Raw genomic sequence first — 55,455 nt, forward strand, 5'->3', positions numbered from 1 at the left:
TGCGACATCGTTGGCGCGAGCCACCACGAAAGCGCAAGTTTCAAGCCATGCCAAACCTATCTTAGCGCATATGCCCTTGAGGGGGAGATGGCCGCGAAGCGGCCAGAAGGGGGTCCTCGCGCATAAAGCGCCGACGTCCTCTTCCGCCGACAGGAGACGTCGGCGACCTATGTGTGGCGACCCCTTCTGTCGCCTTCGGCGACATCTCCCCCTCAAGAGGGGAGATTACCCGCGCTCTACCCATCCGCCTAGCTTGCCCTCCCATCCTTCATCGTCTATCGCCGATGGACGATGGCCGAATCCCCCGAAATCCGCTGCAGCGACAGTCACGTCATGGCGCTCCGCCTGGCGGCGCTGTCGCACCCGGCACGCATCGAGATCCTGAAACGCCTTTCGGCCAGCCGCTGCTGCTCGTGCCGTGAGGTGGTCGACCATCTCGACCTCGCCCAGTCGACCGTCTCGCAACATCTGAAGGTGCTGGTCGAGGCGGGGCTCGTCCGCTTCGAGGCCGATCGCCAGCGCTCGCGCTATGCCGTCGACCATGTCGCGCTGGCCGGCGTCTCCGCCTCGCTCAGTGAACTCGTCAACTCCTGCTGCCCCAGCCTCTCACCCAAAAGGCAAGACTAGTGGCCGAAAAGACCGTATCCGCCGAAGCCGGCACCCTCACCACCCTGCGCAACCTCTGGCCCTATATGTGGCCGGCCGAGCGCGCCGATCTCAGAGCCCGCGTCACCTGGGCGACGCTGCTGCTGGTCGTCGCCAAGGTCACCTTGGTCGCCGGCCCGTATTTCTTCAAATGGGCGACCGATGCACTGGCCCACGCCGCGAAGACGCCGCCGCCGCTGCCGGCCTTCCTGCTGGCGCCGGTTATGTTGGTCATCGCTTATAACGTTCTGCGCCTGGTCCAGCTCGGTTTCAACCAGCTGCGCGATGCCCTGTTTGCCCGAGTCGGCCAGTATGCCGTGCGCCAGCTCGCCTTCCGCACCTTCGTCCACATGCATCAGCTGTCGCTGCGCTTCCACCTCGAGCGGCGCACCGGCGGCCTGTCGCGCATCATCGAGCGCGGCACCAAGGGCATCGAGACGATCGTGCGCTTCATCATGCTGAACACGGCGCCGACCATTCTGGAATTCGCCCTGACCGCCGGCATATTTGCTTTCACCTATGGCTGGAAATATGTCGCCGTGGTCGCCATCACCGTCTGGCTCTATGTCTGGTTCACGGTCAGAGCCAGCGACTGGCGCATCTCGATCCGGCGTGACATGAACGACAGCGACACCGACGCCAACACCAAGGCGATCGACTCGCTCTTGAATTTCGAGACGGTCAAATATTTCACCAACGAGCGCATGGAGGCCGAGCGCTTCGACCGCTCGATGGCGCGCTATGAGATCGCCGCGACCAAGACCTGGACCTCGCTCGGCTGGCTGAATTTCGGCCAGGGCCTGATCTTCGGCCTGGGAACGGTCATCGTCATGTGCATGTCGGCGCTGGAAGTGCAGGCCGGCACGCAGAGCGTCGGCGACTTCGTCTTCATCAACGCCATGCTGATCCAGCTTTCGGTGCCGCTCAATTTCATCGGCTTCATCTACCGCGAAATCCGGCAAGGGCTGACCGATATCGAGCACATGTTCGACCTGCTCGACGTGCCCCAGGAGATCGTCGACAAGCCGGATGCGAGGCCCTTGAAGGTCGGCCCCGGCAAGGTCGAGTTCCGCGATGTGCACTTCTCCTACGACCCGAACCGCAAGATCCTGAAAGGCGTCTCCTTCGAGGTGCCGGCCGGCAAGACGGTGGCGATCGTCGGTCCGTCCGGCGCAGGCAAATCGACCATTTCCAGGCTTCTGTTCCGCTTCTACGATGTGCAGGGCGGCCAGGTGCTGATCGACGGCCAGGACATCCGCGACGTCACGCAGGGGAGCCTGCGCGCGGTGCTCGGCATGGTGCCGCAGGACACGGTGCTCTTCAACGACACCATCGCCTACAATATCCGCTACGGCCGCGTCGGCGCCAGCGAGGAGGAGGTGCGCAAGGCGGCCGAGCTCGCCCAGATCGGCCCGTTCATCCAGAAGCTGCCCGAGGGCTACAAGTCGATGGTCGGCGAGCGCGGGCTGAAATTGTCGGGCGGCGAGAAGCAGCGCGTGGCGATCGCCCGCACCATACTCAAGGCGCCGCCGATCCTGATGCTGGACGAGGCGACCTCGGCGCTGGACACCCAGACCGAGCAGGAGATTCAGGCAGCGCTCGACCTCGTCAGCAAGGGCCGCACCACCATCGTCATTGCCCACCGGCTGTCCACGGTGATCTCGGCCGACGAGATCATCGTGCTGAAAGACGGCCAGATCGCCGAGCGCGGCACCCATGCGGCGCTGCTTGCCAAGCACGGCCTCTACGCCTCGATGTGGGACCGCCAGCGCGAAGCGACCGAAGCCGAAGAGCGCCTGCGCATCGCCCGCGAGAGCGACGAGCTTGGGGTGGTCGTGCGCAGGAGGACGGCGGAGGTGAGCTGAGGCTTCTCCTTCTCCCCCTGTGGGAGAAGGTGGCCGCGAAGCGGCGGATGAGGGGTGTTCCAGCGGAGTGAGACGCTGGCGTTCCCTGGAACACCCCTCATCCGTCTCGGCGCTTCGCGCCGATCCACCTTCTCCCACAAGGGGAGAAGGGAAGGACAAAATCCCTCTTGACCTCAACCTATCTTGAGCTTGCAAACCCATCTCCGAGCCACCGGCCAGGCACCCTACCAACGGAGATGGATCAAAAATGACGACCAATAATCATCGCACCGGCAGCGTGTTCCGCGTCGACAAGTTCGTCGTGCCGGCGCACGCGCGCGACGAAATTCTCAGCAAGGCCAGGATGACGCATGAACTGCTGCGCCGGCAGGAGGGATTCGTGCAGGATTTCCTGCTTGAGCAGTTCTCAGGCCCCGGCGAGTTCAACTTCGTCACCGTGGTCGAGTGGGAAAGTCAGGCCGCCGTCGACAAGGTGGTGCCGATCGTCAAGGCCGCGCATGAGCGCATCGCCTTCAGCGCGCGGGAAACCATCGCGCGCCTCGGCGTCAAGGCCGACATCGCCAACTATCAGCGCGTGCCGGAGGCGTAAGGGTCATCCTAACGCAGCGGCGCCCAGCCGATGGGCGTCGCTCATCCCTATTCAATGGATCGCCACGGGCTTTTATCTCCAACGGCTACTGATATTGTCTCGACAGACATAGTCATCCATTTATTTGGACTACGGAAAATTTTCGATGTTCGGATTCTTCTCGCGCAGATCCAAGGAAGCCTCCGAGAAGAGGTCGCAAGCCGCCGAGGATAAGCGAGGCAGCCTCCTCATACCTCTCGTCGTCGTGCCTCGTTCAAAGACCGAACAGGCCGATGAAAAGTCATTTCATCTTGTCTTCGCAGTCATGCAATTCGTAGTGACGATGGTTTCCAAAGGGCTCTATCGCTATCCGGAGATCAACCCTAAGGCGTTGCAGGTCTTTCATGCGGACCAATATTCCTTGGAGGTGAAGAACGGCGGCCATAGTCAATTCATCCACAATGCAGGCAGCGAAATCGACACTGTGATTGCCAACGCTAGAGCCGGGCTCGGCGCGTGTGGGGCAAAAGGGCAGCTGGCAACTTTGGAAAAGATGTCGGCCTGGATTGCCAAGCATCCTGACGAAGCAGCGAAACAGACGGGCTTTGAGGGTGGTCGCGACGATTTTCTGGATACACTTGATGATGCATTCTACGAAGCCGATGACGCCGCGCCGATGGAGGATTTGCTCGCGCGTTGGATCGCTTCTTGGCCCGATCTGCAAATCGTCGACGATGAAAAGTATGGTGATGCGATCGATCGACTGGTGCTGTCCAATCCCCAGCGCGAGGGCAGGCTTCTTCACAAGTCGGTTAGCAAACTGGTGCGTCAGATGTTGAGCCAGCGCGAAGTTGGCGCCGGCCTCGCCTGCGCAATGATATCGCCATCGGAGATCAAACTGAGGTTCGGCATGGCGAGGATGCTGGACGTAGAAGGCGAAAAGCAGATGGTCTTCCAACTGCGCACCAGCGCGAACGAGCTTCGGCTATGCGCCGCGACAAAGACACGCGTCGCGGTTTACGAGTATGTCGCCCCTGAAGACCCTCCTATCATCCGCCCAGGTGAGAACCCGTTGGGAGCTAACGCATCGAGTGTCGGGGGACTGCTTGGACGCGCGGAACAGTCGGAGATTGAGACAATGATCCAACTGTCTGAGCAAAATCATGCTCCCGTCGCTGTCGACCTTCTGCTACGCAAGGCCGGCTTTGATCCGCTAGGTGCCATCGTTTCAGCTAACTCGGTGGCGCAAACCGCGGAGGGGCTAGTTGTGAATTGGGTGGTGCTGGCGTCTGACCGGACCTTCCTCTCCCTGTCCTCGCCGAATGGCAGTGTGCTCTTAGATGGCGAGGATTACGAAAAGCTCGCCGAGGTTACGATGCCTGAACTCGACGCGCACTTCGATCGCTCCGCTGCCGCCGGCTAGTCATCCGCTCGGGTTCGGGAGATGTGCCTCCTCCTCCCCCCATTGTTGCGTTGCGGGGAGGGGGGCTTTCCGCTATTGAGGCGCAACCTGAAACAGGGACCGCCCCCAAGCCCTATGACGCTTCTCGACACCGTCAAGAATACGTTCGTTCCGATCCATCGCGAAGGCTACCCCTTCATCGCCGCCTTCGCCGCGGCAACGCTGTTTCTCGGCTATTTCTCCTCGATCCTGTTCTGGATCGGGCTGATCCTCACCGCATGGTGCGTCTATTTCTACCGCGATCCCGAGCGGGTCACGCCGGTCGACGACCGTCTGGTGGTGAGCCCGGCCGATGGCGTGATCTCGGCGGTCGGCCCCGCCGTGCCGCCGAGCGAGCTTGGCCTGGGCTCGGGCGAGATGACCCGGATTTCGGTGTTCATGAACGTGTTTTCCTGCCACATCAACCGCGCGCCGGTGCGCGGCCGGATCACGCGCATCGAGCACAAGCCCGGCAAATTCCTCAATGCCGAGCTCGACAAGGCAAGCGCCGAGAACGAGCGCAACGGCCTGGTCATCGACAGCCCGAACGGCACGATCGCCGCCGTGCAGATCGCCGGCCTTGTGGCGCGCCGCATCGTCTGCTGGGCCGAAGCCGGCGGCTCGATCGCGATCGGCGAGCGTTTCGGCCTGATCCGCTTCGGCTCGCGCGTCGATGTCTTCCTCCCGTCGGGCGCCGTGCCGCGCGTCGCGGTCGGCCAGACGGCGGTCGGCGGCGAGACCGTGCTTGCCGAATTCGGCGGCGCCGCGGTCACGCCCCTGGTCAGGATTTCCTGAGCGTTGGGCGCGCCGTTCAAAAAATTCGAGGCCCATGCCAGCGGCGGTCCGCGCATCCGCGAGATCCCGATGCGCATGGTGCTGCCCAACCTGGTCACCGTGCTTGCTATCTGCGCCGGCCTTTCGGGCATCCGCTTCGCCTTCGAGAACCGCTTCGAGATCGCGGTGGTCATGGTGCTGCTCGCTGCCTTCCTCGACGGCATAGACGGGCGGCTGGCGCGCATGCTGAAGGCGACTTCGAAATTCGGCGCGCAGATGGATTCGCTGGCCGACATCGTCAATTTCGGCGTGGCGCCGGCCCTGGTGCTCTATGCCTTCCTGCTCGATCGCGCCGGCTCGCCGGGCTGGATCGCGGCACTTCTCTTCACCATCGCCTGCGGCATGCGGCTTGCCCGTTTCAACGTGCTGGCCGACGATACCGATCAGCCGGCCTGGCAGACGGAATATTTCGTCGGCGTGCCGGCCCCGGCGGGTGCTGTGCTGGTCATGCTGCCGCTCTATCTCTATTTCCTGCGGCTCGGGCTGGAGCCCACCCGGCCGGCGGCCTTCGTCGGCTCGGGCTTCACCGTATTGGTCGCGTTCCTGCTGGTCAGCCGCCTGCCGGTCTATTCGGGCAAAAGCGTCAAGATACCAGGCGACCGGGTGCTGCCGGTCATCCTCGGCGTCGTGCTCTACATCCTCTTGCTGATGGCCTATCCCTGGTACACGCTGACGGCTTCCGTCGCCGGCTATTTGCTTTTCCTGCCGTTGTCGGTGCGCGCCTATTCGAAGCGGGCGATGCGCGAAGGCGAGAAGGTGCCGCCGTCCGATATCGGGTAGCGCTGCGCCCTATCTAGGCGGCTGCGCTCAGCCCCAGCCGGTCGATCGCCAGCTTGCGCGCCGAGATGTAATCCGTCTTGCCCGAGCCCAGCACCGGGATTTCTTCCACCTTGATGATGTCGTTGGGCACCATCAACTCGGCCGCGCCGGCCTTCTTGCCGAACTGGCGCAGCTCCTCGGCATTGGCGTCATCCGCGGTGGTGACCAGCACGATGCGCTCGCCGCGCCTCTTGTCGGGCACCGCCACCGCCGCGTGGCGCTCTTCCGGCCACAGCGACTGCACCAGCATCTCGACGGCGCCCAGCGACACCATCTCGCCGGCGACCTTGGCGAAGCGTTTTGCCCGCCCGCGTATGGTGATGAAGCCCTCGCGGTCGACCGAGACGATGTCGCCTGTGTCGTGCCAGCCTTCCAGCCGCTGCAATTCGCCAGGGCGGTCGGCGGTCATGTAGCCCATCATCATGTTCGGTCCGTCGAGCCACAGCCGGCCGCCCTCGGCGATGCCCTCGACCGGCTCCAGCTTCATGCGGATCGCCGGCAGCGGCCGCCCGACCGTGCCGTCGCGGCCATGAATGGCGGTGTTCACCGCCACCACCGGCGCGGCCTCGGTCAGCCCGAAACCTTCGACGATCGAGGCCTGGAAACGGTCGCGGTAGGTGCGCCGCGTTTCCGGCTTCACCGCTTCCGCGCCGGCCACGACAAAGCGCAGGCTGGAGAAATCGCCGTCCTTGGCGGTGCGCGCATAGTTGGCGAGGAAAGTGTCGGTGCCGAACATCACGGTCGGCTTCACCTTGCGGGCGATCTCGGGGATGATCTTGTAGTGCAGCGGCGAGGGGTAGAGAAACAGCTTTATCCCCAGCACCAGCGGCAGGATGGTGCCGCCGGTCAATCCGAAGGAATGGAATACCGGCAGCACGTTGAGCAGGATGTCGGCCGAAGAGACGGAGACGCGCGCCTCGGCCTGCATGACATTGGCAAGCAGGTTGCGGTTCGACAGCACCACCGCCTTTGGCGTGCCTTCCGAGCCGGAGGTGAACAGGATGACAGCGGGCTTCGACGCCTCCTGCCGCTGCAGCGGGAAACGCCACAGAAGCGCGGCGGCGACTTTGTCCAGGATCGTCACATCGGCGCGCACATCCTCCAGCCACAGCATCTTGGCGCCACCCGCCTCGACCGCGGCGACGATGTCATCGATGGCCGCCTTTTCGATGAAGGCGCGGGACGAGATCACGGTGCGGATCACGGCGGTGCGGACCGCCGCGGTCACGCTGGCCGGGCCGGCGGTGTAGTTGATCATCGCCGCCACGCGGCCCGCGGAGATCAAGCCGACGAAGGTAAGCACCACGCCATTGGCGTTGGGCAACAGCACGCCGACCGCTTCGCCCGGCGCCGTCACCGCCTCGAAATGGCGGCCGAGCACGCGCGCGCCGATGAACAGCTTGCGGTAGCTGAGCGAACCAGAAATCACGTCCTCGATGATCGGGCGCGAGGGGCCGATGCGGTCGGCGGCGTCGCGCATGGCGAGGAAGAGCCCGCGGTCGAGATTGGTGCCGTAGAGCCGCGCCTCGGCGAACCGGTCGAACAGCGCGTTGGTGTTGGAGGCCATGTCGGGGTTGCGCGCCACCAGCTCGGCAATGGTCATCGGCTCCAGCACGCTCACCGAAAGCCGCGGGAACCAGTGGCGCGGCGCTTTCTCCTTCGGCGTCAGCGAGACCGGCAGGTCGCGCGTGCCGGCAACGAAGATCGGCACGATGGTGGCATCGGCTTGCATGGCGATGCGGGTGATGGCGCGAAACAGCCGGAACGATTTGACGTCCGGCTCGACATTGTCCGGCAGGTAGACGGCGAGCCGTCCCTTGCCCTTGAGCACGCGCACCAGCCGCCGGCTGACGAAGATATGTTCGGCGTTGAAGGCGATGGTGCGGGCAAGCTCGCGCCACGGCTCCAGCCATGGCGAGCGTGCGGAAGCTTCGTCCAGGATGTGCAGCGTGTCGTCGGGAAGCAGGGACAGCATCAGCGCCGGCTCGATGCGCGACTGGTGCGAGACGACATAGATGACCGGCGTCTTGGCGCTGCGGGCGATGCGCATGCGATTGTCGGCGATGCGGTAGCCGAGCTTGAACGGCACATAGAGCAGCGCCTGGGTGAAGCGCAGGTCGAGCCGGACCCGCTCGATCACGCCGATCAGCAGCCAGGCAAAGACAAGACCCGCCAGCAGCGCCAGCGTCAGGATCATGCCGCTCTCTCCCAGTCTCCTCCAGCGCGGCTTCTTGAGCGGCCGCTTCGCAGAGGGTAGCGGAAGTGGGGGCAAGGTCAATGCGGGGAAGGCTGCGCTCCCCCTTCTGCCCTTGTGGGAGAAGGTGGATCGGCGCGATAGCGCCGAGACGGATGAGGGGGCTGGACGAAATGAGTCGCCGGAAAATCGAGCTATTTGAGCGCTTAACTTGCGATGCCGCGCTCCGTCCATCACCCCTCATCCGACCGAGCTTCGCTCGGCCACCTTCTCCCACAAGTGGAGAAGGGGAAGAGGGCGCTATGCTGCCTTCAGCCTCCCGGTGATGAAGCGGAATTCCTGGCTCTTGCCGCCAAAGCCATAGGCCGCCGCCGGCACCTCATGCACCAAGGCGTAGCTTTCCTCATGCACGCCGCCCAGCAGCCGTCCGAAAGCCTCGAAGATCGCCTTGAGATAGGCTTCGAGCTCCAGCTTGGTGTTGGTGCCGTCGACGACCTTAATGTCCAGCCAGAACGTGTTGGTGCCATGCTCGGCCAGCGACTTGCCGCCGGCGAACCAGTGCTGCGGATCGATGTAGTTGACGGCGACCGCGGTGATCGTCGGATCCTTGTGCAACAGCTTCGCGGTAGTGTCGGTGGCCTCCTTGGCAAGGGTGGCCGACAGCTTGGCGTCGGGCTTGCCGGTGACGCTGATGTTGATGATCGGCATTTTTCTCTCCTTTGGCTTCGCGCGTCGCGCTTTCGATGGGAGAGATATGGGCTCATCTACACGTCAAAAAAATCGAATTGTTTTTGACAATTGCTTCGATATTATCGAAGTATGGAAACGCTCGATCCCGATCTTCTGAAAACCTTTCTTGCCTTTGTCGATAGCGGCTCGCTCGCCCGGGCCGCATCCACCGTCGGCCGCACGCCGTCGGCGGTGACTGCGCAGATGCAGCGGCTGGAAGAGATTGTCGGCGAGCCGTTGCTCACCCCGCAGGGCAGGGGACGCGGGCTGACGCCGGCCGGCGAGGACCTTGTCGGCCACGCGCGGCGCATCCTTGCCGTTCACACCGAGGCGTGGCTGGCGCTGAAGGGCGCACGCGCCGGCGGCCGCATCGCCATAGGCACGACGCAGGATTTCGCCGATCAGGGCCTGCCGGACCTGCTCCGGGCCTTCGCCGCCAGCCATCCGCGCGTCAGGATCGAGCTGCGCGTCGGCCGCTCTCTGGAGCTCGGGTCGGCGCTGCAGGCAAGCCAGCTCGACCTCGCGATCACCATGCGCCACGCCCCGTCGCCGGATGAAGCGGCTGTGATAAGCGAGCCGATGCTGTGGCTCTGCTCGGAAAAAGGCCTGGCGGCGCGACAGGAGGTGGTACCGCTGGCGCTGCTCGATCCCTATTGCGGCTTCAGGGAGGCGGCGCTCAATGCGCTTGACGCCGCGGGCCGCCGCTATCGCATCGCCGCCGGCAGCGCCAGCCTTGCCGGCCTGCGCAGCGCGGTCAATGCCGGCATCGCGTTGACGCCGCGCACCCGACGTTTCGCCCATTCCGGCATCGTCGAGGCATCTGCCGATTTCGACCTCCCGCCGCTGCCGATGGCCGACTTCGCCATTCGGCTCAGCCGCGAAGCCGCCCGCTCGGCGCGGGATCTGGCGGAGCTTCTCGGCAGCGGGCTGGCCTTGCCGTCCTGAACAGCGAGGAGGCCTCAAAGAAAAAGCCGACCTTTTTGCGGGTCGGCTTCTAGTCGGACGGGTCGAGGGGTTTGGGGGGACTTGGGGGGTGACCCGTCGATCCAATAATGCTCCATGCGAATGATGGTTCCATGACTGGCGAAATATTTTTACGAATCCCCCGATTTCGCCTTCAGCCAGTCGCGGCCGGCATGGGCAAAGACCGCGCAAAGCACGATGGCGCCGCCGATGATGCTGGCCGTCGGCGGGACTTCGCCGAGGAACAGCAGGGCAAACAGGATGGCGAACGGCACCTCGGCCGAGCCCAGCAGCCCGGCTTCCGCCGACGGGATCAGCCGCGAGCCTTCCGTCCACAGGATCGAGGCCAGCGCGAAGGAGCAGCCGAAGGTGGCAAGCAGCGCCACGTCGCGGGTGGACACGGCCAGCGGATCGGTGACGAACCAGCCGAGCACGAAAAGCAGGAAAGCCGAGACCGCGCCTGCCCACACGACCGGCGAGTCGCGAAAAGCGCGCACCATGATCATGTAGAGCGCGCTGCCGGCGGTCATCAAAAGGGCCAGCCCGTCGCCGAACAGGTGCCCGCTGCCGAGGCCGGCGCCTACCATGATGGCGACGCCGCACAGGGATAAGGCGGCCGCAACCATCGTCTGCAGCCGGAATTTTTCCCGCACCAGAAGGAAGGCAAGAAGTGCGGCGATGAAGGGAGAGGTCGCGTAGATCACCGCGACATTGGCCACATAGGTGAATTTGAAGGCCGAGATGAAGGCGATGCTGGCGGCCGCGCCCTCGACAGCCAGCAGCCAGCCGCGCCAGCCGAGTTTCAGGCTCTCGCGCCCGCCCGAGCGGCGCTTGCGCCACAGCACGTAGAAGCTGATCAGGATCGAGCCGAAAAAACCGCGCCAGCAGGTGATCGTCAGCGGGTCGGCATGGATCGACTTGGTCAGCACGCCGGTGAGCGCGAAGGCGATCGCCGATGCCGACACCAGGATGATGCCGAGCGTGCGCTCGGCCGCTACGTCGGCGGCGGCAGGCGCAAGCTTTTCCGGCATGTCGAGCGTGTCCGTCATGGCGCCAGCCTACCCAGTTGCTCCTGACAGCCTTCCGTCATGAGGCCTGCTCCCGTCTGCGGAAATGCTCGTTGCCGACGATGAGCAGGCCGGCGCCGATGATCAGTGCCGCGCCCATGAACACTTCCGTGCGGGGCACGTCGCCCCAGATGGCGTAGCCCAGCGCGAAGGCCCAGACCAGCGAGGTATATTCGAACGGCGCAATAATCGACACCGGCGCGCGCTTCATGCCTTCGAACAGTGCATATTGCGCCACCCCGCCGAGTGCCCCGACGCTGACAAGCAAAAGAAGCTGCCGCCAATCGGGCATGCGCCACCAGAGCAGCGCCGGCACGGCCGAGAAGAGCAGGAAATAGAAATTGTTGAGCACGAGCTGGATCGTCGTACGCTCCTGCAGCGCCGTCTTGCGCAGCAGCACCACGGCGATGCCCCACAAAACCGCAGCTGCCAGCACCAGCAGCACCGGCACGGAGAGGCCGAGTCGCGTCGGATCGCAGGCGATGAAGACGCCGACGAAGCCGATGAACACCGCGATCCAGCGCAGCAGCGGCACCGTCTCGCCCAGGATCAGCACGGACAGCACGGTGACAATGATCGGCGCGGCGTAATAGATGGTGGTAAGCTCGGCAAGCTGCAGCGAGCGCGCGGCGTTGTAATAGCAAAGCCAGGCGGCGAGCGTGAAGGCGCTGCGCACCAGCATCGGCTTGACGATCGGCGAATCGATCGTGTCGGCGAACAGCCGCTTGCCGCCGATCGCGCCGCAGGCGACGAGCACGGTGATCGAGCGGACGAACATGATCTGCCAGACCGTCATGCCGACGACCAGAAGCTTGATCGAGGCATCCTGCGCCGAAAACAGGAAATAGGCGGCGGCCGTGAACAGAATGCCGGCCAACACCCTTTCGCGGCTTTCCAGGATGACGACATCGGCCATAAGGGTTCAGCGTGTTCGCGTGAGGCGGTTCCGCCCCGGTCGGGACCGCTGCTCCAGCTATACGGGCGAAAGCTTGCACAGCGCTGCTCCAGCGCGGCGCTTGCGTTGGCGCAGGTCGTTTGCCGGAGGCCGGTCGGGGACTACTGCGTCGCCTGGTAGAGCTCCGATGCCGCATCCTTCAGTGCGCGCCGCCCGTCCGGCCGCAGATACATCATATGGCCGCCGTCGACGACGTCGAGGCGGATCGGCTTGGCGTCTGACAGCGAAGGAAGCTGGTTCACCAGATAGCGCGAGGCGAGATAGGGCGTGACGAGGTCGGTATAGCCGTTGACGATGACGACGCCGAGGGCGGGGTTGAGCGAGCGCGCCCGCTGCAGGTCGTTCATCACGCCGGCATAGCCCTGGCCTGATGTGCCGTAATCCCAGCTGCGGCTGACCTCGCCGTTGAGCAGCCGGTAGCTGACATCGGTGTGGTAGTTGAGCTCGTCACGGGCGTAATCGACGAAGGCGGAGGTCAGCACCGGAACGCTGCGGTCGAGCACCGGATCGGGGCCTGCCTCATGCGCGCTTTGCGGCGCGATGTCGGCGGTGCCGATGGTGGCGTCATAGGGGCTGAGCACCTTGCGGGTGGCGCGCTGGAATTCCTTGGCGAAAAGCCCGATGGGAATGCGGGCGAAATTGCGCTGGACGAGGTCGAGTGGCAGGCCGGTGATCTCCGATACGCGCCCGCTGGCGAGCTTGCCGCCTTGCTCCAGCCCGCTGTTCAGCGCAGTCAGGTAATCGCCGAGCGCGTAACGCTCGACCTCGGCCAGCCTGTCGCGCAACGCGTCGCCGCTCACGCCGTCGCCCTTGAGCCGCGTCGCCGCCAGCGAAGGCAGCTCCAGCGCCCAGTGCAACTGGTCGAACTGGTCGGGCCGCACCAGCATGAACTCCAGCGCCGGCGAGATCAGCACGATGCCGCTGGGGCTGAGGCCCACATCCTCCTGCAGCGTGCGGGCAAGCAGCGCGGCGCGAAAGCCGCCATAGCTTTCGCCGGCGAGGAACAGCGGCGATCCCGTGCGGCCGTTCTGCGCCAGATAGAGGCGGATGAAGGCGCCGACCGAGCTGGCGTCGGCATCGACGCTCCAGAATTCCTTCGGCTCGTGCCCAGGCGCCTCGCGGCTGTAGCCGGTGCCGACGGGATCGACGAAGACGAGATCGCTCATGTCGAGCCAGCTGTCGGGATTGTCGATGAGCTTTTGCGGCGGCCGCAGGAACTCCCCGTCGGCGGCGGTCTCGACGATGCGCGGCCCGATCGCGCCGAGATGCAGGTAGGCCGAAGCGGCACCGGGTCCGCCGTTGAAGACGAAGGTGATCGGCCGCTCCTTCGCCGGGGTCGGCGACTGCTGCGTGTAGGCGACATAGAAGATCTCGGCCGTCACCTCGCCCTTGCCGGACAAGAGCGACAGCGTGCCGGCCTCGGCCTGGTAATCCAGCCTGCGCCCGCCAAGCGTGATCGAATGCTCGGTCACCTGCGGCGACGGCAGCAGCGACAGTACGCCGCCGGTCGGGGCCGGCCGTTCCGGTGTTTCGGCGAAGGTGGGCTGAGCGAAGGCGGCGAGCGCCAGGAGGACTAGGGGGACGAGCTTCAACTTGGACGGCATGGAGGCTCCGCTGGAATGACCTCCGCAAAGGTATGGCCGGAGCGGGCGAAGTCAAAGGGGGCGTTTGAGTACCTGGGTTCCTCGCCTCCACCAAAGGTGGGGGAGAGGTGGCCGCGAAGCGGACGGAGAGGGGCCTTCGTAGGGCGCTCCCCCTCTCCGTCTCGGCTTCGCCGAGCCACCTCTCCCCCATTTCATGGGGGCGAGGAATCCAGGCTGGAATTATGTGCTATCAACCATCAAAGACCTATCGAAGGGACAACACAATGGACTCCACCACCCTCAAAACCATGCAGGCTCCGCTGAAAGACGCCTATCGCGAGGACGCCGCCAAGGCGTTGATCACGCTGAGAGCCCGCGGCACGCTCGACGACCAGTCGATCGCCTGCAAGGTGGAGACGGGCAGGGCGCTTGCGGTTGCCGGGCTTCATCCGGCCACCGGCGGCTCGGGCCTCGAGCTCTGCTCGGGCGACATGCTGCTGGAAGCGCTGGTCGCTTGCGCCGGCGTGACGCTGAAAGCGGTGGCGACGGCGTTGGAGTTCAAGCTCGGCAACGCCACCGTCGAGGCTGAGGGCGACCTCGATTTTCGCGGCACTCTCGGCGTCGCCCGGGACGCGCCGGTCGGCTTCCGCGAGATAAGGCTGAGATTCGATCTCGATACCGACGAGCCGCAGGAGCGCATCGATTCGCTCATCAAGCTCACCGAGCGCTACTGCGTGGTGTTCCAGACCATCAACAACAAGCCGGCGTTGAGCGTGAGCGCGGGGCGCTGAGGCGCGACGCCCCCTCATCCGGCCGCTTCGCGGCCACCTTCTCCCCGGTGGGGAGAAGAGGTTGGCGCCGGCACTGACGGCTCCTCTCCCCAGCGGGGAGAGGTCAGCCGAGCGAAGCGGAGGCTGGGTGAGGGGGAGTGTTACCTACTGCGCCGAGGGCGTTTCCGCGTCCCCTTCGTCGGTGAACGGCGAGGCGCTCGGCACGCATTGCACGGCCCAGCCCTGCGGGGTCGGCTGCTTCTGATATTCGGTGATGGCGTTGGTGCATTGTTCGCGGGTGTCGAAGGTGCTGGGCAGCACCACCATGCCGCCTTGCGGGCCGGCGATCACCAGATACCAGACCAACGCTACGCTGGGAGTAGCAGCCATGGGAATTCCTCGCTTTGCTCAAATGTCGGAGTCGGGCCGATCCTAGCAACTCCCATGGAGCGGCGAAAGCAGGGCGACGGCACACCATTTCGCCGCCCCGTTCACAGACCCGTGAATAGAGGGGTCGCCATACGCCAGGCACCCAGGCTTTATTCCGGCTGCCGGTAGGCGACGAAGCGGTTGTGCTTGGCCTGGAAGATCAGGCCCGTCTCCTTCAGCTCCGGGCTCGCCAGGGGCACGATGCGCCTGGCGATCTCGGACGGATGCGGCAGCGTCTCCGGATCCTCGCCGGGCATGGCCTGGGCGCGCATGGCCGTGCGGGTCGTGCCCGGATCGGCGGCGTTCACCCTCAGCGGCAGGCTCTCGGTCTCATGCGCCCAGGACCGCATCATCGTTTCGACGGCGGCCTTGGAAGCCGCATAGGGCGCCCAGAAGGCGCGCGCTGAATGCGCCGCGTTGGAGGAGAGAATGATGGCGCGGCCCGCGTCGGAGAGCCTGAGCAGCGGGTCGACCGAGCGGATCAGCCGCCAGGTCGAAGTCACGTTGATGGTCATCACCTTCTCGAAGGTCTTGGCCTCGACATGGCCGATCGGCGAGATAACGCCGAGCACGCCGGCATTGGCGACCAGGATGTCGAGCTTGCCCCAGCGCTCGTGGATCGCTGCGCCCAGCCGGTCGATGCCGGCCATGTCGGCAAGATCGAGCGGCACAAGCGTCGCCTGTCCGCGGCCGTCGGCCTTAATCTGGTCGTCGAGCTCTTCCAGCCCGCCTACCGTGCGTGCCACCGCGATCACATGCGCGCCGGCCGCCGCCAGCTCCCTGGCGATGAAATAGCCGATGCCGCGCGAAGCGCCGGTTACGACCGCCACGCGGCCGGAAAGGTCGAGGGTCATTCAGGAATTTCCGTAAAGTGCGATTACGACCCGCCACTCGCCAGCAGCGACAGCGTGCGCACATTGTCGTGGCCTTCGAAGTCGAGCAGGCGGGTGGGGTACTGTCCCGTGAAGCAGGCGTCGCAGAACTGCGGCTGGTCGTTGTCGCGGCCGGCCTCGCCGACGGCGCGGTAGAGTCCGTCGATCGAGAGAAAACCGAGCGAATCGACGCGGATGAATTCCGCCATCTCCTCGACCGACATGCGCGATGCCAGGAGCTTCGATTTCTCCGGCGTGTCGACGCCATAGAAGCAGGACGCGCTTGTCGGCGGCGAGGCGATGCGCATATGCACTTCCTTCGCGCCCGCGTCGCGCACCATCTGCACGATCTTCTGGCTGGTGGTGCCGCGCACGATCGAATCGTCGACCAGCACCACGCGCTTGCCCTCGATCATGCGGCGGTTGGCGTTGTGCTTCAGCTTAACGCCCATATGGCGGATCGAATCGCCCGGTTGAATGAAGGTGCGCCCGACATAGTGGTTGCGGATGATGCCGAGCTCGAAGGGAATGCCGGCGGCCTGGGAAAAACCGATCGCGGCCGGCGTGCCGGAATCCGGAACCGGCACGACGACGTCGGCGTCCACCGGGCTTTCCTGCGCGAGCTCGGCACCGATGCGCTTGCGCACCTCGTAGACATTGCGGCCCTCGACCGAGGAATCCGGCCGCGCGAAATAGACATATTCGAAGATGCAGAAGCGCGTCTTCTGCGGCTCGAACGGGAAGATGCTCTCGATTCCCTTCGAGGTGATCACCACCATCTCGCCGGGCTTGATGTCGCGCACGAAGCGGGCGCCGATGATGTCGAGCGCGCAGGTTTCGGAAGCGAGAATCCAGGCGCCGTCGAGATCGCCCAGCACCAGCGGGCGGATACCGAGCGGATCGCGGCAGCCGATCATCTTCTTGGCCGTCATCGCCACCAGCGAGAAGGCGCCCTCGACCTGGCGTACCGCATCGATGAAACGCGAGTTCAAATCGCGCTCCTTGCTGGTCGCGACCAGGTGCAGCAGCGTCTCGGTGTCGGAGGTCGAGGAAAAGATCGAGCCTTGCTTCTGCAGCGCGCGCTGCACGGTAAGCGCGTTGGTCAGATTGCCGTTGTGGGCCACGGCAAGACCGCCTTCCGCGAGCTCGGCGAAGAACGGCTGAATGTTGCGCAGGCCGGCGCCGCCGGTGGTGGCGTAGCGCGTATGTCCGATGGCGCGGTTGCCTTGCAGGCTGTCGATGACGCGCTGCTTGGTGAAGGTGTCGCCGATCAGACCGACATGGCGTTCGACATGAAACTGGGTGCCGTCATAGGAGACGATGCCGGCCGCTTCCTGGCCGCGATGCTGCAGGGCATGAAGGCCGAGCGTGACGATGGCCGCCGCATCCTGCCGGCCGAAGATGCCGAATACGCCGCATTCGTCGTGGAAATGGTCGTCGGCCTCGGCGGAAAGGACTTTGCCTCTATCTGCCGTTGAGTCTGCCATTTGGTGCTCAAGCTCCGCTAAAGCCGCCATATAAGGCGATCGCTCGCCGAACGCAACGCGCGTCGTCAGGCAATCACAAAATGCCTCAGGCCAGCGCCATGGCTGGCCTGGATTTCAGTTTGCCGGCGCTGGAGCGGGAGCCGGGGCAGGCGCCGGAGCCGGCTCGTTGTCGGCCGGTGCTTCGCCCTCGCTGTCGTCGGGTGCCGGCGCGTTGTCGTCGCCGGCGGCCGGCGGCTCAGCCGCCGGCTGGTCGGTGGTCGCCGGCGCGCCGGCCTGCGGCGTGCCCTTATGGGTGTATTTGTTGACCAGTTCCTCGGTGTTCTCGGGCAGCACGCTTTCGAGCTTGGCGCCGATCGTCTCGAGCAACGGCCGCGACTTGGCGTTGGCGACCCAGGCGGGCGCCTTGGCGCCGGCCAGCCAGTTGAAGAACAGCAGCGCCACCGCGACCACCAGGATGCCGCGCGCCGCGCCATAGAGGAAGCCGAGCGTGCGGTCGAGCGCGCCGATGCGCGAATCGATGATCCAGTCGGCGAGCTTCATGGTGATGACGGAGACGACGATCAGCGCGATGAGGAAGACGATGCCCGCCGAAGCCGCCATCGCGATCTTGTCGTTGTCGACATAGGGCTGAACATAGGGGAGCACCGGCTTGTAGAAGAAGAAAGCCGCCGCCGCCGCCGCCGCCCAGGAAACCACCGAGAGCACTTCACGGGAGAAGCCGCGCACCATGGCGAGCATTGCTGAGACCAGGGTGAAGCCGACGAGGATTCCGTCAAGCAGCGTAATCGGCATGGTTCTCGCCCCACTTCCTGTCTTGCGGCCCGACGAGCCGCATCACTCCCCGTCGTCGGTACGGCCGCGCCGGGAGCCGGCTATACGCGCCACAAGGTCGGCCAGCTCGGTGGGCTGGAACGCGCCGGCCCCGATCCCCCCGGCAACTTCCTCACTGCCGAGCGGCAGCACCGCGCTTCCAAAACCCAGCTTTTCGGCCTCTTTGAGACGCTGCTGCGCATGCGCAACCGGCCTCACGGCGCCCGATAGGCTGATTTCGCCGAAATAGACGCAATCGGCGGGAAGGGCAAGACCGGTGAGCGAGGAAACCAGTGCGGCGGCCACCGCGAGATCGGCCGCCGGTTCCGAGATCCGGTAGCCGCCGGCGACGTTGAGATAAACGTCGTGCTGGCCGAAGCGCACGCCGCAATGCGCCTCCAGCACGGCGAGCACCATCGACAGCCGCGCCCCGTCCCAGCCGACCACGGCGCGGCGCGGCGTGCCGAGCGAGGAGGGCGCGACCAGCGCCTGGATCTCGACCAGCACCGGCCTTGTGCCTTCCATGCCCGCGAAAACCGCGGCGCCCGGCGATTTCGCGTGGCGTTCGCCAAGGAAAAGCTCGGATGGATTGGAGACCTCGCGCAGGCCCTTGTCCGACATCTCGAACACGCCGATCTCGTCGGTCGGCCCGAAGCGGTTCTTCACCGTGCGCAGGATGCGGAAGTGATGGTTGCCCTCGCCCTCAAAATAGAGCACGCCGTCGACCATGTGCTCGACGACGCGAGGGCCTGCGATCTGGCCCTCCTTGGTGACATGGCCGACGAGCACGATCGCAGCGCCTGTGGATTTCGCGTAGCGGATCATCGCTTGGGCGGCAGCGCGCACCTGGGTGACGGTGCCCGGCGCCGAGTCGGCAAGGTCGGTCCACAGCGTTTGGATCGAATCGAGGATGACAAGGTCCGGCCGCTTGCCGTCCGCGATGGTGGCAAGAATGTCCTCGACATTGGTCTCGGCGGCAAGTTCCACCGGCGTCGAGGCGACGCCGAGGCGCTGCGCTCTCAGCCTGATCTGCGCCACGGCTTCCTCGCCCGAGACATAGACGATGCGGTGGCCTTTCGAGGCGAGCGCCGCGGCGGCTTGCGTCAAAAGCGTCGACTTGCCGATGCCGGGATCGCCGCCGACGAGAAGTGCGGAGCCGCGCACGAAGCCCCCGCCGGTGGCGCGGTCGAGCTCTCCGATGCCCGACACGATGCGCGGCGCGTCCTCGATGTCGCCGGCGAGACTGGTCAGCACCACGGCGCGACCCTTACGGGCGTTGCGCGTGTTCGCCGGCCCCGAGCCGATGCCGCCGGATGTGCCTTCCTCGACCAGCGTGTTCCACTCGCCGCAGGCATCGCATTTGCCGGCCCAGCGCTGATGCACCGAGCCGCAATTCTGGCAGATGAACTGAACGCGCGATTTGGCCATTAGCGCTGCGCCGCTCGAGAATTTTCGAAGGCTGGCATTCCCGCCCACCCCCCTCTGGCCTGCCGGCCATCTCCCCCGCAAGGGGGGAGATCAGCAGCTTGGCCGCTGGCGTTCTTCTTCCAATGTCGGCGATTGGCGAAAGTCGAGGCGACAGTCAATCTCCCCCCTTGCGGGGGAGATGTCCGGCAGGACAGAGGGGGGTGTGACGGAGCGCCGACGTTGGCCAAAACGCTACTCAAACCTCTCTGGCAAATGATGCTCCTCGGCCAAATCCGAGAACCGTGTGAACTCGCCGTGGAAGGCGAGGCTAACGGAGCCGGTCGGTCCGTGGCGCTGCTTGGCGACGATCACCTCGGCCTTGCCGCGCGCCTCGTTCATCTCGTTTTCCCACTTGACGTATTCCTCGGTGCCGAGCTTCGGCTCGCGATTCTTGAGGTAATATTCCTCGCGATAGACGAACAGCACCACGTCGGCGTCCTGCTCGATGGAGCCGGATTCGCGCAGGTCGGAGAGCTGCGGGCGCTTGTCGTCGCGGCTTTCGACCTGGCGCGACAGCTGCGACAGCGCGATGATCGGCACGCCGAGCTCCTTGGCCAAAGCTTTCAGGCCCGTGGTGATCTCGGTGATTTCCTGCACGCGGTTCTGCGAGGCGCGGGCGGAGGATCCCTGCATCAGCTGGATGTAGTCGATGACGATGAGGTCGAGGCCGCGCTGGCGCTTCAGACGCCGCGCGCGGGCGGAAAGCTGCGCGATTGAGATGCCGCCGGTCTGGTCGATGAAGAGCGGGATCTTCTGCATCGTCTGCGAGCAGGCGACGAGCTTTTCGAAATCCATCTCGGTGATCTCGCCGCGGCGGATCTTCGAGGACGAGATCTCCGTCTGCTCGGAGATGATGCGGGTGGCGAGCTGCTCCGACGACATTTCGAGCGAGAAGAAGCCGACGACGCCGCCGTTGGCGGCCTTGAAGCTGCCATCGGCCTGCTGCGCCGGAACGTAAGCCTCGGCGATGTTGAAGGCGATGTTGGTGGCCAAGGAGGTCTTGCCCATGCCCGGGCGCCCGGCGAGCACGATCAGATCGGAGGGCTGCAGGCCGCCCATGCGGCGGTCGAGGTCGCGCAGCCCGGTGGCGATGCCTGAGAGATGGCCGTCACGCATATAGGCGGCGTTGGCCATGTCGACGGCGGTCTTGACCGCATCGTTGAAGCTTTCGAAGCCGCCGTCGTAGCGGCCGGTTTCGGCGAGCTCGAACAGCCGCCGTTCGGCGTCCTCGATCTGGTCGGAGGGCGACATGTCGACCGGCGCGTCATAGGCGATGTTGACCATGTCCTCGCCGACGGTGATCAGCGCGCGGCGCGTCGCGAGGTCGTAGATCGCCCGGCCATAATCGGTGGCGTTGACGACGGTGACGGCCTCGACCGCGAGGCGCACGACATACTGCGCCACCGTCATGTCGCCGACCTTCTCGTCGGCCGGCAGGAACGTCTTGAGCGTTATCGGCGTCGCGATCTTGCCCATGCGGATGAGTTCGGCCGCGACCTCGAAGATCCGACGGTGCAGCGGCTCGTAGAAATGTCCCGGCTTGAGGAAATCGGAAACGCGGTAGAAGGCGTCGTTGTTGACGAGGATGGCGCCAAGCAGCGCCTGCTCGGCCTCGATGTTGTTCGGTGCCTCGCGATAAAGCGGCGTTTCCGCCGCGCCGAATTTCAGTGCCGCCTCTGCCATGATTTCCCCGATTTCGATCCCGCCTCCTCGATATCAGAACGGAAAGAAAGGGTGCTGACCTTTCTGCAACAGTAAGATTCCGACTGACTTTGATACTCGCGATTCACAGCAAAATTTTCTCGTGGAAAGAATTGTCATTGACTCGAATCGAAGAGGCTGAAGATAGCGCTTCGAACGAGAACAAAACAAGAAAATTTCTATCCTAGCGTATCGCCCCAGTTCGCCCGCCGCGCGGCCCTGAAAACGTCCCCGTCGCGCTTGCTGAACAGTTGCTCGCCGGCGCTGCCGTCCGGCTGGCAGAGTTTCAGCACCACCTTGCCGGAGCCGCCTTTCGGCGGCGCGAGCACCCGTGCCGGACGCGCCGGCGCCGGTCGCCGGGAAGCGGCGAGGTAGATGAACTTCTCGTCCTCCCAAGGCACGTCGGCTTCCTTGACCAGGCGATGCAAGCGTGAGCGGGCGACGCGGCGAGAAAAATGGCACCAGTCTGGCGGCTTGAGCGGGCAGGGCGCCGCGTGCGGGCAAGGCGCCAGGATATGCCCGCCGGCTTCGATCAATTGTTGCCGGGCGGCAAGGATGCGCTGCCAGCCGGCGGGCGTACCGGGCTCGACGATAAGCAGCGTGTCGGCGGTCAGCCGCCAGAAGCGACCGACGAGCTTCGGCAGCGAAGCCGGCGCGACCTCATCGAGCACATAGGCGATGCTGACGAGGTCGGCGGGTTTGATGTCGTCGAGATCGATGGTGGCGTCGCCGGCGACCCATTCGGCGCGGGCGGCGATCGTGCCGGCCGCAAGCGACTGCCCGACCTTGCGTACCGCCGAGCTTGCTTCGACCAGAACCGCCTGCTCCAACTCCGGCCAGGCATCTGACGTGGCCCACAGCATGGTGCCAGGCCCGGCGCCGATGTCGAGCAAGGTCTTCGGGTGGAAATCCGGCCGCGCATAGGCCAGTGCATCGAGGTTGGCGCGCACGGCGGCATAGGTAGCGGGCAGTCGCGTCGCCAGATAGGCCTTGACGGCCATCTCCTCGCCCATATGCAGACGGCCGTCGCGCAGCTCGGCGCGGTAGCGTTCCGAGAGCGTCCGCGCCGCTTGTTTCAGCGCCGGCAGCGGTATCTTCTCCAGGAGGCTGTCGATCCCTTGTCGGAGCGGGGCGGGCAATTCCACCTCAGGCTCCCCTTGGTGCAAGCAGGATGACGGACGCGCCGACGATGCAGAGCGCCGCGCCCGCGACGTCCCAGCGGTCGGGGCGCGCGCCCTCCACCAGCCACAGCCAACCGAGCGAGGCCACGATGTAGATGCCGCCATAGGCGGCGTAGGCGCGGCCCGCCGCGTCCGTCTCGACCAGCGACAGCAGCAAAGCGAACAGCGCCAGCGAGGCGAGACCGGGAAGAAGCCAGAGCGGCGACTTTTCCAGCCGCCACCACGCCCAGAAGGAGAAGCAGCCGGCGATCTCGGCAAGGGCGGCTGCGGTATAGATGAGGTAGGTCATAAAAAAAGGTCTCGCGAACGAGACCTTTTTCGTGGCGTCACGCCGCAATGGCAAGCGGCATTGCGCGTCTATTCCACCTTCTTGCGGCGGCGAGCCGGTTTGGCGGGCGCTGGCGCCGCCGGCTCCTTGTGCCCGATGTCGCGCAGCTCCAGCGCCTTCTCGCATTTGGACATGTAGTCGCGCGTCATCGGCAGCGTGTCGTTCTTCTTGGCGATCTGGAACTGGAAGATCACCAGGTCCTGCCAGCGGAAGGCGGCCTCCGAGGCGGCGAGATAGAATTCCCACATGCGGCAGAAGCGCTCGTCATAGATCGCCTTCGCCTTGTCGCGATTGGCGGCGAAACGGGCCCCCCAATGCTTGAGCGTGTCGGCGTAGTGCAGACGCAGGATCTCTATGTCGGTGACGACCAGGCCGGACTTCTCGATCGCCGGCAGCACTTCCGACATCGCCGGGACGTAGCCGCCTGGGAAGATGTACTTGCGGATGAAGGCGCTGGTCGCCCACGGCACGCCGGAGCGGCCGATGGTGTGGAGCAGCATCACGCCGTCGGGCTTCAGAAGCGTCGCAGCCTTGTCGAAGAAGGTCCGGTAGTGGTTGACCCCGACATGCTCGAACATGCCGACCGAGACGATGCGGTCGAAGCGCTCGTTGATGTGGCGATAGTCCTTGAGATCGAAATGCACGCGGTCCTGCAAGCCTTGCGCATGCGCGCGGTCGGTGGAGACGCCCTGCTGCTCGGTCGACAGCGTCACGCCCTGCACGTCGACGTCGAAGGCTTTGGCGAGATAGAGGCCGAGCCCGCCCCAGCCGGAGCCGATGTCGAGCACCGTCTGGCCGGCCTTGAGCCTGAGCTTGGCGGCGATGTGGCGCTTCTTGGCCAGCTGCGCTTCGTCCAGCGTCATGTCCGGCTGTTCGAAATAGGCGCAGGAATACTGCATGTCCTCGTCGAGGAAGAGCTTGTAGAGCTCGCCGGACAGGTCGTAATGGCGCTCGACATTGCGGCGCGAGCGCGAGGCGGTGTTGATCTGCTGCAGCCGGCGGAAGGCGTGGCGCAGGCCCTCGATCGCCTTCGACCAGGTGACGTCGATGCCGCTCGAGCCCATGTTCTGGAACGCGATGCGCATCAGCCCGAGAACGCCGCCCTCGAGCACGTCCAGCTCGCCGTCCATATAGGCTTCGGGCACCGCCAGCATCGGGTCGAAGGTGATGGCGCGCTCGGCATGCGTGGTCTTGATATGGATATGCACCGGCTCGCCGCTGCCGTCGCCGAACTTGTGCGTCGTGCCCTTCGGCCCGGTCACCTTGAGGTCGCCGGCGCGCACCAGGCGCTCGAGAACATGTTTCAACAGGATATTCATGACCAAATGTCCCCTCAGTCGGACCACCCGGTAACCGGACCTGGATGCCAAATCGAACCGCGCGGCGCATCGCCCGCGTCCAATCGACGCGCCACGCTGTAATGTGCACAAGATATAGGGTGACGAAAAGTTCCTTTTGGCACAAAAAAGCCCGGGTCGGAGACCCGGGCGTTGGTCCAGAAATCCTGGACGTGTGCGAGCCGAAGCGATGCCTCGGAAATTGTGCCGATCAGGCCCAGAGATCAGGCGTTCTCTTCGCCGCCTTCGAACTCGGCGTTCGGGTCGAAGAAATTCTCCGGCCGGGCGTTGTCGTTGATATCCTCGCCATAAATGGCTTCGGCGGTGGTCAGCGTCTCGCCCTTGGCCTGACGCTCCGCCTCATCGGCCGAGCGGGCGACGTTGAGCGTCACGGTGACTTCGACTTCCGGATGCAGCGCGATCGCCACATTGGACAGGCCGATGGTCTTGATCGGCTGGTTGAGCTCGATCTGGTTGCGGTTGACGGTGAAGCCCTCGGCGGTGAGCAGATCGGCGATGTCGCGGGTCGACACCGAGCCATAGAGCTGGCCGGTCTCGCCGGCCGAACGCACGACGATGAAGCTCTTGCCGTCGAGCGTCTCGGCGATCTTGGCGGCTTCAGACTTGCGCTCCAGGTTGCGGGCTTCGAGCTGGGCGCGCTGGCCTTCGAACTTCTTCTTGTTGGCTTCGTTGGCGCGCAGCGCCTTGCCCTGGGGGAGCAGGAAATTGCGGGCGAACCCGTCCTTGACCTTGACGGTCTCGCCCATCTGGCCGAGGCGGGAAATGCGCTCGAGGAGAATGACTTCCATGGTTTCGTTCCTTCGTCAGTGCCGCCGATCATTCGATCGACATTGAATGAATTGGAACAGGTCAGGAAGCTTGGTGCGGCGTTGCCGCTCTTGTCGCTGTCCTGCCTGTCTGGGCAGTTAGAGGCCGACTGGCCCCAACTCGGGATTTGATGCTCAACCCGACGCGCCCGTCGCGCCGGTGAAAAGAGCGGGCGGGGAGCCGCCCGCTCGAGAAATCAGCGAACCACGTAGGGCAGCAGGCCGAGGAAGCGGGCGCGCTTGATCGCCTTGGCGAGCTCGCGCTGCTTCTTCTGGCTGACGGCAGTGATGCGCGACGGCACGATCTTGCCGCGCTCGGAGATGTAGCGCTGCAGGAGACGCACGTCCTTGTAGTCGATCTTCGGAGCATTGGCGCCGGAGAACGGGCAGGTCTTGCGGCGGCGATGGAACGGACGCCGGGTCGGGATTTGGTTGATGTCGACCATTATTCTGCACCTCCTTCGACGCCTTCGCGCGGACGGCGCGGGCCACGGTCGCCGCCGTCACGGTCGCCGAACGAACGCGGGCCGCGGTCACCGCGGTCGCGATCGCCGAAGGAACGCGGGCCGCGATCGCCACGATCGCGGTCGCCGAAGCCGCCGCGCTCGGAGCGCTCTTCGCGCTTCTGCATCATCGCCGAAGCGCCTTCCTCATGCGCCTCAACCTTGATGGTCAGAAAGCGAAGGACGTCTTCCGACAGGCCCATCTGGCGCTCCATTTCGTTGAGCGCGGCCGGCGGGCAGGTGATGTCCATCAGCGTGTAGTAAGCCTTCCGGTTCTTCTTGACCCGATAGGTGAGGGACTTCAGTCCCCAGTTCTCGATCCGGCCGACCGAGCCGCCATTCGCGGTGATGACGCCCTTGTACTGTTCGACAAGCGCGTCAACCTGCTGCTGCGACAGGTCCTGCCGGGCAAGAAACACATGTTCGTAAAGAGCCATTATGTCTTTCTGCCTTTCTTCGTTTCTCTCACCGGCCCTCGCGGCTAAGCCTCTGCAACTTGTCTGACCCGGTCGCCAAGGCGCGGGGAAGAAAGGAGCATCACGAGACGGTCGAGAGCGGAGACACGGGAGGCTGGAAGCGCTTGTGGCTTCGTGTCGGGGTCTTGATGACCACGGCCCTCCGTTCAGCCCCCAGCAAGGACCGGCAGATTGCGGGCGTCTATATAGCAATTTCCAGCGAAGGCAAGGGCAGGTCGTGTGTCAGATTGAATTTCTGCTATGGCCGAGAAACAAGTCGCCACTACGTCACCAATGGCCGAAAAACGTGAATGCATGATGGGCGAAGGCCTCTCTTGCTGAGGGAGAAACGTTGGGATGAGCACCGACCGGGACACCGTGCGATCCTATGATGCGAACGCGGCGGGATATGCCGCCGAGGCCGCGACGATGCCCGAATGGGTCGCGGCCGAGATTGATGCTTTCGTGACCGAACTCGGCGGCTCGGGAAGAGTGCTGGAAATCGGAAGCGGTGGCGGGCGAGATGCACTCATGCTTGAGAAGCGGGGGATTAGCGTCCGACGCACCGACGTTGCGAAGGGTTTCGTCGAACTTCTTCGCAAGAGCGGCTTCGAGGCCGACCTCTTGGACCCGCTGACCGACGACCTGGCGGATCCGCACCGTCCCGGCATGCCGTACGATGGAATCTGGGCCTGTGCGTGTATGATTCACGTCGCGCGCGAGGATTTCGGCACGGTGCTGGGAAGACTTGCCGAAGCGACCAGGACCGGCGGCCGACTGCATGTCTCGGTCAGGGACGGCGACGGCGAGAATGTCTCGATAGGCGGCAGCGCCGCAGCGCCACGACGCTACGTCGAGACGTACTGGCGCGAGCCCGCCCTGCGGTCCGAACTGACAGACGCCGGCTGGACGGTCAGCGAGATACGTCGGTGCATGGGCAGGCCCGATGATTGGTGGCTGAGCGTTCGGGCGAGCCGTGCATGACGTCCATTGAGCTTCGGGCAGGCGGTGCGTCAGGTCGCATGTGGCAGGCGATCTCGAGCGACTACTACGCCGTCGAGGATCCGGCCAAGCTCCCCAAACGTCTTCCAGACGATCGCCAACAAATTCTCCAGGCTGCAGCTCACCAACTGACGGAGGTGGGCGACCGTTCGGCATTATGCGACTAGCTAATCGAGAGGGAAAGGCGCACAGTGCTCCGGCCTGACGCAGCAAGGACAGCCTTGCTAACGGCCGGATGTCCGAGACTTTATTTCAAGGCAGTTCCATAACGGTGCTGCAACCGCGGTCGTCCATCCAACTTTTTATTCTTTGGCATTGAAGAGGCGGCCAACATGGCAGGAGCGAGATACTATATATTCAAGGACGCTCACTGTTGGAAGATTGGCTACGACGGCAAGGAATATGTCTATAAGTCGAACGCGGATGCAGTCATGGCCGCGATCAAGGCTGCAAACGAAACTGCGTTGCACGGCTTCGAAGCCGAGGTGCTCGTTCAGGGAATAGACGGCAAGTGGCGCACGGAATGGTCCGGGGGATGAACGGACGTTCAAGCTGTCACTCGATCGCCGAGAGGAAATGAGCCTATGCCTCGCCTTTGAGGCGGCGGTCATTATAGACCAGACCAGCGCGGGCGCCTTCGATCAGTGCAAATACCGCCGCATGATGCTCAGCAGCCAATCGTGGAGGCTCATGTCTGCAGGTCGGCAACCATATTCTTTGATCGCAGTCCGCAGGGTCAACCGAACCAATTCCTCACCTGATTTGAGCGATCCGCCTCTATACTGTCGGGCTCTTGTTCGCAGGGTGCCGAGCAGATGCTGGTCACCTTGGCTGGACAACAGGTTGTGATCCGGACGCATTGATGGCCCTGCCTCTCGAGCGGAATGGAGCGAGGTCTCTGCCTCGGCTGTCAGCGTGCTTTGCCTGGTTGCGGAACGGAGGCTGCGTAGGCGCTCATGACGCCAATCGATTCAAAGCAGGCGATTGCGTTCCGCGAGTTCACGTGCCCGCCTCAGAGTGCCGTCGGTGTCGGCGATCCTGCGCCTTGCTGCTTCGTCGGTTCTGATGGTCAGCCGCGCCGACATAATCTTGGATGACTTGGCCACCGCCACGATCACGACGGGCGGGGTATCCGGTGTTTTCATGGTTCTCATGGGTATTCTCCCTTCAGGTGAAATGAATGCCGGGACCGCAGTCATCCGGACAATGCCGCGCATGACCGGGCCAGGGGCGCTAAACCGCAGTATCGGCCTTGCCGCGATCGCCGGATGTCTTGAATGCCGGGCTTGGCGCGGCTGTCGGGCGACCGAGTTTTAAGGGCAACTTCTTTCTTGTGGCGGAACGGGTGTGCATATCCTTTTATAGACGGCTTGCCGCGCGATAGCCAGGAGCACCGAAATTATTTACTGGTCCCAGCAAAATTATCTATGAAGATAAATTGCGAGACGCGAAAAAAATCTCCGAAAAGCAGCCGAGTTTTTGGTGCTTTTGAAATTTGTGTTTGAACTTTTATTTATCCGATGAAAATAAACGCTGTCGCGGCCTTGCCCGCAGTGGTCTTGGAGCGCATATATTAAATTCGTTGATTTGGTCGAGGTGGCTTTCGTTATGATAAAGCCTCGCCATCCGCCTTCCGAATTTTCGATAATGAAATGCATTGCGCCGCTTCCGGCGCTGCGGCTCGTCGAGGGACGGAGACAACCATGACCACACTTCTGCAACGCAACGCACGCCCTATCCAGCATGGCGCGCCGGCGCGCCTTTTCGACATCGGACAGGCGGTCCGGCTGAAGGGCGGCCTCGGCCTCGGTCCGAAGACGGGTGAAATCTACCGCGTCACCGGAACACTCCCGCCGAGGGGAAACTCGCCGCAATACCGCGTTCGCAGCGAAAGCGAGCCGCATGAGCGGGTCGTGACGGAAGACAGGCTGGAAACGGCCGGCGACGTGTCGGAGGACGGCATGATGCTCATCGAAAGGACATTCGGACATGGCCAAGGGACAGAAGCGCTCGAACCGCGAGACCAGAAAGGCGCCGCCGGGGTCCGTTCAAGGAAAGAGCAAGGCTGACGGCGGGATGTTTGTGCGCGACGGGCTCGGATGAAAGTCGTGATTGAATTCTATCGCGTCCGCGCGGCGGACGATGCCCACGCCGTCGTCGGCCGTGAAACTGTGGAAGCGGTCGATCTGGAAGCGGCAATCGAGATCGCGCGGCTTCTGGCAAGGACGCTGAACATGCCGCAATGGCCAGATGCTGTCGCGATTGCCGACGCCGACGGCGCGACGATCTATTCCGGCGTCATTGCCGCGCAGGCGGGCATGGACAAAGGGCCGACATCATGAACGCCGGCAACCAGCTCACCGATGCCGCTCGCAGCATCTGGGCTTGTCCGGACGAGCAAAATGCAAGCGGCGCTCAGGCATGCGAGTTTAGAGACCACCAATATGGCCGCCGCGTCGAGGCCGATCGTTCCTGGACCGTCTATCACGTCTTCACAGGCATCCCAGCGCATGTGAACGGTACCTCCATGATCGGGCTCAGCCGTTCGGAAGCGACGAACAAAATGCTGTCCCTCAACCTTCGCAACAGCGAACGCCGCAAGCAGAGGATCGCCGCGCGGCCAGCTCTTGCTGGCGTTCCTGAATTATCGGGAGACCAGTCATGACTTTAGCTTTTCCCAATCCCAGTCGCAGCTTCGATGAAGCGCGCAATGCCGTCTGCTTCATCGGCCATGACGGCATGTTTCGGGTCCGTTTCTTCATCGAGGCAGAGGCGTTGGCCAGATCCGGCGTTGTCCCGGGCGGAAAGGTGAGCACCGAGACGGCCTGTCTTTCGGCATTCGACGCCTTGCGGGCCACCATCCAAGACGTAGCCGGCAAGGCTTATGTCCGCAACCGCCGCGACTCCTACACCTTGACCGCCGCCGATTTCCGGTAGCGGCATCCGCAACGCGATCAAGGCCGGCTGAATAATGTTGCTGCCGCGCTCGTCTTTCGGCGCCGTCGGGCGTAGGGTGCACGATGGTTCACAAAAAATTCCGGGCTCCTGTGGTTGTCTACATCGCTGGCCCCACCGGTTTCACTCTCATTGAGTCCGTCGCACAGGCTTCGGATTTCCTGTTTGACCATTGGCCTGGAAACGACAGCCTGGCTTGGACTGACGCGATGAAGCGCTGCGCCGAAGATGGTGCTGGCGATGACGCGAGCGTCGCTTTCCTTGCCGCGCTTAAGAGTGCGGGGATCAGCTACGACCGCACGGTTGAGATTTACTGAGCTTGGCGACGGAAAGCGCGCGGTCTGATCTGCGCGCTTTCGGTTTTGCAACCGCCGTAGAAAACCGCGGCGGTGTCTCTCAAAACCTGCCCAATCCTGCATACGGAGATTTCGAATGGCGATGAAGCCGAACTATCGATACGAGCGGAGCCAACGAGACAAGGCCAAGGCGGCCAAGAAAGAAGCCAAGCTTGCCGGGAAAGCTGCGAAGGAGAAACCTTCATCCATAGAGCAGAAGGAAGCGCGGGAGCCCGCCGCTGACGAAAGCTGAGGCATGGCGATGACAAAGCGCGAGACAGACAACTTCGAAATCGACGTGGAATGTCCCCGTTGCCGCCATCAGGCAAAGACGCTTGTCGGCTGGATTCGCACTCACACCCAGATGGAATGCACGAACTGCGGCGACATCATTGACATTGAAAGCAAGAACTTCAGGTGGCATGAACAGCGCTAAGGAAAGCCCTATGACGCCATCCGAACCTCGGTCGCCGCGCCTTGCCGTTCTGATCGATGCCGACAATGCCTCGGCCAAGATTGCCGATGGGCTGTTCGAGGAGATCGCCAAGATCGGCGAGGCCAGCGTGCGTCGCATCTACGGCGATTTTTCCAGCTCGCGCTCGAAAGCGTGGGCCGACGTTCTTTCGAAGCACGCAATCATACCCCAGCAGCAGTTCGCCTACACCACAGGCAAGAACGCCTCGGACATCACGCTCGTCATCGACGCGATGGATCTGCTCCATAGCGGCCGGTTCGACGGTTTCTGCCTGGTTTCCTCCGACAGCGATTTCACCCGGCTGGCGGCCCGCATTCGTGAACAGGGCATCGACGTGTTCGGCTTCGGTGAGCAGAAGACACCCGAGAGTTTCCGCCAGGCATGCCGGCGATTTGTCTATACCGAGAACCTGCTGCCGTCTGCGCCCGGGAATGAGCCTGAAGCGATATCGAGCATGAAGCCATTGCAGCCGCCGTCAGCGGCCGTGCCGATCATCCGCAAAATCATCGCGCAGATGGAAAGCGAGGACGGCTGGGTTCCACTCGGTGCGGTCGGGACGCAGCTCGCCAATTTGGCTTCCGACTTCGATCCGCGTACCTTCGGCTTTCGCAAGCTGAGCGATCTCGTCCGCAAGACGAACGCGTTCGAAATCGACCGTCCCGAGGGCGGGACGTTGCGCATCAGAATAAAACCGGAGGCCGCGATCAAACCGCAGGCCGCGCGAAGGGGCAGGCGAAAGACCTGATCGGTGCGGCGCAGATATGCCGACGTCTTCGCAGGTTGGCCATCTATCGATCGCCGAGCTTTTCCATCTCCAGGTCCTGTTCGGTGCGCAACTGGTCGAGCAAATCGATCAAGGCCTTCGGGTGAGCCAGATCCGCGGGCCATGAACGTCTCGGCGCCAACTGCCGAAGCTTGACCGCCCGAGACCCGGTTTGGCTCATGCCTCATGAAGATCCTGCGCGCCCGCCGGGAGCGGCAGACGGCAGTCGTTGGACGGGTCAGTCCGGTAGCGCGTTGGCGCGCGGATGCATTGTGGCCTCGGTCGAGACCGTCACCTTCTCGCCGGATCGAGAGAACGCGTAGAGCGTGCCCCTGTAACTGCAGTCTAAAAACAGATCCATTCCGGGTCCGCGCAAGCCATCGCACCAATCGCGCGGCGGGCCGCCGGTTTCGCATCTTCCCTTGATAGATTGCGTTCGGTTTCTAAATGAGATATAGATTTAGAACGCAATCTAAATGTGGAGATCGACGATGCGCGTGAGCCGCATTCAGGCTGAGCAGAACCGGCAAACCGTGATCGATGTGGCCAGCCGCCTTTTTCGGGAGCACGGTTTCGACGGTATCGGCCTCAAGGATCTGATGAAGGGAGCCGGGCTGACCCAAGGCGCCTTTTACAAGCAGTTCGCGTCGAAGGCGGACCTCGCTGCACAGGCGTCCAAGCGGGCGATGGAGAGCGCTGCCGACAGATGGACGGCGGCGACCGCAGCGAATCCTGGCGATCCGCTTGGGGTGGTGATCGAGTTCTACCTCAGCATGGGCCATCGCGAAGAAAGGATGGACGGCTGCCCGGTCGCGGCGCTCGGCTCGGATGCCGCCAGGCAGGGGAGCGACGTCAAAGCGTCGTTCGAAACCGGGATCAAAGCATATCTTGAGGTCCTCGGCAGGATGATTGCCAGGACGGACGGCGAGCAAACCGATGAAAAAGCCATGGCTGTCCTCTCGACGATGGTCGGTGCGGTGGTGCTCTCGCGCGTCGTCAATGATCCCAGCCTCGCCCAGGCCTTCCTGGATGCGGCGGCCGAACAGGTTCGCGACACCGTCACCGTTTGAACGGCGCAGGGCCGGCGACTGGAGATCGATAGGAGAATAGATGCGACGGGTTGTTGTCACTGGCATGGGCGCGGTCACGCCCCTTGCCGCAGATGTCGAGACGTCGTGGTCGCGTCTCCTTGCCAGCCGCTCGGGCATTCGCGGGCTTCCCGACGAAATGGTCGAGGCCCTGCCGACAAAGATCGGCGGAACGGTTCTTTCCCTGGAGGAGGATCCTGAAGCTGGTCTCGATGCGAATGCCTTCCTGGCGCCGAAGGACCAGCGCAAAATCGACCGCTTCATCCTTTTCGCGCTGGCGGCGGCGGAAGAAGCGCTTGCCCAGGCGGGGTGGAAGCCGGTCTCGGAAAAGGATCGGCTTCGCACCGCGACCATCATTGCTTCAGGCATCGGAGGGTTCCCCGCCATAACCGAGGCGGTGCGGACCGTCGACCAGCGCGGCGTTCGGCGTCTTTCGCCGTTCACGGTGCCGTCGTTCCTGGTGAACCTCGCCGCGGGCCACATCACGATTCGTTACGGCTTCAAGGGTCACATCGGCGCGCCGGTAACGGCGTGCGCCGCCGGCATCCAGGCGATCGGCGATGCGGCACGTATCATCCGTGCCGATGAAGCCGACATCGCCGTGTGCGGCGGCACCGAAGCCTGCATGAATGTCGTCAGCCTGGGCGGCTTCGCGGCGGCGCGCTCGCTTTCAACGTCATTTAATCATCGTCCCGAGCAGGCCTCCCGTCCGTTCGACGTCTCGCGGGACGGCTTCGTCATGGGCGAAGGCGCCGGCATCCTGGTCATCGAGGAGTTGAGCCATGCACTGGCGCGCGGCGCACAACCGCTCGCCGAGGTCGTCGGCTACGGCACGACGGCGGATGCGCATCACGTCACTTCCGGTCCCGAAGACGGGGACGGCGCGCGCCGTGCCATGGAGATCGCGATTGCACAGGCCGGCATCTCACCGCGCGAGATCCGCCATCTCAACGCTCACGCGACCTCCACGCCGGTGGGCGACCTGGGAGAAATCGAGGCGATCAAAAGCGTCTTCGGCACGGATTTCTCCATAGCCGTCAGCGGAACCAAATCGGCGACCGGACACCTGCTGGGGGCTGCCGGCGGGCTTGGCGCGATCTTCACGATCCTGGCGCTCAGGGACCAGGTGGCGCCGCCGACCCTCAACCTGAGCGCCCCCGATCCGGCCGGCGACGGAATAGACTTCGTCGCAAACCGGGCCCGGCCGATGGAGATGGAATACGCGATCGCCAACGGCTTCGGCTTCGGCGGCGTCAACGCCAGCGCGCTGTTCCGGCGCTGGGACGGACACGGCGTGGACGGTCGAGCCGCTCGTGACTGACGCTTTTTGCTTCGGCCTTTCCTGCTTTTCCAGTCGAACCCAAAGAAAGTGATCTCCATGAATAGGACCAATCCTGGCGTCGCCATCGTCACAGGGGCATCCAGCGGAATCGGGCAGGTGACGGCCACGGCCTTGCAGAAGGCGGGCTATCGCGTCTTCGGAACCAGCCGTCGCGCAGTCCCCAAGAAAACCGACGGCACTACCATGCTGGCCTGCGACGTGACCGATGACGCGTCCGTGGTGAAGCTGGTCGATGAGGTGCTGTCTGATGCCGGGCGCATCGACCTGCTGGTCAACAATGCCGGCATAGGTCTGCTCGGCGGCGCGGAGGAATCCTCGTCTGCACAGGCCCAGGCTCTGTTCGACGTGAACGTCTTCGGCGTCATCCGGATGATCAACGCGGTGCTGCCGATCATGCGACGTCAAGGAAAGGGCAGAATCGTCAACCTGAGCTCGGTGCAGGGGTTCATCCCGGCGCCTTATTTCGCGCTTTATTCGGCGACCAAACATGCCGTCGAAGGCTATTCCGAATCGCTTGACCACGAACTGCGGCCGTTCGGAATTCGCGTCGCGCTGGTTGAGCCCGCCTACACGCGGACTTCGTTCGAAGACAACCTCGCCAAGCCGGATCGGTTGCTCGAGATCTATGACGCCGCGCGCGCCGGCATGATCGTAGCCGTGCGCAAGGCGATGGACAAAGGCGATGCGCCCGAAGTGGTGGCCGATGCCGTTCTGGCCGCTGCGACCGATCCAACTCCGAAGCGGCGCTATGCGGCGGGAAAGATAGCGCGCCGGGTCAGTGTCCTGCGCCGTTTCGTCCCCGCATCCGCATTCGACAAGAGCCTGCGAAAGCAGCTCCGACTGCCGGCCTGACCTGAATAGAGATCATCCGTTGTCGACATTGCAAGGGGGCAAATTAAAGACAATCACAGGCAGCGCCCCGAGAGGCTGACACCAGCCCGGTTCTCCAGCCGCATGTCGAGCAGCCTGACGCATCGCGTTGATCGGGGAATGCGGCTCCGCCAAAAGGGGCGGAATAGTGGCACGGGTAGGGCATTTTCTGGCGCGAGACATCACATTTCGGTTCAACCGGTTACCTATTCTGTGTTGCACTGCACCATGTTGTTCTGCAGTTATTTAGCGTACGCGAATATAGCTTAGGAGTGGGCAGGCTTGCGTTTTCCGTTGACCGGCACGGATGTTGCGGTCGGCGGCCCGGGTCACGTTGTCAGCGCCGGCGGCTGCGAATGATGGCCGGTGGTCGTGACCTTCAGCTTGACACGCTGCGGGCTTTTGCCGTCACGCTCGTTCTTTACGCGCATTTCCTTGCGCCCGGCGGCACGTCCTTCCTCGGTCACCTCGGGGTAAGGCTGTTCTTCACGCTTTCCGGTTTCCTGATCACCCGGCTTTTGCTGGAGGCGCGCGACGCCGCCCAATTCGCGGCCGGACCGGCGCTATATTCCTTTTATGCCAGGCGCGCGATCCGGATATTTCCGCCCTATTTCGCTGTGCTGGCCTTTGTCTGGTTTACCGATCTGGAACAGGCCGGATCGTCGCTCGCCTGGCATGCGCTTTATCTCTCGAACTTCTGGTACGCGCATCGCAACGAATGGACGCCCTGGCTGCTCTGCCATTTCTGGAGCCTCAGCATCGAGGAGCAGTTCTACCTCGCCTGGCCGCTGATTGTGCTTCTGGCGCCGCGCAGACGCATCGAGGCCATCACCATCGGCGTCATCGCCTTCTCGCTCGCCTACCGCTTCTACTGGCCGATCGCTGCCAACCCGGCCTTGGCCCGGGACCTGTTGCCGCCGGCCTCGATGGACGCGCTCGCCTGCGGTGCGCTGCTCGCCGTCCGCCGCGCCAGGGGCGCGGATGCGCCGGGTTGGGTGCGGCGCGGCTGGCCGGCCTTCGCGGCAGTTTTCCTCCTCGTCGTCTGGTCCGATCCCGGGCCGGCGGACTCGGCATGGGAATGGCCGCGCTGGTTTTTGGTGCAGGTGCTGCCGCTGGCACCGCTGGTGGCGATCGTCGCCGCCTGCTCGAACGGCTTTGGCGGCAGGATCGGCAGACTGGCCGAGCTGCCGCCGCTGCTGGCGCTCGGCCGTATCAGCTACGGCGTGTATCTCTACCACCCGATCCTGCTCGCCTATGTCGTCAAGGCGCAACCATGGATACCGCTCAATGTCTCGGAACAGGGACCTGGGCGCTTCCTCGTCGCCGGCGCCGCCACGCTGCTCGCCGCCTCGTTGTCATGGGTGCTTTTTGAAAAACCCGTCAACGGCCTCAAGCGCCATTTCCCCTATGTGGCGCCGCCGCGCGCACGCACGCCGAGCGAGGCCCGGGGGTTTGGAGCCACTTATCCCCGCGCAAAACCAGCCGTCGAACTGCAGCCGACGGACCGGAGCTATCCATGACGCGCCCGCTCATCTCCGTATTGCTGCCGGTGTACAACGCAGAACCCTACGTCGCCGCCGCAGTCGACTCGATACTGCGGCAAGACTACGATCGGCTCGAAGTCGTCGCCATCGATGACGGCTCCACCGACCGGTCGCTGGAAATCCTTGAGCGCTACCGCTGCGCCGACAGCCGCGTATCCATTATTTCGCGTGCAAACCGCGGGCTAGTCGCCAGTCTCAACGAGGGGCTGGCGGCGGCCCGCGGCGAGCTTGTTGCGCGCATGGATGCCGATGACTTCGCCTACCCATGGCGGCTGTCGCGGCAGGCCGCGCTGTTTGCCGCGCGACCCGAGCTCGGCTTCTGCGGCTCGGTGGTCGACATGCTGCAGCACGGCCGCATCGCCCGGGGCCGGCTCGACCCGGTTTTCCGGCTCGGGCTGCCTGTGCTGTCGAAATTTTTCACGATCTTCATGCACCCGACGGTGGTTTATAACCGCCGGGTCGTTGACGAGTCCGACCTCAATTACAACGGCTCCTATCGGCACGCCGAGGATTTCGACCTCTTCCGGCGGCTCGCCGGTCGCTATCCGGCGGCAATGATGCCTGAAAGCCTGCTCGTCTATCGCTTGCATTCCGGCAGCGTGACCAGCCGGCATGCTAGCGAGATGCGGCGCACGCATCTTCGGATTGTCGGTGAAAATCTCGAGGCAGAGGGACTGGCACTGAATAGCGGGGACCTGTGCGCCATCGGCGACGATGCTTCGCTCGACAACGTGCGCCGCGCAGCCGCCTTCATCCGCGGCCTGGAGGAGCGGATCGCCGAGTTACCGGCTGCGTCACGGCCGAGCTTCGAGGCCGGCGCGCTGAACCTGTTTTATTTCCTATACCAGCTCGTCAACGACCAGCAGCGGCCGGCGCTGACGCACGAGCTCTTGACCCTGACGGCGAAGTGGAACGTTATCCGCCGCCGGGAGAAATATGCGCTGAGCCCGGGTGCCTGGGCGCCTTGGCTGAGCCAGGCCTCAATGTGGGCCGGCCGGCGCGCGGACTGGATGGCCTACCGATTGAAGTCGGCGCCGGCGGCATCAGTGCTTGCGCCTTATCGGATGGGGGCGGCATGAACGCCGAGCGCCATCCCCTGCTGCGGCACCTCGCTCGGCCGTCGCCCGTCGGGAAGCGGCCGCAGGTTTCCTTCATCGTCTGCACGCGCGACCGCGCGTCGGTGCTCGAAGCCTGTATCGACTCGATCCGCGTCGCCTGCCGGGCGCATCCGGCTTTCGCCGCCGAGCTGGTGGTGGTGGATAACGGCTCGCGCGACGGCACGGCCGAATATCTTGCTTCGGCGGCCACGATATCCGACATTGCGGTGACGGCGATCTCTGAGCCGCGCCCGGGACTGGCGGCGGCGCGCAATGCCGGGCTGGCGCGGGCCCGCGGGCGCGTGCTGGTCTTCGTCGACGACGACTGCAGGCTCGACCGCAACTACCTGATCGACCTTGAGCGGCATTATGCGAGCGGCGAGAAATGGCTGATCCGAGGCGGCCGCGTCGAGATCGGCGACGAGCGCGACCTGCCCTTCACCATCAAGCGCTGCGACAAGCATGAGCGGCTGACGCGCGCCGTCCACCCGGGCGGCTTCGTGCTCGGCTGCAACATGACCATGCATCGCGACGTTGCCGCCTTGATCGGTCCCTTCGACGAACGCTTCGGCGCCGGCGGGTCGCTGCGTTCGGCCGAGGACACGGACTACCTGGTGCGCGCCATGTTGGCCGGCATGGCGGTGGAATACGTGCCAGACATGACGATCTTCCACCACCACGGCAGGCGCGGCCGCAAGGCAATCGACCGGCTGCATCGCGATTATCATTTCGGCAACGGCGCGCTTTGCCTGAAGCATATGCGCCGCGCACCCTTTCTGCTCCGCCACTTCTACTGGGCGATGCGGGCGGCCATGCGAGAGCTCATCGGTGGGCCGTGTTTCGACCGGGAGCTCAGGCTGTCGCATTGGCCGATTGTGCTGATGAATCTGGCGGGCGCGGCTAAGTTTGCGCTGCTCGTGCTTGCCGGACGTCCAAATCGGCAAGCGCAACGCGTTCAGGAAACCATCGAGGCCAGCGCGGAGGCCAGTGTGCGATGACCGGATCCAAATCCCCTGCCTGGTCGATAGTGCGGCGCGCGCTCGGGGGGCGTCAGCTCGGCCTGGTGCCCGTCGTCGTCGTGCTTGGGCTAGCCGGTGCCGCGCTCGAGGGGTTGGGCATCGGACTTATCATCCCGCTGCTCGGCGTCGTCATGGGGCATAGTGAGGCGACCGGCATGGCCGGCCTTTCCGCGCTGTTGCAGAAGGTCGGCGCAGGGCTCGGCGAGCGCGAGCGGCTGATCGCGATCTCGGCCGCGATCCTCGGCTCCATCCTGCTCAAGAACCTGCTCGCCTTCGCCAATTCGGTGCTGACTGCCCATATCTACGGCAAAGCCAGCCAGTCGATACGCGGTGCGCTGGCCGAGCGTCTTCTTGACGTCGGCTATCCCTTCTTTCTGAAACAGAGTCCCGGGCGGCTGCTCAACATCATCTCCAACGAATCCTGGCGCGCCTCCGACGCCATCCAGGGGGTGCTGGGCGGCATCGTCAGCATCTCCGCGGCCATCATCCTGCTCGCCTTCCTTCTCCTGCTCTCCTGGCAGATGACGCTTCTGGTGATGCTCGGGCTGGCACTGGTGCAAGCGGCGCATATGGGGCTGTCGGCACGCCTGAGAGCGCCGAGCCGCAGCGTTTCGGCACGCAACAGCGCTTTAGCCTCGCAGATGCTGCATCTGGTGCATGCCGGCCGCCTGATCCGCATCTTCGGCCAGGAGGCGCGCGAGAAGGCGGCGTTCGAAAAGGCATCGGACGGGGTGCGGCGGGCGGCCTTCCTGCTCTCCAGCCGCCAGGGGGCGCTGGCGCCGCTGACCGAGGTGCTGCACGCCATGCTGTTCCTGGCGGTGGTGATCGGCGCCTGGTTTGCCGGCTTGAGCTTCCCGCTGGTCGCGGCCTTTCTTATCCTGCTTTACCGCCTGCAGCCGCATGTCAGGACGCTGCAGATGACATGGAGCCAGCTGCAGGGGCTTTCCGGCTCGCTGGAGGAGGTGACCTGGCTGCTCGACCCCGAAGGCAAGCCGGCACCTCCTCAGGGCAGCCGGCCGTTCGCGGGCTTGAACGACAGAATCGCTTTCGAGCGCGTGAGCTTCAGCTATGCCAATGAGGAGCAGCGCGCGGCGGTGCTGCACGCTGCGAGCTTCGACATTGTGAGCGGCCGCTCGACGGCGCTGATCGGCCGCTCCGGCGCCGGCAAGACGACGATCGTCAACCTGCTCTGCCGCTTCGTCGAGCCGGATGGGGGCAGGATCCTCGTCGGCGGCGTGCCGCTCAGCGAGATCGATCCGGCCGACTGGCGCCGCAACATTGCGCTCGCTAGCCAGGAGCTGGAGCTGGTCGACGGCACCATCCTCGCCAACATCACCTACGGCAAGGACACGGCGAGCGCCGAAGAGGCCCGCCGCGCGGCCGAGCTTGCCGAGGCGCATGGCTTTATCGAAACACTGCCGCAAGGCTACCAGACCGTCGTCGGCTATCGCGGCGTCAATCTGTCGGCTGGGCAAAGACAGCGCATCGCGCTCGCCCGCGCCCTTGTGCGCGACCCCGATATATTGATTCTCGATGAGGCCACCAACGCGGTGGACGGGCTTTCGGAAGCCGCGATCGTCGAAACGCTAAAATCGCGCGCCGGCCGCCGCACCACGATCGTCATCAGCCATCATCACTCGACGATCTCGTTCTGCGACGACCTGGTGATCCTGGAGCATGGCCGGGTGAAGAAGCAAGCGCCATTCGCCGAGATGGCGGCGCTCAGCATGGATGAATTATATCGGCCGGAGTGAGGAGCGAACGCCAGCTGCCCCCGACTCCAGTCGCCGCCCGCTCAACTCGTATGCGCGACGAGCTTGTCCACCGTCTCGGGGAAGAAATCGGGCGCCGAGTGGCGCTTGCCGAACATCATGTCGTACTGGATGAGCCGGAAATCGTTGATCTGCGGATCGATCTGCTTCTGCCTCGCCCAATCCGGTGTGGCGTCGCCCGCGGACGACAGGAGCAGGTTGCGGTCGACCACCCGGTAACGCTCGCGCAGCGCGCCGAGGAAGCCGGTGTAATAGGGGTGGCTGATGCCGGCCGTGGTCAGGATATGGTAGGGCAGGAAGGCCGGGCTCACCGAGCCGATGTTCTCGACCGGACCGGAGCGGTTCGACCAGATGACCAAAGGTGTATCGTGGTGTTCGAGCGCGGCGTCCGCCGGCTCCTTGCGCGGTGCGACATTGTCCTTGAGGAAGCCGGTCTCGACATAGACGGGTCCGAGCGGCGGCAGGTGGTCGCCGAAGAAAGCGATGATGGTCGGCCGCTGGCGCGCTTTCGCCCAGTCGATCAGCCGCTGCAGGCCCCGGTCGGCGTCGGCCGAACCCTCGGTATAGGAAAGCAGCGATTCCCGCGCCCAGGAACTGATCGGCGCATCGACCGAATGCGTCGGATTGTAGTAGCGGTAGGGCTCGTAAGGACCGTGGTTCTGCAGGCTGACGGCGAACAGGAACACCGGATTGTCGCTGGCGTCTGCCTCGCGGATGATCTCGTCGGTCATCGCCGCGTCGGAAGCCAGCGGCCCGCGCTTCTCCATCGGCGGCAGCGTCTCTTCCGAGCGGAAGTCGTTGAAGCCGAAATCGGCATAGACGGCGCCCCGGTTCCAGAACCAGTTGGTGCCCGGGTGGATGGCGTGCGCCCGGTAGCCCTCGCTCTTCAGGAAGGTCGCCAGCGAGGGCGTCGGGGTGCGTACATATTGCTGATAGGGGATCGAGCCCGCCGGCAGGAAAGCGTTGGAAAAGCCGGTCAGCGCCTCGAATTCGATATTGGCGGTCATGCCGCCGAACTCGGGCGAGAACATCGAGCCGGAGCGCAAGGCGCGCACTGTCGGGATCGGGTCAGGCTTGATGGTGACGCCGGGCAGGTGCGTCGGATCCCAAAAGGATTCGCTCATCACCACGACGATATCCGGCTTCTCGTCCGGCACGGAAGCGGCGACGTCGGGCCGCTGGATCGCGGCGATCGCCTTTTCGGAATAGCCGGGCGGCGCCGAGACATGCGCCATCGGCACGTTCATCGCGAAGGCGAGCGCAAAGCCGTTGGAGGCGTAGTTCTCCTTCTGGTCCCACATGATCGGGATGATCTGCAGCCGGTCGCGCGTCCACGAGAAGGTGGCGTAGTCCATGATCGAGACGAAGAAGGCGAGCAGCGGCACGGCAAGCGCCAGCCGCGCCAGACGGCCCTTGCGGCTGAGGATCGGCACACGCCGGCGCCAGGTCCGCCAGCAATAGACGAGCAGCGTCAGGCCGCCGACGATGGCGGCGGCCAGCATGATGGCCGTCCACGGCCGTTCGCGCACCAAAAGCGGCATCAGCGCCATGATCTGGCGGGCAAACAGGAAATCCGTCGGATAGAGCGGGTCGCCGAGATAGTGCGATTTCTGGTGGCCGACAAAGGCAAGCGCCAGCGTCAGCGGCGCCACGATCATCAGGCTCTGATGGCTGCGGCCCAGTATGGCGTCAAGCCCGACCAGCACCAGCGCGAAGACGACGATGGTGGTCCACCCCGGCTTGAAGGGTTGCAGGAAGAAATCGACCGTGCCGAAGAAATCGCCGCGCACGATCCATTCGATCGCGAATACGAGCAGGGCGGAGGCAAGAAGCGTCGTCAGGCCGTAGCGTACGGTCGGCCATGTCCGTCCGGGCAGATAGCCGGTGGACGGATCGTCTTCCAAAAATCCCGGTACGGGCCTGGCCGCGCCTTTCCTGATCCTTGCCACTCTGTTTTCCCCCAGGCCACGCAACACGCCTTCCACGCCCGTCACGTTTCTGTCATCGAAATGTCACGCAAAGCTAGCGCCTGTGGCTGAAATAAGAAGAGCCAGCAACCCAAACGTGAGCGGTTTTCATCAGGTGTGATCGCCAAAAAGCCTTTCGGAACAGGGAGTCAGCCAGCTTTTCCGGCTGAAATACGGGTCGAAGGGCCGCCGGCGGGCTTGACTTGGCCGTCCGCCTTGCGCCAGAGGCAGGGTAAAACCAGCCTCTGGAGAGACTTCAAATGGCCGTCGCATTCACCTTTCCGGGACAGGGCAGCCAGGCTGTCGGAATGGGCAAGGACCTCGCCGATGCCTTCCCGGAAGCGCGCCGCGTTTTCGAGGAAGTGGACGCTGCGCTCGGCGAAAAACTGTCGAAACTGATCTGGGAAGGGCCGGAAGAGACTCTGACGCTGACCGCCAACGCCCAGCCGGCGCTGATGGCGGTGTCGCTGGCGGCGATGCGGGCGCTCGAAGCGCGCGGCTTCTCGCTGAAAGACAAGGTGGCCTATGTGGCCGGTCATTCGCTGGGCGAATATTCCGCGCTTGCCGCGGCCGGCTTCGTTTCGGTCGGCGACGCGGCGCGGCTGCTTCGGACCCGCGGCAACGCCATGCAGGCGGCGGTCCCGGCCGGCGAGGGCGCCATGGCGGCGATCATCGGGCTCGAGCAGGCCGATGTCGAAGCGGCATGCGCGGAAGCCGCCAAGGGCTCCGTCTGCCAGGTCGCCAACGATAATGGCGGCGGCCAGCTGGTGATTTCCGGCACCAAGGCGGCGGTCGAGCTGGCGGCGAAGCTGTGCACCGAAAAGGGCGCCAAGCGGGCGCTGATGCTGCAGGTGTCCGCCCCCTTCCACTCGGCGCTGATGACACCGGCAGCCGACATCATGCGCGACGCGCTGGCAGGTGTCGCTAAATCCGCGCCCGTGGTTCCGATCGTCTCCAACGTCACCGTGACCCCGACCAGCGACCCCGACGAGATCGCCCGCCGCCTGGTCGAGCAGGTGGTTGCCCGGGTGCGCTGGCGCGAGACGGTGGAATGGTTCGGCGCAAAAGGCGTTGCGACGCTTTACGAGGTCGGCGCCGGCAAGGTGCTGTCGGGCCTGGCGCGCCGCATCAACCGCGACATCGCCACCGGCGCGGTCGGCACGGCGGCGGAAGTCGAGGCCGCGCTGGCGGCACTTGGTTAGGACGACCGAACGCTATCCATAGGTGCGGTATGGCCAGATCAAAGCCAAGTCGGAGCAAAGTCCAGCGCTCGCGAGACCGTGAGGACTATCGCCTCGCAGCTGAGGTCGTGAAGCGCATCGGGCTTGGGCAGGAAGATATCCTTAATGCCGAAGATTTCTGACACGGTTTGGACGATTTAACGTATACGGAACGCGCATCGCCTGTGCGCATTCGCAAAAATGAGGTTGGAAAATGTTCGAACTGACCGGCCGCAAGGCGCTCGTCACCGGGGCATCGGGAGGCATCGGCGAAGCGATCGCCAGGGTGCTGCATAGCCAGGGCGCGACCGTCGGCCTGCACGGCACGCGCGTTGAAAAGCTCGAGGCGTTGGCCGGCGAGCTTGGCGATCGCGTAAAGCTCTTTCCGGCGGATCTGACGAACCGCGACGCGGTCAAGGCGCTCGGGCAGAAGGCGGAAGCCGAGCTCGAGGGCGTGGACATCCTGGTCAACAATGCCGGCATCACAAAGGACGGCTTGTTTGTGCGCATGTCGGACGCCGACTGGGACAGCGTGATCGAGGTCAACCTCACCGCCGTGTTCCGGCTCACCCGCGAGCTGACGCATCCGATGATGCGCCGCCGCCATGGCCGCATCATCAACATCACCTCGGTGGTCGGCGTTACCGGCAATCCCGGCCAGACCAATTACTGCGCCTCCAAGGCCGGCATGATCGGCTTCTCCAAGTCGTTGGCGCAGGAGATCGCCACCCGCAACATCACCGTCAACTGCGTCGCTCCGGGCTTCATCGAATCGGCCATGACCGACAAGCTCAACGACAAGCAGAAAGAGACGATCATGGCCGCCATCCCGACCAGGCGCATGGGCACCAGCGCCGAGGTCGCGTCCGCCGTCGCCTACCTTGCTTCCAATGAGGCGGCTTACGTCACCGGCCAGACCATTCATGTGAATGGCGGCATGGCGATGATCTAAGGGGGCGATGATCTGGCGGGAGGCCGGGGCCGGGCGCCTGTGAAAACAGCCATTTCGGCTTGGACGCCCGTCATTTTTCGTGTAATGCGGCCGCAACCCGGCGGTTCGGGCAAAAACCGGTCCTGTGGCGTTGCGTTGCCCGCAAGACCATCTTTCAGCTTGATTAGCGGCATTCCGCCCGCTAACGAAGATAGACAACCTAAGACGAGGATTGCCCCAAATGAGTGACACCGCAGAGCGCGTCAAGAAGATCGTCATCGAGCATCTCGGCGTCGATGCCGACAAGGTGACGGAGCAGGCGAGCTTCATCGACGATCTGGGCGCGGACAGCCTCGACACGGTTGAACTCGTCATGGCGTTCGAAGAAGAATTCGGCGTCGAGATTCCGGACGATGCCGCCGAGACCATCCTGACCGTCGGCGACGCCGTAAAGTATATCGACAAGGCCTCGGCCTGAGGTCTTTCGCAGGCATTATCGGGGAGGACCTGCGATGAGGCGTGTCGTCGTCACGGGCCTTGGCCTGCTTTCGCCGTTTGGCATGGGCGTCGAGCACAGCTGGCGGGAATTGCTTTCCGGCCGCAGCGCCTGCCGTCGTGTCACCGAATTCGAGGTGGACGATCTTGCCTGCAAGATCGCCCACATCATCCCGCGCGGCGACGGCTCGAACGGAACCTTCAATCCGGAGGCCGTGCTCGAGCCGAAGGAACTGCGCAAGATCGGCGACTTCATCCTTTACGGCATCGCAGCCGCCGACGAGGCGTTGGCCGATTCCGGCTGGAAGCCCGAAGCGCATGAGGACCAGTGCGCCACCGGCGTGCTGATCGGCTCCGGCATCGGCGGCATCGACGGCATCGCCGAAAACGCGATGATCCTGAAGGACCGCGGCCCGCGCCGCATCAGCCCCTTCTTCATTCCCGGACAGATCATCAACCTGGTTTCGGGCCAGGTCTCCATCCGTCATGGCCTGAAAGGCCCGAACCATGCGGTGGTCACCGCTTGCTCGACCGGCGCCCACGCGATCGGCGACGCGGCCCGGCTGATCATGTGGGGCGATGCCGACGTCATGGTGGCGGGCGGTGCGGAAGCGCCGATCACCCGGCTGTCCATTGCCGGCTTCGCCGCCTGCCGCGCGCTCTCCACCGAGCGTAACGACACCCCCGAAACCGCTTCGCGTCCCTATGACCGCGACCGCGACGGCTTCGTCATGGGCGAGGGCGCCGGAGTCGTCGTCCTGGAAGAGCTCGAGCACGCCAAGGCGCGCGGTGCCAAGATCTACGCGGAAGTCACCGGCTACGGGCTGACGGGCGATGCCTACCACATCACCGCCCCCGCCGAGGACGGCGACGGTGCCTTCCGCTGCATGACGGCGGCGTTGAATCGGGCGAAGCTTTCGCCGGCCGACGTCGACTACATCAATGCGCACGGCACCTCGACAATGGCCGACACGATCGAGCTTGGCGCAGTCGAGCGGCTGGTCGGCAATGCCGCCTCCAAGATTTCGATGTCGTCGACAAAGTCGTCCATCGGCCATCTGCTGGGCGCCGCCGGTGCCGCCGAAGCCATCTTCTCGATCCTCGCCATCCGCGACAACGTTGCGCCCGCCACCATCAACCTCGACAATCCGGAACGCGAGACGGCTATCGATCTCGTGCCGAATAAGCCGCGCCAGCGCCAGATCGACGTCGCGCTGTCGAATTCCTTCGGCTTCGGCGGCACCAACGCCTCGCTCGTGTTCCAGCGTTATAGTGGCTGAGTAGCAACCGGAGCAGTCGTACGGAGAGTACGCGGTTTCGCCTCCGGGATTGTTCAAACAATCGGCAGTCCGCCAACTGCCGTCATTTTTGCCAAATTCGCCCTTAGCTTTTCGGCGAGGGATTCGTTGCAAGATCAGACGGGCAGGGCGTCATGAACACTAATCCGAGCGACGGGGAATTCGGACGGCAAGGCGCGAAGGGGCCGATCGTGCCGAAGACCGCCGCCGAGGCGTTGCGCCCGGAAGCCGGCACGCCGCCGCCGTCGAAGCGTTCGCGCGCCTCGCGCAGCCAGGTCATCGTGTTCCTGAATTTCTTCCTCTCCTTGGTGATCCTGGTGGTGCTCGCCTCGGGTGCCGCGCTCTATTTCGGCATGCAGGCTTTCGTCGAGCCTGGTCCGTCCGCCAATGGCGACACCTTCATGATCAAGCCGAACACCGGCGTGCAAGAGATCGCCGACCAGCTCGAACGCCGCAGCCTGATCAGCGATGCCCGCATCTTCCGGCTCGGCGTTCGCGTCACCGGCAATGAATCGGCGCTGAAGGCCGGCGAATACGCCATCAAGCCGCGCGCCTCGATGCGCGACATCATGGAGCTCTTCAAGAGCGGCAAGTCGGTGATGTACTCGCTCACCATTCCCGAAGGGCTGACGGTCGAGCAGGCGCTGCAGCGCGTGGCCGATCAGGAGGCGCTCACCGGCGCCATGCCGGCGACCTTGCCGCCGGAGGGCAGCATCGCCACCGACACGCTGCGCTTCACCCGGGGCGCCACAAGGCAGCAGATGGTCGATAAGCTGATCGCCGACCAGAAGAAGCTGGTCGAAGACGTCTGGTCGCATCGCGCGCCCGACCTGCCGATCGCCAACATCGACGACTTCGTCACGCTCGCCTCGATCGTCGAGAAGGAGACGGGCAGGAGCGACGAGCGTTCGCGCGTCGCCGCCGTATTCCTCAACCGCCTGGCCAAGGGCATGCGGCTGCAGTCCGACCCGACCATCATCTACGGCCTGTTCGGCGGCAAGGGAAAGCCCGGCGACCGGCCGATCTACCAGTCGGACCTCGACAAGCAGACGCCTTACAACACCTACATGATCAAAGGCCTGCCGCCGACGCCGATCGCCAATCCGGGCCGTGCGGCGCTCGAAGCGGTCGCCAATCCGTCGAAGACCGATGATCTCTATTTCGTCGCCGACGGCAATGGCGGCCACGTCTTCGCAGCGACGCTGGAAGAGCACAACCAGAACGTCGCCCGCTACCGGGCGCTGCAGAAGAAGCAGGCGGATGCCGCCGCCAAGGCTTCCGGCCAGACGACGGCGCCGGCCGCTCCCGATGGCAACACCGATAGCGGCGACGCCGGAGACAAAGGCGAGAACGGCGATGCCGGCGGCGACGCAGCGCAGTAAGCGCAATGCATGTCGCCCAAAAGTGCGCAGCGGTTTTGGGGGAACGACATGCATCACTCTTCCTTACATGTCGCCCAAAGGTGCGCAGCGGTTTTGGGGAAACGACATGCATCGGACAGAGACTTGAAGCGCGTCGTCTGAATCCGTCTCGGCTCGATGCGCTTTAAGCTTGCCGCACGCGTCCTTTGACGCGGGGCCGTATTCATGTTTTTAGGGGACGCCGGCCGATCATCCGGCGATTTCTGGGGCGCGCAGCGCTGGGCCGCTGATTCCTTGGCTGCGACAGGGGGACGACAGGGCAATGAGCCTGCAAAGCATGACCGGTTTTGCGCGGTCCGCCGCCGAGAGCGACGGCACCTCGATCGCTTGGGAGGTGAAATCGGTGAACGGCAAGAGCGCCGAGGTGAGATTGAGATTGCCGCAGGGGTTCGACCGCCTGGAGACGGCTGTCCGACAGACCGTCCAGAGGCGCTTCGCGCGCGGTAATTTCCAGGCGACGTTGACCGTCGGCCGCGCCGCCGCAAAGCAAGCCCAGCCGGTGGTCAACGAGGCGTTCCTCAAGGACCTGGCGGGTCTGGCCAAGCGCTTGCAGGAGCAGTTCGGTACCCAGCCCGCCACCGCCGACGGCCTGCTCTCCCTGCGCGGCGTGCTCGACATTCCTGAAGCCGTCGAAACCGAGGAGGAGCGGGCAGCCCTCGATGCCGCGATCCTGTCGGCGCTCGAGGCGGCGCTTGACGGGCTGGAACAGGCGCGCCGCAGCGAGGGCGCGGCACTTGGCGCGCTGCTTGCAGGCCACATCGAGGCCATCGAGGCGCTGACATTGAAGGCCGAGGCCGATCCCTCACGCGAGCCCGCCGCGATCCGCGAGCGCATTTCCGAGCAGCTGCGTCTGTTGATGGACGCCTCGGCCAATCTCGACGCTGTCCGGCTGCACCAGGAAGCGGCCTTTCTCGCCACCAAGGCCGACATACGCGAGGAGATCGACCGGCTGAAGACTCATATCGCCTCGGCGCGGGTGCTGCTCAAAAGCGGCGCCGCCGTTGGCCGCAAGCTCGATTTTCTCGCGCAGGAATTCAACCGCGAATCGAATACCTTATGCTCCAAATCGAACGCCGCCGCAGTCACCGCGATCGGGCTGGAGCTCAAGGCGGTGGTCGACCAGTTTCGCGAGCAGGTTCAGAATCTGGAGTGACGGGAATGGTTGCCAAGGAGCCGACGGCCGCCAGGGACCTGGGGTCCCGTATCCGCCGCCGCGGATTGATGCTGGTGTTGTCCTCGCCGTCGGGCGCCGGCAAGTCGACGATCGCGCGCAATCTTCTGGAAAGCGATTCAAGCCTTGAGCTGTCGGTCTCCGTCACGACAAGGCCGCGTCGCGGCTCGGAGATCGAAGGCGTCCACTATCATTTCCGCTCCATGCGCGAGTTCGAGCGGCTGCGCGATTCCGACGCGCTGCTCGAATGGGCGGAGGTTCACGGCAATTGCTATGCGACGCCGCGCGAGCCGGCGGAGGTGGCCCTGGCCGAAGGTCGCGACATGCTCTTCGACATCGATTGGCAGGGCGCCCAGCAGCTCAAGGAGAAGATGCGCGCCGACATTGTCTCTATCTTCATCCTGCCGCCGTCGATGAAGGAGTTGAAGGCGCGGCTAAAGCGCCGCGCTGAGGACCAGGAATCGGTCATCGAGACCAGGCTGAAGAACGCTCGCCTCGAGATCGAGCATTGGAAGGAATACGACTTCGTCATCGTCAACGACGATCTCGACCGCGCCTTCGCCGAGGTCCGCGCCATCGTCACGGCGGAGCGGCTTCGCCGCGACCGTCGGCCGGGGCTGTTCGATTTTATTTCGGGCTTGCTGGACGAGAAGACGGGGTGAACGACTTTCCTTCGCCCCGTTTACGGCAGGGCTGTCCGGGGAAAGTTATTCATAGGCGAAGTCCAACTGGTTTGGGGAAGTTCGGTTGCTTCGGCGGCCGGGATTGACCGGAGGTGGCTTGTTGATGGCCTCGATTCTTCGGCGTTCGAACAGGCATTGGCTGACCAGATCGGTGAACCTGAGGATGGGCATGGCGATGCGGCAGGCCCGGGCGGCGATGCGCAGCAGCGCGTAGGCGATCATGGCGGCGAAGAGCTGCAGGCGGATGGCGTTGTCGTTGGTGCCGAGGAACTTGCGTATCTTCAGGTGCTGCTTGATCCAGCGGAACAAGAGCTCGATCTGCCAGCGGCCCTTGTAAAGGGCCGCTATCTCGATGGCCGAGCGCTCGAGATCGTTGGTCACAAGTGTGATGGTCTCACCGTCCTGACGCTGCACGGTGAGCCGTCGCAATGGGATCGGCAGCTTCGAATCGCCTTTGCTGGCCAAGCGCACTTCGGTATCTTCGATGACAGTGAAGCCGTCGCCGTGCGGCGCGGCCACGGGACGATCGCAAACCAGCTTGAGCCCCATGTTGGATTTGGGCCGGGTGACGAAGAAGGCGCCGGCGCCGGCGATCGCCGTCCACCAGCCATAATGGCAATAGCCCTTGTCGAACACGTAGGTGGCGCCGGTCTCGATGGTGATGGTGCGGCCGATCTGAGCATCGTTGACATTGGCGTCGGTGATATCGAGGACGCGCGGGCAGTCGCTGTTAGGATCATAAACCACATGCAGCTTCATGCCGCGGATGCGGCCGTTCGACTTGGCCCAGCCGCAGACCTTGCCGAGCGGGATCGGGGTGGAATCGATCAGCCGCAGCATGGCGGCGCCTTCGCGGCGCATATGCCGGTCGAGCTGATTGACGATGTTCTCGAAGGTCTCGGCAAACACGCCGACGGGGCGTCGCCGGTTGGCATCCGACAAGGTCGAGCGGCTCAGCCAGCCGCTGCCCAGGTGATAATGATGCTGGCAGTTGGCGTTCCAGCCGGCTTCAAGGCCGCGCAGGCTGTCGGCGCCGCTCAACTGCGCGTAGATCAGCACCATGAGATGGTCCCAGCTGTGGAACGACTTGTCGTAGGCGTCCCCGTCATGGCTATCCACAGTCGCTTGGAAGCGGCGCCGATTGATCGGTTCAACCAGCTTGCCAAGAATGCTAGGTGTAAAGCGCATGCCCCGTCCCTTTCTGAGTCTCGACAACCAGAAGGTAGACGGAAAACCGCCGTCTTACGGGGCATGCGCATGTGGCATTTCGATTCACCCCTCTCTTTCCCCGGACAGCCCTGCCTCCGGAGGGAAAGGAAGGGAGCCCTGCTGGACGAGTGTTGACCGCAAGAAGCTTGGCACCTTCCTCTCCCCCGTCGATCGGGGGAGAGGTGGCTCGGCGAAGCCGAGACGGAGTGGGGGTCGACCAGCGCTACATTAGCCAATTCATGTGCCAAGCAAGGCCTCGACCGTGGCGGCAATGCGCAGCAGTCGGCGATCATCCCCATGCTTGCCCACCAGCATCAATCCTGCCGGCAGCTTGGTGCCGGGCATCGGCAACGAGATCGCGCAGAGGTCCAACTGGTTGGCGATCTGCGTGTTACGCAAGAGCAGCCCTTCCGTCCTGTCGCGCAGCGCTTCGTCGCCGGTCATAGCGGCGATGGAGGGCGCGACCATCGGCACGGTCGGCAACGCCAGCGCATCGACTGCCTCGAGCCGTTCCGCCATGGTAGCCGCGAGCTCGCCGCGGCGGCGGATCGTGCGGATATAGGCCGAAGCGGGAACGGCCAGCGCGCGCGTCAATGGCCCGGTGACATGCGGATCGACCGGCACCGACGCGCCGCTCGTCAGCCAGTCGGCATGCACCTCCGCGCCTTCCATGGACGCGATCGTGCCGCGCCTGGTGGCAGCCCGCATCTCGGCGATAAGATCGTCAATGGACAAATCGGCGGCGCGGGCGCCGGCCAGCCCGATCCTGTCGATGCAGGTCTCGAAAGCCGCGGCGACCTCGGCTTGCGTCTCGCCGAACAAGATGCCGCGCGGAATGCCGATGCGCAGGCCGGCGAGCGAAACCGGCTGAAGAGCCGCCGGCTCTTCCCTCGCCATGATGGCATCGGCGACGGCGCAATCGGCGACGCTGCGGGCAAGCGGACCGACCGAATCCAGCGTCATCGACAGCGGAAAGGCGCCCGTCAAAGGCACGCGCCTCGCCGTCGGCTTGAAGCCGACCACGCCGTTGAGCGAGGCGGGGATGCGCACCGAACCGCCAGTGTCCGAACCGATGGAGATCTCGCTCGTGCTCTCGCCGACCGCGACGCCCGCCCCAGACGACGAGCCGCCCGGGATCAGGCCGGCATCGGCAGCATTGCCCGGCGTGCCGTAATGCAGATTGTCGCCGATCGCGGTGAAGGCGAACTCGGTCATGTTGGTCTTGCCGAGGATGACGGCGCCCGCCTGGCGCAGCCTCTGCACGATTACTGCGTCCCGCGCCGCCGGTTCGGCGCTGGCGCGGATCAGCGATCCGGCCGCTGTCGGTTCGCCGGCGACGTCGAACAGGTCCTTGATCGAAACGATGCGTCCGTCGAGCGGCCCAAGGCTGACGCCGGCCTTGCGACGGGCATCGGATGCGTCGGCGGCCGCCCGCGCGGCCTCGGCATAGAGCTTCGTATAGACCCTCTCGTCCCCCGCCCGGTTGGCAAGACGTGACAGGATGATTTCGAGACGGTCGCGGATGGATTGCATTTTCGGTGTCGGGCCTTGCAAAATTGCAACGTCTTTTAGGCGTGCGGCCTGATGTTGGCCGGCGAAGAGATAACCCGGCAAGTGTGCCTTTGCACCCTGCCAGCGATGGAAAGATGCTGATGCTGTACAAAGGCAGCTGCCACTGCGGCAAGGTGGCGTTCGAGGTCAAGGGGGAGATCGGCGGCGCGGTGCGCTGCAACTGCTCGATCTGCCGGCGCAAGGGGGCGCTGCTGTGGGCCGTGCCGCATGAGAAGCTCAATCTGGTCGCCTGGGGCGACGACCTCGGCCGCTATACTTTCGGCAAGGCCCAGATCGCGCATCGCTTCTGCCGCACCTGCGGCATGCATCCCTTTGCCGAGGACGTCGGCGAAGGCGGCGGGCGGACGGCCTACATCAATATCAACTGCCTCGACGATGTTGATATCACCGCAATCGAAGTGTTCGAGTTCGACGGCCGCTCGGCCTGAAGCTAGATTGACGGCCCGGCGCTCGTGAGAGCCGCCGGGCCGATGCCTGAGAGGCAAGCGGTCTTCGCTACTTGGCGGCCTGCTTCGGCCCCATCAGGAAGGCCACAGCGCCGCGAGCAAGGCAGCAGGTTAAGACTTCTATCCGGCGTGCCGCAGGCTGACGCCGCTGCCCTTGTCGAACATCACCACCTTGTCCGGATTCCAGGCAAAGCGCACCGGCTGTTCGATCGCGACGTCGGTCCTGGCCGGCACGGTCGCCCGCAGCATCGTGTCGCCGACCCTGAGCGTCAGGATCTTCTCCACGCCATGGTTCTCGACATCGTGGACGCTTGCCTCGACCGGCGCCCCGCTCTCCAGATAGACGTCCTCCGGACGAATGCCGAAGACGAGCGGGCGACCATCGGTCGCGCCGCTCGCCCGGCCCCCGCCAAAGCTCTTGGCCGCAATTGTGAGCGGCAGTTCGAAATTCACCGGCGCCATCACGGCGCGGTCGTTGACCAGCCTGCCGTCGATGAGGTTCATCGGCGGCGAGCCGACGAAGCTCGCGACATAGGTGTCGCGCGGATTGTTGTAGATCTCATGGGGCGTGCCGGTCTGAACGATGCGGCCATGGTTGAGCACGCCGACCTTGTCGCCCATCGACATGGCCTCGATCTGGTCATGCGTGACGAACAGGAACGTGGCGCCGAGCTGCATCTGCAGGTTCTTCAATTCCGTGCGCAGCGCTTCGCGCAGCTTGGCGTCGAGCGCCGACAGCGGCTCGTCCATCAGGAACACGCGCGGCTTGCGCACGATCGCGCGGCCGATCGAGACGCGCTGCATCTCGCCGCCGGAAAGCCGGTCGGTCTTGCGGTCGAGCAGATGCTCGATACGAAGCGTGCGGGCGGCGCGCGCCACACGGTCCTTGATCTCGGCATCCGGCAGCCGGCGGATCTTCGGCTTCAGCGGGAATTCGAGGTTCTGCCGTACCGTGTAGCGCGGATAGAGCGAATATTGCTGCAGCACCAGCGCGACATCGCGCTCGGCCGCACCCCAGTCGGCGACGTCGACGCCGTCGATGAAGACCTGGCCCTCGGTCGGCTTTTCGAGCCCAGCAATCAACCGCAACGCCGTCGTCTTGCCGGCGCCGGTTTCACCGAGCAGCACGAAGAACTCGCCGTCGGCAATGTCGAGGTTGAGTCCGGTCAACGCCGTGTGGCCGCCGAACTTCTTGGTGATGTTCTTCAGTTCGATATGGGCCATTACAGCCTTACTCCGAGTGACTTGCCACTTGCCGTGTCGAAGAAATGCGCCTGCTCGGGATCGATGCGCACATGGACCTTTTCGCCGGGACCCGAGACGTAACCGGCCTTGGTACGGGCGCGCAGCATCTTGGAGCCGACCTTGAGGTCGACAATGTCGAAGGATCCGAGCGGCTCTATGATGTTCGCCTCGACTGGTATGTAGCCGGGCGCCGCATCGTGCCGGACGAGCACGCCCTCCGGACGGATGCCGAGCGTCACCCCGCCATTGGCTGCATGCCCGTTGAGCTTGGACAGGAGCTGGCGCGGGAACTCGAAGCCGGCCGGCGCATCGCCGACGGTTACGGAGGCGGCGCCCGCTTGATCCGCGACACTGGCCTCGGCGATGTTCATCACCGGGCTGCCGACGAACTGCGCCACGAACAGGTTTGCCGGATGCGAATAGACATCGTCCGGCGTGCCGACCTGCTGGATGAAGCCTTCATGCATGATGACGATACGGTCGGCGAGGCTCATCGCCTCGATCTGGTCGTGCGTGACATAGATCGTGGTCGATCCTTGCTTGACGTGCAGGCGCTTGATCTCGGCGCGCATTTCCTCGCGCAGCTTGGCGTCGAGCGCGCCGATCGGCTCGTCCATCAGCATCGCCTTCGGGCGCCGCACCAGCGCACGGCCGATGGCCACGCGCTGCATGTCGCCGCCCGAGAGCGCCGACGGCCTCTTGTCGAGCAGGTCGGTGATGCGCAGGACCCGGGCGACCTCGCGCACGGACTTGTCGACCTCGCCGCTGCTCATGCGCGTTGCGCGCAGCGGAAAGGCGACGTTCTCGAACACCGTCATATGCGGGTAGAGCGAGAAGGACTGGAACACCATTGCGATGTCGCGATCGGCGGCCTTGAGGTGCTGCACCGCCTTGCCGTCGATCAGGATGTCGCCCTTGTCGATCGTCTCCAGCCCGGCTATCGCGCGCAGCGTCGTGGTCTTGCCGCAGCCCGACTGTCCGAGCAGCACGATGAATTCGTTGTCGGTGATGGCGAGGTTCAAATTGTGGATGACCTGGACGGCACCGAAGAATTTCTCGATGCCGCGAAGTTCGATCTGTGTCACTGCCGGGCTCCCTCATGCGTCGCGGCGCCGGTTTCCTCGCCGCGCTCCGGCGCAATCTTCGACGTGATGTTGAAGCCGATCAGCCCGGCCAGGATGATCGTCACGCCGTAGGAATGCAGGTTAAGGCTCCATGGCTGGCAGAGCGCGACGATGCCCAGCACCATGAGGATCTGCGAGGCCGGCAACAGGTATTTCTCGTTGATGGCGCGAAAACTCATTTGCGGATCGCTCCGAACGTCACGCCGCGCAGCAGATGATTGCGCAGCAGGAAGGTGAAGATCGCAACCGGCAGCAGAAACAGGAAGGTGCCCGCCGCGATCGTCGTCCAGTCCGGCAGGCCGGAGCCGATCTGCGATGGAATGAAGGGCGGCGCCGTCTGCGCCCGCCGGTTGGTCATGATCAACGCGAAGGCGTATTCGTTCCAGGCGGTGATGAAGCAGAACACGGCGGTGGCGGCGATGCCGGTCGCGGCCTCGGGCAGCACGATCTTGAAGAAAGCCTGCATGCGCGTGTAGCCGTCGACGAGTGCTGCCTCCTCATACTCCTTCGGGATCTCGTCCATGAAGCCCTTCATCAGCCAGACCGAGAAGGACAAGTTGAAGGCGACGTAGAGGATGATT

General features: G+C 64.3%; 58 protein-coding genes (1 of these 58 only partly in view). 32 read left to right on the forward strand and 26 right to left on the reverse strand.

Annotated elements, in window-relative coordinates:
- The first annotated feature begins 291 nt into the window (after window positions 1-291).
- From LB565_RS25845 to LB565_RS25870, 6 genes are all read left to right on the forward strand, one after another.
- Complete coding sequence (locus LB565_RS25845) at window positions 292-627, forward strand: ArsR/SmtB family transcription factor (RefSeq protein ID WP_224588895.1); 336 nt, start codon at window positions 292-294, stop codon at window positions 625-627.
- The gene (locus tag LB565_RS25850; protein WP_224588897.1) at window positions 627-2,510 is read left to right on the forward strand and encodes an ABCB family ABC transporter ATP-binding protein/permease; all 1,884 of its coding nucleotides are present in this window, start codon (window positions 627-629) and stop codon (window positions 2,508-2,510) included. The genes LB565_RS25845 and LB565_RS25850 overlap by 1 nt, the downstream gene beginning before the upstream one ends.
- A gap of 247 nt (window positions 2,511-2,757) precedes the next feature.
- A complete protein-coding gene (locus LB565_RS25855) occupies window positions 2,758-3,099 on the forward strand; it encodes an antibiotic biosynthesis monooxygenase (protein ID WP_224588899.1) in 342 nt (113 codons plus the stop codon).
- A 145-nt stretch (window positions 3,100-3,244) separates the two neighbouring features.
- Entirely contained in the window at window positions 3,245-4,501 is a 1,257-nt protein-coding gene (locus LB565_RS25860) for a DUF4375 domain-containing protein (protein WP_224588900.1), read from the forward strand.
- A 114-nt stretch (window positions 4,502-4,615) separates the two neighbouring features.
- Window positions 4,616-5,314 carry a phosphatidylserine decarboxylase gene (locus LB565_RS25865; RefSeq protein ID WP_224588901.1) on the forward strand — a complete coding sequence of 233 codons (699 nt, stop codon included), beginning with the start codon at window positions 4,616-4,618 and terminating at the stop codon, window positions 5,312-5,314.
- Between the two features lie 3 nt (window positions 5,315-5,317).
- Window positions 5,318-6,133: a CDP-alcohol phosphatidyltransferase family protein gene (locus LB565_RS25870; protein WP_411970694.1), complete on the forward strand. Its 816-nt coding sequence runs from the start codon at window positions 5,318-5,320 to the stop codon at window positions 6,131-6,133.
- Window positions 6,134-6,146: 13 nt separating this feature from the next.
- On the opposite strand, the gene LB565_RS25875 is transcribed toward LB565_RS25870, so the two are convergent.
- Window positions 6,147-8,369 (reverse strand): AMP-binding protein, encoded by a 2,223-nt coding sequence (locus tag LB565_RS25875; RefSeq protein ID WP_224588903.1) that lies wholly within the window; start codon window positions 8,367-8,369, stop codon window positions 6,147-6,149.
- A gap of 297 nt (window positions 8,370-8,666) precedes the next feature.
- Window positions 8,667-9,074 (reverse strand): tautomerase family protein, encoded by a 408-nt coding sequence (locus LB565_RS25880; protein ID WP_224588905.1) that lies wholly within the window; start codon window positions 9,072-9,074, stop codon window positions 8,667-8,669.
- Between the two features lie 111 nt (window positions 9,075-9,185).
- Between LB565_RS25880 and LB565_RS25885 the strand changes: the two genes are divergently transcribed.
- Window positions 9,186-10,040: a LysR substrate-binding domain-containing protein gene (locus tag LB565_RS25885; RefSeq protein WP_224588907.1), complete on the forward strand. Its 855-nt coding sequence runs from the start codon at window positions 9,186-9,188 to the stop codon at window positions 10,038-10,040.
- A 149-nt stretch (window positions 10,041-10,189) separates the two neighbouring features.
- Here the strand turns inward: LB565_RS25885 and LB565_RS25890 are convergent, their stop codons facing one another.
- The 3 genes from LB565_RS25890 to LB565_RS25900 all read right to left on the reverse strand — a co-directional run bounded on the left by LB565_RS25890 (window position 10,190) and on the right by LB565_RS25900 (window position 13,684).
- Window positions 10,190-11,107 (reverse strand): DMT family transporter, encoded by a 918-nt coding sequence (locus tag LB565_RS25890; RefSeq protein WP_224588908.1) that lies wholly within the window; start codon window positions 11,105-11,107, stop codon window positions 10,190-10,192.
- Between the two features lie 37 nt (window positions 11,108-11,144).
- Window positions 11,145-12,041: a DMT family transporter gene (locus tag LB565_RS25895; protein WP_224588910.1), complete on the reverse strand. Its 897-nt coding sequence runs from the start codon at window positions 12,039-12,041 to the stop codon at window positions 11,145-11,147.
- A gap of 140 nt (window positions 12,042-12,181) precedes the next feature.
- Complete coding sequence (locus LB565_RS25900) at window positions 12,182-13,684, reverse strand: S10 family peptidase (protein WP_224588912.1); 1,503 nt, start codon at window positions 13,682-13,684, stop codon at window positions 12,182-12,184.
- A gap of 263 nt (window positions 13,685-13,947) precedes the next feature.
- Here LB565_RS25900 and LB565_RS25905 point away from each other — a divergent pair, with 263 nt between their 5' ends.
- Window positions 13,948-14,454 (forward strand): OsmC family protein, encoded by a 507-nt coding sequence (locus LB565_RS25905; protein WP_224588913.1) that lies wholly within the window; start codon window positions 13,948-13,950, stop codon window positions 14,452-14,454.
- Window positions 14,455-14,598: 144 nt separating this feature from the next.
- Here LB565_RS25905 and LB565_RS25910 read toward each other — a convergent pair whose 3' ends face one another.
- The 12 genes from LB565_RS25910 to rpsF all read right to left on the reverse strand — a co-directional run bounded on the left by LB565_RS25910 (window position 14,599) and on the right by rpsF (window position 25,812).
- A complete protein-coding gene (locus LB565_RS25910) occupies window positions 14,599-14,823 on the reverse strand; it encodes a hypothetical protein (RefSeq protein ID WP_041008353.1) in 225 nt (74 codons plus the stop codon).
- A 149-nt stretch (window positions 14,824-14,972) separates the two neighbouring features.
- Window positions 14,973-15,716, reverse strand: a complete 744-nt coding sequence (locus tag LB565_RS25915) for an SDR family NAD(P)-dependent oxidoreductase (protein ID WP_224588920.1) — start codon at window positions 15,714-15,716, stop codon at window positions 14,973-14,975.
- Window positions 15,717-15,739: 23 nt separating this feature from the next.
- Entirely contained in the window at window positions 15,740-17,221 is a 1,482-nt protein-coding gene (gene purF, locus LB565_RS25920) for an amidophosphoribosyltransferase (RefSeq protein ID WP_224588922.1), read from the reverse strand.
- A gap of 114 nt (window positions 17,222-17,335) precedes the next feature.
- Complete coding sequence (locus tag LB565_RS25925; protein WP_224588924.1) at window positions 17,336-18,013, reverse strand: CvpA family protein; 678 nt, start codon at window positions 18,011-18,013, stop codon at window positions 17,336-17,338.
- A 42-nt stretch (window positions 18,014-18,055) separates the two neighbouring features.
- Entirely contained in the window at window positions 18,056-19,459 is a 1,404-nt protein-coding gene (gene radA, locus LB565_RS25930; RefSeq protein WP_224588930.1) for a DNA repair protein RadA, read from the reverse strand.
- Window positions 19,460-19,690: 231 nt separating this feature from the next.
- Entirely contained in the window at window positions 19,691-21,181 is a 1,491-nt protein-coding gene (locus LB565_RS25935) for a replicative DNA helicase (RefSeq protein ID WP_224512555.1), read from the reverse strand.
- A 197-nt stretch (window positions 21,182-21,378) separates the two neighbouring features.
- A complete protein-coding gene (locus LB565_RS25940; protein WP_224588931.1) occupies window positions 21,379-22,344 on the reverse strand; it encodes a small ribosomal subunit Rsm22 family protein in 966 nt (321 codons plus the stop codon).
- 1 nt (window position 22,345) lies between these two features.
- Window positions 22,346-22,669, reverse strand: coding sequence for a YnfA family protein (locus LB565_RS25945; RefSeq protein ID WP_224588933.1), 324 nt, complete (start codon window positions 22,667-22,669; stop codon window positions 22,346-22,348).
- Between the two features lie 68 nt (window positions 22,670-22,737).
- Entirely contained in the window at window positions 22,738-24,027 is a 1,290-nt protein-coding gene (locus LB565_RS25950) for an SAM-dependent methyltransferase (RefSeq protein ID WP_224588935.1), read from the reverse strand.
- Window positions 24,028-24,269: 242 nt separating this feature from the next.
- Window positions 24,270-24,854, reverse strand: coding sequence for a 50S ribosomal protein L9 (gene rplI / locus LB565_RS25955; protein ID WP_140756665.1), 585 nt, complete (start codon window positions 24,852-24,854; stop codon window positions 24,270-24,272).
- Window positions 24,855-25,069: 215 nt separating this feature from the next.
- The gene (rpsR, locus tag LB565_RS25960; RefSeq protein ID WP_006203718.1) at window positions 25,070-25,318 is read right to left on the reverse strand and encodes a 30S ribosomal protein S18; all 249 of its coding nucleotides are present in this window, start codon (window positions 25,316-25,318) and stop codon (window positions 25,070-25,072) included.
- A complete protein-coding gene (rpsF, locus tag LB565_RS25965) occupies window positions 25,318-25,812 on the reverse strand; it encodes a 30S ribosomal protein S6 (RefSeq protein WP_224512564.1) in 495 nt (164 codons plus the stop codon). Before rpsF ends, rpsR begins: the two co-directional genes overlap by 1 nt.
- A gap of 375 nt (window positions 25,813-26,187) precedes the next feature.
- Between rpsF and LB565_RS25970 the strand changes: the two genes are divergently transcribed.
- On the forward strand, window positions 26,188-26,814 hold the full coding sequence (locus tag LB565_RS25970) for a class I SAM-dependent methyltransferase (protein ID WP_224588936.1): 627 nt from the start codon (window positions 26,188-26,190) through the stop codon (window positions 26,812-26,814).
- Window positions 26,815-27,164: 350 nt separating this feature from the next.
- Complete coding sequence (locus LB565_RS25975; protein WP_224588937.1) at window positions 27,165-27,371, forward strand: DUF2188 domain-containing protein; 207 nt, start codon at window positions 27,165-27,167, stop codon at window positions 27,369-27,371.
- Between the two features lie 432 nt (window positions 27,372-27,803).
- Here the strand turns inward: LB565_RS25975 and LB565_RS25980 are convergent, their stop codons facing one another.
- Window positions 27,804-27,986, reverse strand: a complete 183-nt coding sequence (locus tag LB565_RS25980) for a hypothetical protein (RefSeq protein ID WP_224588939.1) — start codon at window positions 27,984-27,986, stop codon at window positions 27,804-27,806.
- A 549-nt stretch (window positions 27,987-28,535) separates the two neighbouring features.
- On the opposite strand from LB565_RS25980, the gene LB565_RS25985 reads away from it, so the two are divergent.
- From LB565_RS25985 to LB565_RS26015, 7 genes are all read left to right on the forward strand, one after another.
- The gene (locus LB565_RS25985; RefSeq protein WP_224588940.1) at window positions 28,536-28,901 is read left to right on the forward strand and encodes a hypothetical protein; all 366 of its coding nucleotides are present in this window, start codon (window positions 28,536-28,538) and stop codon (window positions 28,899-28,901) included.
- A 30-nt stretch (window positions 28,902-28,931) separates the two neighbouring features.
- Window positions 28,932-29,174 (forward strand): hypothetical protein, encoded by a 243-nt coding sequence (locus LB565_RS25990; RefSeq protein ID WP_224588942.1) that lies wholly within the window; start codon window positions 28,932-28,934, stop codon window positions 29,172-29,174.
- Window positions 29,171-29,497 (forward strand): hypothetical protein, encoded by a 327-nt coding sequence (locus tag LB565_RS25995; protein WP_224588944.1) that lies wholly within the window; start codon window positions 29,171-29,173, stop codon window positions 29,495-29,497. The genes LB565_RS25990 and LB565_RS25995 overlap by 4 nt, the downstream gene beginning before the upstream one ends.
- Window positions 29,494-29,769 carry a DUF1488 domain-containing protein gene (locus LB565_RS26000; RefSeq protein ID WP_224588946.1) on the forward strand — a complete coding sequence of 92 codons (276 nt, stop codon included), beginning with the start codon at window positions 29,494-29,496 and terminating at the stop codon, window positions 29,767-29,769. Before LB565_RS25995 ends, LB565_RS26000 begins: the two co-directional genes overlap by 4 nt.
- A gap of 83 nt (window positions 29,770-29,852) precedes the next feature.
- On the forward strand, window positions 29,853-30,104 hold the full coding sequence (locus LB565_RS26005; RefSeq protein ID WP_224588947.1) for a DUF982 domain-containing protein: 252 nt from the start codon (window positions 29,853-29,855) through the stop codon (window positions 30,102-30,104).
- Window positions 30,105-30,219: 115 nt separating this feature from the next.
- The gene (locus LB565_RS26010) at window positions 30,220-30,375 is read left to right on the forward strand and encodes a hypothetical protein (protein ID WP_224512577.1); all 156 of its coding nucleotides are present in this window, start codon (window positions 30,220-30,222) and stop codon (window positions 30,373-30,375) included.
- Window positions 30,376-30,568: 193 nt separating this feature from the next.
- The gene (locus LB565_RS26015; protein WP_224589009.1) at window positions 30,569-31,342 is read left to right on the forward strand and encodes an NYN domain-containing protein; all 774 of its coding nucleotides are present in this window, start codon (window positions 30,569-30,571) and stop codon (window positions 31,340-31,342) included.
- 256 nt (window positions 31,343-31,598) lie between these two features.
- On the opposite strand, the gene LB565_RS29910 is transcribed toward LB565_RS26015, so the two are convergent.
- Window positions 31,599-31,721: a hypothetical protein gene (locus LB565_RS29910; RefSeq protein WP_263488653.1), complete on the reverse strand. Its 123-nt coding sequence runs from the start codon at window positions 31,719-31,721 to the stop codon at window positions 31,599-31,601.
- A gap of 130 nt (window positions 31,722-31,851) precedes the next feature.
- Here LB565_RS29910 and LB565_RS26020 point away from each other — a divergent pair, with 130 nt between their 5' ends.
- The 7 genes from LB565_RS26020 to LB565_RS26050 all read left to right on the forward strand — a co-directional run bounded on the left by LB565_RS26020 (window position 31,852) and on the right by LB565_RS26050 (window position 40,074).
- A complete protein-coding gene (locus tag LB565_RS26020; RefSeq protein WP_224588956.1) occupies window positions 31,852-32,430 on the forward strand; it encodes a TetR/AcrR family transcriptional regulator in 579 nt (192 codons plus the stop codon).
- 40 nt (window positions 32,431-32,470) lie between these two features.
- Complete coding sequence (gene fabF, locus LB565_RS26025) at window positions 32,471-33,769, forward strand: beta-ketoacyl-ACP synthase II (RefSeq protein ID WP_224588966.1); 1,299 nt, start codon at window positions 32,471-32,473, stop codon at window positions 33,767-33,769.
- 57 nt (window positions 33,770-33,826) lie between these two features.
- Complete coding sequence (locus tag LB565_RS26030; RefSeq protein ID WP_224588968.1) at window positions 33,827-34,642, forward strand: oxidoreductase; 816 nt, start codon at window positions 33,827-33,829, stop codon at window positions 34,640-34,642.
- 377 nt (window positions 34,643-35,019) lie between these two features.
- Complete coding sequence (locus tag LB565_RS26035; protein ID WP_224589010.1) at window positions 35,020-36,180, forward strand: acyltransferase family protein; 1,161 nt, start codon at window positions 35,020-35,022, stop codon at window positions 36,178-36,180.
- A complete protein-coding gene (locus LB565_RS26040) occupies window positions 36,177-37,283 on the forward strand; it encodes a glycosyltransferase family 2 protein (RefSeq protein WP_224588969.1) in 1,107 nt (368 codons plus the stop codon). The genes LB565_RS26035 and LB565_RS26040 overlap by 4 nt, the downstream gene beginning before the upstream one ends.
- Window positions 37,280-38,299, forward strand: a complete 1,020-nt coding sequence (locus LB565_RS26045; protein ID WP_224588971.1) for a glycosyltransferase family 2 protein — start codon at window positions 37,280-37,282, stop codon at window positions 38,297-38,299. The genes LB565_RS26040 and LB565_RS26045 overlap by 4 nt, the downstream gene beginning before the upstream one ends.
- On the forward strand, window positions 38,296-40,074 hold the full coding sequence (locus LB565_RS26050; RefSeq protein ID WP_224588972.1) for an ABC transporter ATP-binding protein: 1,779 nt from the start codon (window positions 38,296-38,298) through the stop codon (window positions 40,072-40,074). Before LB565_RS26045 ends, LB565_RS26050 begins: the two co-directional genes overlap by 4 nt.
- A 41-nt stretch (window positions 40,075-40,115) precedes the next feature.
- On the opposite strand, the gene LB565_RS26055 is transcribed toward LB565_RS26050, so the two are convergent.
- Window positions 40,116-42,041: an LTA synthase family protein gene (locus LB565_RS26055; RefSeq protein ID WP_224588974.1), complete on the reverse strand. Its 1,926-nt coding sequence runs from the start codon at window positions 42,039-42,041 to the stop codon at window positions 40,116-40,118.
- Window positions 42,042-42,319: 278 nt separating this feature from the next.
- On the opposite strand from LB565_RS26055, the gene fabD reads away from it, so the two are divergent.
- The 7 genes from fabD (at window position 42,320) to gmk (ending at window position 49,257) form a co-directional block, all read left to right on the forward strand.
- Window positions 42,320-43,261: an ACP S-malonyltransferase gene (gene fabD / locus LB565_RS26060; RefSeq protein WP_224588980.1), complete on the forward strand. Its 942-nt coding sequence runs from the start codon at window positions 42,320-42,322 to the stop codon at window positions 43,259-43,261.
- A 232-nt stretch (window positions 43,262-43,493) separates the two neighbouring features.
- Window positions 43,494-44,231, forward strand: a complete 738-nt coding sequence (gene fabG, locus LB565_RS26065) for a 3-oxoacyl-[acyl-carrier-protein] reductase (RefSeq protein ID WP_224588981.1) — start codon at window positions 43,494-43,496, stop codon at window positions 44,229-44,231.
- Between the two features lie 220 nt (window positions 44,232-44,451).
- A complete protein-coding gene (locus LB565_RS26070; RefSeq protein WP_006203723.1) occupies window positions 44,452-44,688 on the forward strand; it encodes an acyl carrier protein in 237 nt (78 codons plus the stop codon).
- Between the two features lie 34 nt (window positions 44,689-44,722).
- A complete protein-coding gene (gene fabF, locus LB565_RS26075; protein ID WP_224588988.1) occupies window positions 44,723-45,985 on the forward strand; it encodes a beta-ketoacyl-ACP synthase II in 1,263 nt (420 codons plus the stop codon).
- A 152-nt stretch (window positions 45,986-46,137) separates the two neighbouring features.
- Window positions 46,138-47,385, forward strand: a complete 1,248-nt coding sequence (gene mltG / locus LB565_RS26080; RefSeq protein ID WP_224588990.1) for an endolytic transglycosylase MltG — start codon at window positions 46,138-46,140, stop codon at window positions 47,383-47,385.
- A gap of 301 nt (window positions 47,386-47,686) precedes the next feature.
- Complete coding sequence (locus LB565_RS26085) at window positions 47,687-48,577, forward strand: YicC/YloC family endoribonuclease (protein ID WP_224588991.1); 891 nt, start codon at window positions 47,687-47,689, stop codon at window positions 48,575-48,577.
- A gap of 5 nt (window positions 48,578-48,582) precedes the next feature.
- On the forward strand, window positions 48,583-49,257 hold the full coding sequence (gmk, locus tag LB565_RS26090) for a guanylate kinase (protein ID WP_224512601.1): 675 nt from the start codon (window positions 48,583-48,585) through the stop codon (window positions 49,255-49,257).
- A 45-nt stretch (window positions 49,258-49,302) separates the two neighbouring features.
- On the opposite strand, the gene LB565_RS26095 is transcribed toward gmk, so the two are convergent.
- Window positions 49,303-50,466 (reverse strand): IS4 family transposase, encoded by a 1,164-nt coding sequence (locus tag LB565_RS26095; RefSeq protein WP_224588992.1) that lies wholly within the window; start codon window positions 50,464-50,466, stop codon window positions 49,303-49,305.
- 258 nt (window positions 50,467-50,724) lie between these two features.
- Window positions 50,725-52,020 (reverse strand): amidase, encoded by a 1,296-nt coding sequence (locus LB565_RS26100; RefSeq protein WP_224588993.1) that lies wholly within the window; start codon window positions 52,018-52,020, stop codon window positions 50,725-50,727.
- Between the two features lie 119 nt (window positions 52,021-52,139).
- Here LB565_RS26100 and LB565_RS26105 point away from each other — a divergent pair, with 119 nt between their 5' ends.
- Window positions 52,140-52,487, forward strand: a complete 348-nt coding sequence (locus LB565_RS26105; RefSeq protein ID WP_224588994.1) for a GFA family protein — start codon at window positions 52,140-52,142, stop codon at window positions 52,485-52,487.
- 138 nt (window positions 52,488-52,625) lie between these two features.
- On the opposite strand, the gene LB565_RS26110 is transcribed toward LB565_RS26105, so the two are convergent.
- The 4 genes in view from LB565_RS26110 to LB565_RS26125 are tightly spaced (each overlapping or abutting the next) and all read right to left on the reverse strand, a layout consistent with a single transcriptional unit that may run on beyond the window.
- On the reverse strand, window positions 52,626-53,729 hold the full coding sequence (locus LB565_RS26110; protein WP_224588995.1) for an ABC transporter ATP-binding protein: 1,104 nt from the start codon (window positions 53,727-53,729) through the stop codon (window positions 52,626-52,628).
- Window positions 53,729-54,835: an ABC transporter ATP-binding protein gene (locus tag LB565_RS26115; protein ID WP_224588996.1), complete on the reverse strand. Its 1,107-nt coding sequence runs from the start codon at window positions 54,833-54,835 to the stop codon at window positions 53,729-53,731. Before LB565_RS26115 ends, LB565_RS26110 begins: the two co-directional genes overlap by 1 nt.
- Complete coding sequence (locus LB565_RS26120; protein ID WP_224588997.1) at window positions 54,832-55,053, reverse strand: hypothetical protein; 222 nt, start codon at window positions 55,051-55,053, stop codon at window positions 54,832-54,834. The genes LB565_RS26115 and LB565_RS26120 overlap by 4 nt, the downstream gene beginning before the upstream one ends.
- Window positions 55,050-55,455: the 3' end of a carbohydrate ABC transporter permease gene (locus LB565_RS26125; protein ID WP_224588998.1), read on the reverse strand. It continues 551 nt past the right edge of the window; only the last 406 of its 957 coding nucleotides appear in the window; the start codon falls outside the window, past its right edge; it ends in the stop codon at window positions 55,050-55,052. The genes LB565_RS26120 and LB565_RS26125 overlap by 4 nt, the downstream gene beginning before the upstream one ends.

It is taken from the genome of Mesorhizobium sp. CA14, from assembly GCF_020165195.1.
Lineage (GTDB): Bacteria > Pseudomonadota > Alphaproteobacteria > Rhizobiales > Rhizobiaceae > Mesorhizobium.

Bases quoted from the DNA above. Each gene is read 5' to 3' on its own strand.
- LB565_RS25980 (WP_224588939.1), bottom strand. From the start codon at position 27,986: ATGAGAACCATGAAAACACCGGATACCCCGCCCGTCGTGATCGTGGCG.
- LB565_RS26050 (WP_224588972.1), top strand. From the start codon at position 38,296: ATGACCGGATCCAAATCCCCTGCCTGGTCGATAGTGCGGCGCGCGCTC.
- LB565_RS25945 (WP_224588933.1), bottom strand. From the start codon at position 22,669: ATGACCTACCTCATCTATACCGCAGCCGCCCTTGCCGAGATCGCCGGC.
- LB565_RS25865 (WP_224588901.1), top strand. From the start codon at position 4,616: ATGACGCTTCTCGACACCGTCAAGAATACGTTCGTTCCGATCCATCGC.
- LB565_RS26010 (WP_224512577.1), top strand. From the start codon at position 30,220: ATGGCGATGAAGCCGAACTATCGATACGAGCGGAGCCAACGAGACAAG.
- fabG (WP_224588981.1), top strand. From the start codon at position 43,494: ATGTTCGAACTGACCGGCCGCAAGGCGCTCGTCACCGGGGCATCGGGA.
- LB565_RS25935 (WP_224512555.1), bottom strand. From the start codon at position 21,181: ATGGCAGAGGCGGCACTGAAATTCGGCGCGGCGGAAACGCCGCTTTAT.
- LB565_RS26000 (WP_224588946.1), top strand. From the start codon at position 29,494: ATGACTTTAGCTTTTCCCAATCCCAGTCGCAGCTTCGATGAAGCGCGC.
- LB565_RS25905 (WP_224588913.1), top strand. From the start codon at position 13,948: ATGGACTCCACCACCCTCAAAACCATGCAGGCTCCGCTGAAAGACGCC.
- LB565_RS26030 (WP_224588968.1), top strand. From the start codon at position 33,827: ATGAATAGGACCAATCCTGGCGTCGCCATCGTCACAGGGGCATCCAGC.
- LB565_RS25855 (WP_224588899.1), top strand. From the start codon at position 2,758: ATGACGACCAATAATCATCGCACCGGCAGCGTGTTCCGCGTCGACAAG.
- rplI (WP_140756665.1), bottom strand. From the start codon at position 24,854: ATGGAAGTCATTCTCCTCGAGCGCATTTCCCGCCTCGGCCAGATGGGC.
- radA (WP_224588930.1), bottom strand. From the start codon at position 19,459: ATGGCCAAATCGCGCGTTCAGTTCATCTGCCAGAATTGCGGCTCGGTG.
- LB565_RS26020 (WP_224588956.1), top strand. From the start codon at position 31,852: ATGCGCGTGAGCCGCATTCAGGCTGAGCAGAACCGGCAAACCGTGATC.
- LB565_RS25995 (WP_224588944.1), top strand. From the start codon at position 29,171: ATGAACGCCGGCAACCAGCTCACCGATGCCGCTCGCAGCATCTGGGCT.
- LB565_RS26095 (WP_224588992.1), bottom strand. From the start codon at position 50,466: ATGCGCTTTACACCTAGCATTCTTGGCAAGCTGGTTGAACCGATCAAT.
- LB565_RS29910 (WP_263488653.1), bottom strand. From the start codon at position 31,721: ATGGATCTGTTTTTAGACTGCAGTTACAGGGGCACGCTCTACGCGTTC.
- LB565_RS26110 (WP_224588995.1), bottom strand. From the start codon at position 53,729: ATGGCCCATATCGAACTGAAGAACATCACCAAGAAGTTCGGCGGCCAC.
- LB565_RS26035 (WP_224589010.1), top strand. From the start codon at position 35,020: ATGGCCGGTGGTCGTGACCTTCAGCTTGACACGCTGCGGGCTTTTGCC.
- LB565_RS25880 (WP_224588905.1), bottom strand. From the start codon at position 9,074: ATGCCGATCATCAACATCAGCGTCACCGGCAAGCCCGACGCCAAGCTG.
- fabF (WP_224588988.1), top strand. From the start codon at position 44,723: ATGAGGCGTGTCGTCGTCACGGGCCTTGGCCTGCTTTCGCCGTTTGGC.
- LB565_RS26015 (WP_224589009.1), top strand. From the start codon at position 30,569: ATGACGCCATCCGAACCTCGGTCGCCGCGCCTTGCCGTTCTGATCGAT.
- LB565_RS25985 (WP_224588940.1), top strand. From the start codon at position 28,536: ATGACCACACTTCTGCAACGCAACGCACGCCCTATCCAGCATGGCGCG.
- LB565_RS25975 (WP_224588937.1), top strand. From the start codon at position 27,165: ATGGCAGGAGCGAGATACTATATATTCAAGGACGCTCACTGTTGGAAG.
- LB565_RS26040 (WP_224588969.1), top strand. From the start codon at position 36,177: ATGACGCGCCCGCTCATCTCCGTATTGCTGCCGGTGTACAACGCAGAA.
- LB565_RS26005 (WP_224588947.1), top strand. From the start codon at position 29,853: ATGGTTCACAAAAAATTCCGGGCTCCTGTGGTTGTCTACATCGCTGGC.
- LB565_RS25895 (WP_224588910.1), bottom strand. From the start codon at position 12,041: ATGGCCGATGTCGTCATCCTGGAAAGCCGCGAAAGGGTGTTGGCCGGC.
- LB565_RS26100 (WP_224588993.1), bottom strand. From the start codon at position 52,020: ATGCAATCCATCCGCGACCGTCTCGAAATCATCCTGTCACGTCTTGCC.
- mltG (WP_224588990.1), top strand. From the start codon at position 46,138: ATGAACACTAATCCGAGCGACGGGGAATTCGGACGGCAAGGCGCGAAG.
- purF (WP_224588922.1), bottom strand. From the start codon at position 17,221: ATGGCAGACTCAACGGCAGATAGAGGCAAAGTCCTTTCCGCCGAGGCC.
- LB565_RS25915 (WP_224588920.1), bottom strand. From the start codon at position 15,716: ATGACCCTCGACCTTTCCGGCCGCGTGGCGGTCGTAACCGGCGCTTCG.
- LB565_RS25885 (WP_224588907.1), top strand. From the start codon at position 9,186: ATGGAAACGCTCGATCCCGATCTTCTGAAAACCTTTCTTGCCTTTGTC.
- fabF (WP_224588966.1), top strand. From the start codon at position 32,471: ATGCGACGGGTTGTTGTCACTGGCATGGGCGCGGTCACGCCCCTTGCC.
- LB565_RS25900 (WP_224588912.1), bottom strand. From the start codon at position 13,684: ATGCCGTCCAAGTTGAAGCTCGTCCCCCTAGTCCTCCTGGCGCTCGCC.
- rpsR (WP_006203718.1), bottom strand. From the start codon at position 25,318: ATGGTCGACATCAACCAAATCCCGACCCGGCGTCCGTTCCATCGCCGC.
- LB565_RS25845 (WP_224588895.1), top strand. From the start codon at position 292: ATGGCCGAATCCCCCGAAATCCGCTGCAGCGACAGTCACGTCATGGCG.
- rpsF (WP_224512564.1), bottom strand. From the start codon at position 25,812: ATGGCTCTTTACGAACATGTGTTTCTTGCCCGGCAGGACCTGTCGCAG.
- LB565_RS25910 (WP_041008353.1), bottom strand. From the start codon at position 14,823: ATGGCTGCTACTCCCAGCGTAGCGTTGGTCTGGTATCTGGTGATCGCC.
- LB565_RS26085 (WP_224588991.1), top strand. From the start codon at position 47,687: ATGAGCCTGCAAAGCATGACCGGTTTTGCGCGGTCCGCCGCCGAGAGC.
- LB565_RS25875 (WP_224588903.1), bottom strand. From the start codon at position 8,369: ATGATCCTGACGCTGGCGCTGCTGGCGGGTCTTGTCTTTGCCTGGCTG.
- LB565_RS26070 (WP_006203723.1), top strand. From the start codon at position 44,452: ATGAGTGACACCGCAGAGCGCGTCAAGAAGATCGTCATCGAGCATCTC.
- gmk (WP_224512601.1), top strand. From the start codon at position 48,583: ATGGTTGCCAAGGAGCCGACGGCCGCCAGGGACCTGGGGTCCCGTATC.
- LB565_RS25860 (WP_224588900.1), top strand. From the start codon at position 3,245: ATGTTCGGATTCTTCTCGCGCAGATCCAAGGAAGCCTCCGAGAAGAGG.
- LB565_RS26105 (WP_224588994.1), top strand. From the start codon at position 52,140: ATGCTGTACAAAGGCAGCTGCCACTGCGGCAAGGTGGCGTTCGAGGTC.
- LB565_RS25970 (WP_224588936.1), top strand. From the start codon at position 26,188: ATGAGCACCGACCGGGACACCGTGCGATCCTATGATGCGAACGCGGCG.
- LB565_RS25990 (WP_224588942.1), top strand. From the start codon at position 28,932: ATGAAAGTCGTGATTGAATTCTATCGCGTCCGCGCGGCGGACGATGCC.
- LB565_RS25890 (WP_224588908.1), bottom strand. From the start codon at position 11,107: ATGACGGACACGCTCGACATGCCGGAAAAGCTTGCGCCTGCCGCCGCC.
- LB565_RS25950 (WP_224588935.1), bottom strand. From the start codon at position 24,027: ATGAATATCCTGTTGAAACATGTTCTCGAGCGCCTGGTGCGCGCCGGC.
- LB565_RS26120 (WP_224588997.1), bottom strand. From the start codon at position 55,053: ATGAGTTTTCGCGCCATCAACGAGAAATACCTGTTGCCGGCCTCGCAG.
- LB565_RS26045 (WP_224588971.1), top strand. From the start codon at position 37,280: ATGAACGCCGAGCGCCATCCCCTGCTGCGGCACCTCGCTCGGCCGTCG.
- LB565_RS25925 (WP_224588924.1), bottom strand. From the start codon at position 18,013: ATGCCGATTACGCTGCTTGACGGAATCCTCGTCGGCTTCACCCTGGTC.
- fabD (WP_224588980.1), top strand. From the start codon at position 42,320: ATGGCCGTCGCATTCACCTTTCCGGGACAGGGCAGCCAGGCTGTCGGA.